Raw genomic sequence first — 56,328 nt, 5'->3', positions numbered from 1 at the left:
CCAGCGTCACGCGTGCGAAGCGGCGCTTGCCCACCTGCACGACGTAGCTGCCGGCCTCGACCTTCAGCCCCTTGTCGCTGATGATGGTACCGTCGATCTTGACGCCGCCCTGTTCGATATTGCGGTTGGCTTCCGACGTGGACGGCACCAGATTGGCCTGCTTGAGCAACTGGCCGATGCCCAGCGGTGCGCCGGAAAGGCTGACCTCGGGGATTTCGTCGGGCACGCCGCCGCGCGCGCGGTGGTTGAAATCCTCGAGCGCGCGGTCGGCATCGGCCGCGCTGTGGAAGCGCGTGACGATCTCCTGGCCAAGCATCACCTTGCAGTCGCGCGGATTACGGCCCAGCGAGATCTCCTGCTTCATCAGGTCGATCTCGCTCATGGGGCGGAACGACAGCAGCTCGTAGTACTTCCACATCAAGTCATCCGAGATGCTCATCAGCTTGCCGAACATCTCGCTCGGGGCTTCGGTCACGCCGATGTAGTTGCCCTTGGACTTGGACATCTTCTCCACGCCATCCAGGCCCACCAGCAGCGGCATGGTCAGGATGCACTGCTGCTCCTGGCCGTATTCCTTCTGCAGCTCCCGGCCCACCAGCAGGTTGAACTTCTGGTCGGTGCCGCCCAGTTCCAGGTCGGCCTTGAGCGCGACGGAGTCGTAGCCCTGCATGAGCGGGTAAAGGAACTCATGCACCGAAATCGGAATCCCAGTGCGGAAGCGTTTGGTGAAGTCGTCGCGCTCCATCATCCGCGCCACGGTGTACTTGGCCGCCAGCTGGATCATGCCGCGCGCGCCCAGCGGATCGCACCACTCGCTGTTGTAGCGGATCTCGGTCTTGGCCGGATCCAGTACCAGGCTCGCCTGGCTGTAGTAGGTCTGGGCGTTGGCCTCGATCTGCTCGCGCGTGAGCGGAGGACGGGTGGCGTTGCGCCCGGACGGATCGCCGATGGTGGAGGTGAAATCGCCGATCAGGAAGATGACCTGGTGGCCCAGGTCTTGCAACTGACGCATCTTGTTGAGCACCACCGTGTGGCCGATATGGATATCGGGCGCGGTCGGGTCCAGCCCCAGCTTGATGCGCAGCGGCACACCGGTGGCCTCGCTGCGCGCGAGCTTGGCCAGCCATTCGGATTCGACCAGCAGTTCGTCGCAACCGCGCTTGGACACCTCCAGGGCGTGCATCACGGTGGGCGTGAGGGGGTAGGAAGTGGCAGCGCCGGAGGAAACTTCAGTCATGACGTAAGTCTTTGAAAAACATGAGAATTCAGACCGCGGCACAAAACGGCTTGCGGCCGGTTTTGGTATAATCCGCGCTTCTTGTGCAAACGGGATTGTTCCCGTGGGCCAACCGCCATTCTAGGCGGCAAACCAATATGGCAGGCGCCGCACCTCCGGGGAGGAAGGCAGACGAGGCAAAAAATCGTCGCGGCAACGCAGCCCGAAACAAAGAGTGAATTTTACGTGATGTGGTCCAGACTCCGCGAAGTTTTCGCGCGGGAGCTGGTGGTTCTGGTCGATCCTACCAATGCCCTGCACGCCCGTCGGCGCAAGCAGTTGACAGCGGCGGTGGGTACGGTGTTCACGCTGGGCATGGCAGCCGCCATGGGCGTGGCCCCCCGTAGCGCCTTCGACGACCCCCAGGCTCCGCGTGTCCGGGAGGCGATACGCCTGCCCGATCTACGCACGCAACTCGAACAGCTTACCGAAACCGACGCCACCTTTGTGCGCGAAGAGCGCATGCAGCGCGGCGACACCATTGCCAGCCTGCTCAAGCGGCTCGGTGTGGACGACCCCGATGCGCAGGCCTTTATCCGCCGCAACACCACCGCGCGCGGCCTGTTCGACCTCAATCCCGGCCAGACAGTGCAGGCCGAGGTTGACGAGAACAACCTGCTGGTGTCGCTGCAAGCCAATCTCGGTGGTGACGCAAACGCCTCCCGCGAACTGGTGATCGAACGCGCGGGCGACCCTGCCGATCCGGTCTACAAGGCCCGCGTGCAGTCGGTGAAGAACGAGCTGCACTATGAGATGCTGTCCGGCGCCATTGCCTCGGGTGGTTTCTTCAAGGCCATGGACGCGGCCAATGTGCCCGACGAGATCGTCCAGCAGATGCTATCGATCTTCTCCGGCGTGATCGATTTCCACCATGACATCACCAGCGGAGACCGCTTCCGCATCGTCTACGAAGCGGGCTTCCGCGACGGTGCGTTCGTGCGCAACGGGCGCGTGATGGCGGTCGAGCTGATCAACCACAACCAGTTGCACCAGGCGCTCTGGTACGCACCGGAAGGCAGCAAGCAGGGCGCATACTACACCTTTGACGGGCGCAGCATGAAGCGGCCGTTCCTGCGCTCGCCGGTGGAGTTCTCGCGCGTGTCGTCGGGCTTTGGCGGGCGCGACCATCCGCTGCACCACCACTGGGCACAGCACAAGGGCGTGGACTTTGCCGCACCTACGGGCACCAAGGTGATGGCCACCGGCGACGGCGAAGTCGAGTTTGTCGGTCAGCAGAACGGCTACGGCAACATCGTCATCCTCAAGCACCATAGCGGCTACTCCACCTACTACGCGCACCTGTCCGGCTTTGCCACGATGAAGCGCGGGCAGCATGTGTCGCAAGGCGAGGTCATTGGCTACGTCGGCCAGACCGGCTGGGCCACCGGCCCGCACCTGCACTACGAGTTCCGCGTCAACGATGTGCCGCTGAACCCGCTGGCCATCGCCGCGCTCGACACGCCCGCTCTGTCCGGCCCGGCGCGCCAGCAGTTCCTGAGCTATACCAGCGAGATGCTCAGCCGCATCAACGCGCTGCGTACCTACAACGTGGCTTCGGCCAGCAATTGATCCATCGAGCCTGCCCAGCATGCCAACTTCGTCCCCAGACTGCTTTATCGGCATCATGTCCGGCACCAGCATGGACGGCGCGGACGGCGTGCTGGTCGATTTCTCGGGGCCACGGCCCACGGTGCTGGCGGCGGCCTTCCAGTCCTTCCCGGCCGAACTGCGCGACGCGTTCAGCGCGCTGCAGCAGCCCGGCGATGATGAAATCCACCGCGAGGCGCTGGCCGCCAATGGGCTGGCGCGCGTCTATGCGGCTTGCGTGGCAACCCTGCTGCGCAATGCCGGGCTGGCGCCGGAGGCCATCGCGGCAATCGGTGCGCACGGCCAGACCGTGCGCCATCGGCCCGGCTTGTACGACGGCATCGGCTATACCCGCCAGAGCCAGCAACCCGCGCTGCTGGCAGAGTTGACGGGCATCGACGTGGTGGCGGATTTCCGCAGCCGCGACGTGGCGGCCGGCGGCCAGGGCGCACCCTTGGTACCGGCGGTGCACCAGGCGCTGTTCGGCGACGCCGCCCAGACACGGGTGGCCTGCAATATCGGCGGAATCTCCAATATCAGCGTGCTGCCCGCCGCCAGCGAAGGCGGCGCGGCGCGGCCGGTCACCGGCTTCGACTGCGGCCCGGGCAACGTGCTGCTCGACTACTGGATCGACCGGCATCACGGCCTGGCCTACGACGCCGACGGCGCCTGGGGCGCCAGCGGCAAGGTCGACCAGGCGCTGCTGGCGCGCCTGCTGGCCGAGCCTTATTTCAGCGTGGCCCCGCCCAAGAGCACGGGCCGCGACCTGTTCCATCCTGCTTGGCTGGAAAATCATCTTTCCCAGCACGGCACGGCACTCGATCCCGCCGACGTGCAGGCCACGCTGGCCGCGCTGAGCGCCGAAGCCATCGCCCGCGATGTCAAGCAGCACGCGCCCGACGCGGCGCGGCTGATTGTGTGCGGCGGCGGCGCCCGCAACCGCCTGGTGATGGCGTTGCTGGCGCAGGCGCTGCCCGCTGTCACGGTGCAAAGCTCGGACGAACTGGGCGTTCCGGTATCACAGGTGGAGGGCATCGCTTTTGCGTGGCTGGCGCGGCAGATGCTGCACGGGGCGCCGGGCAATGTGCCTACCGTCACTGGCGCGGCCGGCCCGCGTGTCTTGGGCGCGCTCTACCCTCGATAGCCACACCTCGCCACCCTCACGCCGGCTCGGCGTGGCCTGCCTCGCAAACCCACTGGATAAACGCTTGCGCGACGGGCGAAGGCCGCATGGCTGGCGAACGCGCCAGCACCACGCGCTGCGGCGCCACGGCCTCGCGCAGCGGCAAGCAAACGATGGGCTGCCCGTCATAGCTGTGGTCGCCCGCGGGGCGCGTGCATGACAGCGCCACGCCATAGCCGTGCGCCACCAGGCCGCGCTGCATCTCGAAGGTCTGCGTGTACTGGTGCAGTTGCGGGCGCAAGCCGTGCGCCCAGAACAGCGAGAGGAAGTACTCACGTGTTTGCGCAATATCCTCCAGGATCAGCCGTTCGCCAGCAAGGTCTTTCAGACTTACGCTTTGCTGGGCGGCCAGCGCATGGCCGGGGTGCAGCAGCGCGTAAGGCGCAAGCCGGGCAAGTATCCAGCGCGCAATGCGCTGGTCGAAGCCGAGATCGTAGGTCAGCGCCAGTTCCGCCTTGCCGGCAGCGAGCGTGCGATGCACCGTGGCCAGGTCGGCCTCGAACAGCGTCACGGCAACATGCGGATGCAGCCGCCGGAAGCCGGCCAGCAGCCGCGGTGCGTAGTAGGCGCCAAGATCCTGGAAGCACGTCAGCGACAGTTGCCCGCTAAGGCCGCACGCCTGTGCCTGGTCCACGCCATCGGTTGCCAGGCCGGCGGCCAGCGCCAGGATGTCGCGGGCGCGGCCCAGCAGGCGCTGGCCAGCCGGCGTCAGCTCCAGACCGCGGCTGACCTGGCGGCGAAACAGGGTCTCGCCTAGCGTTTCCTCAAGCTGCGCCACGGCCTGCGACACGGAAGGCTGCGATACGTGGCGCGCACGGGCAGCCGCGCTGATGCTGCCGTGCTCGGCGGCCGCGACAAAATACTCGAGCTGGCGGAAGGAGAATCCAATCATGATTTCCTATACTACAGCATAGGAAATATATTCTTTTCCTATTGCCATGCTGCCCCGATACTCGTCCCAAGCCAGCCATCCACGGGACCCTCATGCACATCACCGCAACCGAAATCGAGACCTACCAGCGCGACGGCGCCCTGGTGTTGCGCGGCGCCTTCACTGATTGGGTGACGCCGCTACGCGAAGGATTCGAGCAGAATCTCGCGAAGCCGGGCCCTTTTGCCATCGAGAACGTCGGCAGCGGTGAGCGCGGCCGCTTTTTCGAGGATTACTGCAACTGGGAGCGCATCCAGCCGTTCGCCGACTTCATCCGGCGCTCACCGGCCGCAGCCATCGCCGGCCACATCATGCAGGCCGAGGCCGTCCAGGTGTTCCACGAGCACATCCTGGTCAAGGAACCGGGCACGGCAAAGCCCACACCGTGGCACCAGGACCTGCCCTACTACTGCGTGGATGGCCTGCAGACCGCGAGCTACTGGATCCCACTGGACCCTGTCACCACCGCCAATACCTTGCGCGTGGTGCTGGGCTCGCACCGCTGGCCCAAACTGGTCAGGCCCAAGCGCTGGGCCAGCAATGAGAATTTCTATGCTGGCAGCGACCGCTTCATGGAGATGCCGGACGTGGACGACGGCAGCCACACAATCCTGATACCGGAGCTGGAGCCGGGCGATGCCGTGGTGTTCGACTTCCGCACGGTACATGGTGCCGCGGGCAATACCGGCACGGGACGCCGCCGCGCCTTCTCGGCACGCTTCCTGGGCGACGACGTGCGCTACCTGGAGCGGCCTGGCCGCACCTCGCCGCCCTTCCCCGGAATCGGCCTGGCCAGCGGCGAGCGGATGCGCGAGGACTGGTTCCCGGTGGTCTGGCGCCGGGACGCATAAATAAAAAAGCGCACCAAAGTGCGCTTTTTTATTGCCGCGAGAACCTGTCGGAAGCCGCGGCGCCCTTGCGAGCCTTATACCGAGAACGAAGAGCCGCAACCGCAGGTGGTGCTTGCGTTGGGGTTCTTGATCACGAACTGTGCGCCGTTGATGTCTTCCTTGTAATCGATCTCGGCGCCCACCAGATACTGGTAGCTCATCGAATCGATCAACAGCGTGACGCCATTCTTGTCCAGCGTGGTGTCGTCCTCGTTCACCTCTTCGTCGAAGGTGAAGCCATACTGGAAGCCGGAACAGCCGCCGCCCTGCACGAACACGCGCAGTTTCAGATCGGCATTGCCCTCTTCCTCGATCAACTGCTTGACCTTGTCGGCAGCGCTGTCAGTAAAGACGAACGGGGCCGGCATGTCCTCGGTAACGGGTGCCTCTGCGACTGCGTTCATGGGGTTCTCCTATGTAGATACGCCTGTATTTTAAGCGCTCCGGGAAGATCGTGCCGAAACCCCGTGAATTCAAGGGGTTCTGTTGATGCAACCAGGCCACGGGTGCCGTATCAGGCGGATTCTTGCGTGCCGGATGCCAGAACCAGGTTGGGCAGCGCCTTGGGTTGCGCATTGCCGAGCGGCACGAGACGGCCCTCCACCAATGCCCCCTGGTGCATTTCCAGCGCGGCGTAGTGCACCTCGCCCTGCACGCGGGCGTGCGGTTGCAGCTCCAGCAGCTCGGTCGCGTGCACAGGCCCGGTGACCGTGCCGTTGAGAATCAGGTGCCCGACCCGGACTTCGCCCTCGACCACGCCTTTTTCGCTGATGACCAGCATGCTCGCCTGGTCGGCAGCCGCCGTCACGTTGCCGCGTACCCGGCCATCCAGGCGCAGGCCACCCGAAAACGTCAGGTCGCCCTGGATCACGCTGTGCTGGCCAATCAGGGTATCGATCGACAAGCCCTTCTTTTTGGAAAACAACATAGGTCCCTTTTTTCGTTGCTGGCCCAGCGCACCCTCACGGCATGGCCGTCTGGGTCGCGCGCAACTGACCGTTTTGCAAAATTCGTACCGTGACCGCCCGCACTGTGGCGCCGGCAGGCAGCGCAAAGGCACTTTCGATCCGCTGGTAGTGCGTGACCTGCAGGCCAGGCAACGAACCGGCGCCATTTTCCGGCAGGCTCAGGGTGACCGGCTTGCCATCCCGCAACAGCGAAACGACCAACTGTAACTCACCGCGGAACTCCGGCAAGGATGAAAAAGCCTTGGATCCACCCTGCATTATCAGCAATCGATAGTGCATCTTCAGTGGGTCGGCTTCATCAAGACCCACGCGAAAACTCCGCACATGGATGCCGGACGTATTGCCGCTGGCCGGGAGCAGGCCCTCGAAAAATGCCAGGTCTTCCTTGAGTTGAGCGACCTCGCCTTCCGCCGTCTTCAACTGCCCGGCCAGCGCCTCCTGGGCGCTGCGGGCCATCTGCAACTGCGCCTCGGCGGTGTTGGCCACCGCCTGCAAGCGCTCGTGCTGAGCCGTCATCGCCGCCACCTGCTCGCGCAGCGCCTTGTTTTCCGCCGTCATATCCGGCGCACCCGTCAGCCGCCGGCCAGCGTCGTACGCCCAACGCGCGGCGACCACCACCACCACGAGCACGACGACGAGCGCCGCGGCGGCGCCCAGCACGCGCAGCGGCCACGGCAGATGCGAACGCACCGCCAGGCTCCCGGATAGCGAGCCCCGGCGCGGGCGCAGCACGCGATACTTCATGCGCCGCGGGCTCGCGGCACCGTCAGGCGGGCGCGGTGCAGGTCGGCAGGCCATCGCATCCAATGCATCATGGTCGGGTTCTCCGGACGGCAAGAGCAGGGATTGTATCCGGGGAGATGCAAAGTATTTGTAAAACGTGGTGATAGCCTGCCGTTGCGCGGCATTGCACGCGCCTTCACCGGCGCTAGCGGCGAAAAAAAAACCGCACGGCGAACCGTGCGGTTTTTTCTGAACGGCCAGATCCGGTTGAACCGGACCCGCCGAACACACATTAACGCTTCGAGAATTGCTTCCGACGACGCGCCTTGTGGAAACCGACCTTCTTACGTTCCACTTCACGCGCATCGCGCGTGACGAAACCGGCCTTGGACAGCGACGGCTTCAGGGTGGCATCGTAGTCGATCAGTGCACGGGTGATGCCGTGGCGCACTGCGCCGGCTTGACCCGTTTCACCGCCGCCAGTGACGTTGACCTTGATGTCGAAGGTCTGTGCGTTGGCAGTCAGTTCGAGCGGCTGGCGCACGATCATCAGCGAGGTTTCGCGAGCGAAATACTCATTGATGGGCTTGCCATTGACGATGATATCGCCCTTGCCCGACTTGATGAAGACCCGAGCCACTGCGCTCTTGCGGCGGCCAGTACCGTAATTCCAATTTCCGATCATGGATGGCCCCCTTAGATTTCCAGCGCTTTAGGCTGCTGCGCTTCATGCGGATGCTCGGCTTCGGCGTAAACCTTCAGCTTCTTGATCATCGCATAGCCCAGCGGGCCCTTCGGCAACATGCCCTTCACAGCTTTTTCCAGGGCACGGCCCGGGAAACGTTGCTGCATCTTACCGAACGTCGTTTCGTAAATGCCGCCCGGGTAACCCGAGTGACGATAGTACTTCTTGTCGGTTTCTTTGGTACCCGTGACACGCAGCTTGCCTGCGTTGACGATGATGATGTAATCACCCGTGTCGACGTGCGGAGTAAATTCCGGCTTGTGCTTGCCGCGCAGTCGGCGTGCCACTTCGCTGGCAACACGGCCGAGGACTTTGTCCGTCGCGTCAATCACGTACCAGTCGCGCTTAACCTCTGCAGGCTTTGCGGAAAAGGTCTTCATGATTTTTCCTGAGACTTGTAGAACCTGCCCGAAACATTGACTTTACGTCGTCGGCCGACCCTTAGGATCTGACCTTCCTGCTTGTATGTGCAGGCTCTCCCTGAATTCCTTCCCGCGGGCATGACGGAAAAGCCTACGAGTATACTGCGGACTGAGGCCGGAGCACAAGGAAAGTTAGGGAAGAACGCCAAGATGGTGCCGCTCCGTGCGCTGCTCGCCATCCGGAATGGCAGCAAACAGCATAAAAGCAAGCCATGAAGCACTTCACAGCAGGATGTGCATCCGGCCTGGCTGGCGCAGAATAAAAAAAACCCAAGCTATTGAGCTTGGGTTTGAATCCACCAAAGGAGGAGGGTGGAGGAGACACCGGGAGATCGACGGGGCTGGATCGTGGTGCGGGCCGGCGAATGTGGCTGAAACCATCCGATTCGCTTTCGCACTCTGCGCCGTGTTGTGCGCCGTCGTTCAATGATTCAAATTATACATGAGCGCTCTCCCAGCGCAAGGAAATTTGCAGTGCGAAATGTTGTTCCGCATTGTGAAAAACCATCAAGAGGCACAGGGAGATTTTTTATATAATAAAATCAACAACTTAATGATTGATCGTGTTGTCACAGCACTGTCATCTTAGAAGAAAGCTTCAGTTTTCGGGAAAATTGTCGAGTTACGGCGCTTCTAGCTAAGTGGCCTATACTCAAAAAGCAAGCTTTGAAATCGCGTGTTCATGATCGAATACGCACTCACTAGAACGCAGGATCGAACAAAATGGAATGCAAAGTAACTTGGATGGGCACCGACGGCATGAGTTTCGTGGCCGAGACGGGCAGCGGCCATATCGTGGCGATGGACGGTGCGCCCGAGGGCGGCGGCCACAACCTTGCCCCGCGTCCGATGGAAATGGTTCTGCTGGGCACCGGCGGCTGCACCGCCTATGACGTGGTGCTGATCCTGAAGAAGAGCCGGCAGGATGTGCGCGGCTGCAGCGTGAAGCTGCAAGCGGAGCGCGCCAGCGAAGACCCGAAGGTGTTCACCAAGATCAACTTCCATTTCACGGTGAGCGGGCGCAACCTGAACCCCGGCGCGGTCGAGCGTGCCATCCACCTGTCGCACGACAAGTATTGCTCGGCCTCCATCATGCTGGCCAAGACGGCGGAAATCACGCACACGATGGAAATTGTAGAGGTGTAGGCGCCTGGCGCCTGCCCAGCCCCGGGGGAGCCGGCGGTGGCGCCCCCAATTGGGATGGGTGCGCGCCACGCTAAAGAATCAGAAGCAAAGCAGGCCGATAAGCCGGATTCTGTGCGCGCCGGCTTCCTTGCGGTTGCCGGCACGTGACAATCATTCCTCTAGGCCGGTCGTTACCGACCGGCTCAAGCTCCCTACCCGCAGGCTCAGCGGGCCGCCTCAATGCCTGCCTATTTGGGATTGCTCCAGGTGGAGGTTACCGCGTTTCACCCTTCCCATCGGGCGAACCCGATGGCAAGACTCGTCTCTGTGGCCCTATTCCGCACGTTGCCGTGGATGGCTATTAGCCAACACCCTGCCCTATGGAGTCCGGACTTTCCTCCCCTTGCACCACGAGGGTGCAAGCAGCGATTGTCTGGCCTGCTTTGCGGCCCGCAGTCTAACACCGTTTGGCCACGAACCGGCCACCCTCATGCGGCCTGCGCGCGGCGCCCGCGACGGAACACCGTGGTATCCGCGTAGTAGGCCGGATCGCGATTGGCTTCGCACCAGCCGGGAATGCCCAGCACCGGCAACGGCGCAAAGCGGCCGCTGTGCAGCTCGGCCGCTTCCAACGAGGCGCACACGGAATCGTCGAGCGAGCCGGGGAGCGCGGCGCCTGCAGCCGGCGGGACGGCCAGCGGCCATGCATGCGCGGTCAGGGCCTTATAGGGCCGCACCAGCTTCTCCAGCAAGGCGTGGCCGAAGGGCACCACGCTGCAGCGGGCGGTGCTGTCACGGCTGCCGGCATGCTCGCTACCGTCCCAGACATCCCGCCGCGCCACGAACAGGTGCTCCCAGCCGAAACCGCGCAAAACGAACTCCAGGCCACTGTCGGCACTCAGGAACAGAATGGCGTTCTCGTCGAACAAGGTCGCGGCATCGCGCAGGCTGCCACGGCGGCCCTGCACGCCCGCCACCGCGATAGCGTGGGCCTGCAGCCGGTTCAGCACGCGTTTGGAACGGGGAAAATGCAGCCAGATGAGCGCATTGAAGAAATCGTGCAAGTTGTCGCGCGTCGGCACGGCGCCGGTGGCGTAAATATGTGCCTCGTAGGCCGTGCCGGCGGGCAATTCGGCTTGCGCAACGAAACGCAGCGGCACACCGCGGGCGTTGCGCAGCGCGCGCTGCGTGGCCACTTCGCTGAGGACGGCGCGCAGGTCGGCGCCGCCTCGCAACGCGCTGCCCAGCGCCGAGCCGATGGTGGCGAACGGCCGGAACCACGGCTGTGCCCAGTCGATCTGCGCCACCGCCGCAGCCAGCGCCAGCCGGACCTGGCTTTCTGCTTGCACTTGCACTTCGCCAGTGCGGCTTAGCGGGCCTTCCAATGCAGCGTCTCGCCGCCGCGCAGCGGCACCAGCGTGGTGTCGCCATAGGGCAGTTCGGCTGGCAGTTCCCACGCCTCGCGGACCAGGGTGAGCGTGCCGCTATTTCGCGGCAGGCTGTAGAACGCCGGGCCGTTGAAGCTGGCGAAGGCTTCCAGCTTGTCCAGGGCACCGGCGGCTTCGAAGGCCTCGGCGTAGAGCTCCATGGCGTGCAGCCCGGTATAGCAGCCGGCGCAGCCGCAGGCATGTTCCTTCAGCCCGCGCGCGTGCGGCGCGCTGTCTGTGCCGAGGAAGAAGCGCTCGCTGCCGGACACGGCCGCGGCCACCAGGGCTTCGCGGTGGGTCTCGCGTTTGAGCACCGGCAGGCAGTAATAGTGCGGGCGGATGCCGCCGGTGAAGATGGCGTTGCGGTTGTACAGCAGGTGATGCGCAGTGATGGTGGCGGCGACGGGGCCTTCCGCGTCGCGCACGTACTCGGCCGCATCCTTGGTGGTGATGTGCTCGAACACCACCTTGAGCGCCGGGAAATCGCGGCGCAGCGGCGTCATGACCTTGTCGATGAAGACGGCTTCGCGGTCGAAGATGTCGATCGCCGGATCGGTCACTTCGCCGTGCACCAGCAGCGGCAGGCCCACGCGCTGCATGGCTTCCAGCGCTGCCGCGCAGTGACGCAGGTCGGTCACGCCGGCATCGCTGTTGGTGGTGGCACCGGCCGGATACAGCTTCACCCCGTGCACGAAGCCGCTGGCCTTGGCAGCGACGATCTCCTCGGCGGTAGTCTTGTCGGTCAGGTACAGCGTCATCAGCGGCTCGAACGCCATGCCCGCCGGCAGCGCGGCCAGGATGCGGTCGCGGTAGGCCGCGGCCTGCGCAACCGTGGTCACGGGCGGCTTCAGGTTGGGCATGATGATGGCGCGGGCGAACTGGCGGGCGGTATCCGGCAGGACGGCGGCGAGGGCCGTACCGTCGCGCAGGTGCAGGTGCCAGTCGTCCGGGCGGGTAATGGTGAGAGTCTGGGTCATGGCTTTCGGGGGCCGGCCGGCAGTCGCGGCTGGCGCTTATCAGGGATTACAGAATCAGGATGGCGCGGTAGTCATTCACATTGGTCCGCGTGGGGCCCGTCACCACGAGGTCGCCGGCGGCTTCGAAGAAACCCCAGGCATCATGCGCATCGAGCCGGGCGCGCGCCGGTGCACCGGCAGCCTGCGCACGCGCGAGCGTGGACGGGTCCAGCAACGCGCCGGCATTATCCTCGGAGCCGTCGATGCCGTCGGTGTCCGCCGCGATGGCGTACACATTATCAACGCCATCCAGCTCCAGGGCGAGCGACAGCAGGAATTCCGAGCACCGTCCGCCACGGGGCTTTCCAGCCGCCCCGCCACCGCCCTGCGGCAACGTGACGGTGCACTCACCACCGGAAATCAGCACCACGGGCACCGCGAATGGCGCATTGTACGCGCGTATCTCGCGCACCAGCGCCGCGTAGACCCGGGCAACTTCCTGCGCCTCGCCAGTCACCGTGTCGCCCAGCACCACCGGCTGGATGCCGCGCGCGCGGAAGTGATCCGCTGCCGCCATCAGGCTGCCGTGGGCGGTAGCAATCACACGATTCTCAACCCGCGCGAACAGCGGATCGCCAGGCTTGGGCGTTTCCGCCACTTCGCCGCGCGCACCGCGCTCCAGGTAAGCCTGCACCACGGGCGGGACCACCGCACCGTAGCGGCGCAGGACCGCCAGGGCATCGGCGTAGGTACTGGCGTCGGGCACGGTGGGGCCGGAGGCGATGGCGCTGGGGTCATCCCCGGCCACGTCCGACACGATCAGCGTGGTCACCGGCGCGCGGCAAGCCTGGGCGAGGTGCCCACCCTGGATGCGCGACAGGTGCTTGCGCACGATATTCATGTCCGTGATGGGAGCGCCGCAGCGCAGCAGCTCCTGCGTGGTGGCCTTGAGGTCCGCCATGCCGATGCCCTCGGCCGGCAGCGACAGCAGGCTGGAGCCGCCGCCGGACACCAGCACGATCAGCCTGTCATCCGGCCCGAGCTCGCCCGCCCGCGCCAAGATCTCTGCCGCGGCGCGCTCGCCGGCCTCGTCCGGCACCGGGTGGCCGGCCTCTATCACGCGCACGTGTTCGGTCGGCAGGCCGTGGGCGTAGCGCGTCACCACCAGCCCGTCGAGCTGCACCGCGCTGTTCTGGCTGGCATATGCCCGCTCCACGGCCAGCGCCATCGAGGCCGCAGCCTTGCCGGCGCCTACCACCAGGGTACGCCCGCCAGCCTGGGGCGACGGCAGGTGGTCCGCCACGATGCGCAGCGGATCCGCTGCCGCCACCGCGGCATGGAAGCTATCGAGCAGCAGGGCACGCGCGTCGGCCGCGGCGACCGGCAAAGGTTGGGCGGTCGTGCTCACAGCGCTTGCGCGATGGCCTGGCCCAGGTCGGCCGTGCCAGCCTTGCCGCCAATGTCGCGGGTCAGCGGGGCATGCTCCGGCCCGGCCGACAGCACCTTCTCGATGGCGCCCAGCACGGCCGCGCCGGCTTCCGGCTGGCCCAGATGTTCCAACATCATGGCGCCACACCAGATCTGGCCGATCGGGTTGGCCACACCGCGCCCTGCGATGTCCGGCGCAGAGCCATGCACCGGCTCGAACAGGCTGGGGAAGGTGCGGTCGGGGTTGATATTGCCCGAGGGCGCGATGCCGATGGTGCCGGTACAGGCCGGCCCCAGGTCGGACAGGATGTCGCCGAACAGGTTGCTGGCGACCACCACGTCGAACCAGTCCGGATGCTGGACGAAGTGCGCGGTGAGGATGTCGATGTGGTACTTGTCAACCTTCACGCCGGGGTAGTGGGTAGCCATGGCCTCCACCCGCTCGTCCCAGTACGGCATGGTGATGGAGATGCCGTTGGACTTGGTAGCCGAGGTCAGATGCCTGGCCGGACGCTTTTGCGCCAACTCGAAGGCGAACTTGAGGATGCGGTCCACGCCCGTGCGCGTCATCACCGTTTCCTGGATCACCACCTCGCGCTCGGTGCCGGGGAACATGCGCCCGCCGATGCTGGAGTACTCGCCCTCGGTGTTCTCGCGCACTACGTAGAAATCGATGTCGCCCGGCTTGCGCGCATTGCCGTCGCGGTCCACCAGCGGGCTGCGGATACCGGGCATCAGCCGCACCGGGCGCAGGTTGACGTATTGGTCAAAGGAGCGCCGGAACTGCAGCAGCGAGCCCCACAGCGAGACATGGTCGGGCACGGCGTCCGGCCAGCCCACCGCGCCGAAGTAGATGGCGTCGTACTTGACCAGGGTGTCGAACCAGTCGTCCGGCAGCATCTTGCCGTGGCGGGCGTAGTAGTCGCAGCTGGAGAAGTCGAAGTGATCGAACTGCATGTCGATGCCGAACCGGCGCGCGGCGGCGTCCATTACGCGCAGGCCCTCAGGCATCACTTCAGTGCCGATGCCATCGCCGGGGATGACTGCGATCTTGTATTTGCTCATGTCTCGAGGGCCCGCTGAATGGTATTGAAATCGGGGAAAAACGCGCTGCGCTTGGCAGATAACCCGGGCAGGCCGGATAATGGAACATTCTATTGCAATCCGGCAGCCTGCTGCCGGTCCGGTGCCCGCCATGTGCCAGCTGCTCGGCATGAACTGCGCCACGCCGACCGACGTGACGTTCTCCTTTACCGGCTTCGCCGCCCGCGGCGGCGTCACGGATCACCATGCCGATGGCTTTGGCGTGGCGTTCTTCGAGGACAAGGCCTGCCGCCTGTTCATCGACAACCAGTCCGCCGGCACCTCGCCCGTGGCTGAGCTGGTCAAGCGCTACCCGATCAAGTCCAAGAACGTCATCTCCCATATCCGCAAGGCGACCCAGGGCACGGTGCGGCTGGAAAACTGCCACCCCTTCATGCGCGAGCTGTGGGGGCGGCACTGGATCTTCGCCCACAACGGCGACCTGAAGGACTTCTCGCCTTTCCTGTCTGGGGTCTACCAGCCGGTCGGCGACACCGATAGTGAACTCGCCTTCTGCACGCTGATGCAGGGGCTGCGCAAGCGCTTCCCCGGCTCGCAGCCGCCGCTCAACGAGCTGTGCCACGCGCTGGCGGACATCACGCGCGAGATCACGCAGCACGGCGTGTTCAACTACCTGCTGTCCAATGGCCAGGCCTTGTTCTCCCACTGCTCCACGCGCCTGTACTACATCGTGCGCCAGTGGCCCTTCTCCACCGCCCACCTGATCGATGCCGATCTGTCGATCGATTTCGCCCAGGTCACCACGCCCGACGACCGCGTGGCGGTGATCGCCACCGCGCCACTGACCGACAACGAAACCTGGACCGCCTTCGCGCCCGGCGAGCTGATGATGTTCGAGGAAGGCCGCTCGGTGATGACGCTGACCGTGCCGATCCCGCCGGAAGTCCAGGCCAAGAACGCGGCCAACAGCGACTGCACCTGAGCCATTGCGGGCAAGCCATGCAAAAAGGGACGCCGAGGCGTCCCTTCTTGCATCCTGCCACCCATCGGCGCGGCGGGGCGGCGGCCCGCATCAGTGATGCAGGATCTTCGACAGGAACTGCCTGGCCCGCTCGGAGCGCGCTTCGATATTGCCGAAGAACTCTTCCTTGGCGCAGTCCTCGACGATCTTGCCCTGGTCCATGAAGATCACGCGGTTGGCGACCTTGCGCGCGAAACCCATTTCGTGGGTCACGCACATCATGGTCATGCCTTCCTGCGCCAGCTGCACCATCACATCCAGCACTTCGTTGACCATCTCCGGGTCCAGCGCGGAGGTCGGCTCGTCGAACAGCATGCAGATCGGATCCATCGACAGCGCGCGGGCAATTGCCACGCGCTGCTGCTGGCCGCCCGACAGCTGGCCCGGGAACTTGGCCGCCTGGGCTTTGAGGCCCACGCGATCCAGGTACTTCAGGCCCTTCGCCGTTGCCTCTTCCTTCGAGCGGCCAAGCACCTTCATCTGCGCGATGGTCAGGTTCTCGGTGATCGACAGGTGGGGGAACAGCTCAAAGTTCTGGAACACCATGCCCACGCGCGAACGCAGCTTGGGCAGGTTGGTCTTGGGCGAGCCCACCGAGGTGCCGTCCACCGTGATGTCGCCCTTCTGGAAGGGCTCCAGCGCGTTGACGGTCTTGATCAGCGTCGACTTGCCCGAGCCCGAGGGGCCGCACACCACCACAACTTCGCCCTTGGCGACCTTGGTGGTGCAATCGGTCAGCACCTGGAAGGCGCCATACCACTTGGAGACGTTATTGATTTCAATCATACGGCCACCTTTTTCTGGTAACGCTTGACCAGCAGCGATGCGGAGAAACAGATAATGAAATACACCAGCCCGGCGAACAGCAGCATCTCCACGATGCGGCCGTCACGCTCGCCGATGCCGTAGGCCTGGCCAAAGAAGTCCGCCAGCGCACTCACGTAGACCAGCGACGTATCCTGGAACAGGATGATGCCTTGCGTGAGCAGCAGCGGCACCATGTTGCGGAAGGCCTGCGGCAGGATCACCAGACGCATCGACTGCCCGTAGGTCATGCCCATGGCCTGCGCGGCGAACATCTGCCCGCGCGACACGCTCTGGATACCCGCGCGGATGATCTCGGAATAGTACGCCGCCTCGAACAAGGCAAAGGCAATCAGCGCCGAGGTCATGCGCAGGTCGGATGCCTGCGACAGGTTGAACGCCTTTTGCAGCAGCTGCGGGATGATCAGGAAGAACCACAACAGCACCATCACCAGCGGAATCGACCGGAAGATGGTGACGTAGCCCTGCGCGAACCAGTTCAGCGCCTTGACGGAGGACAGCCGCATCATCGCCAGGATGGTGCCCCAGACGATGCCGACCACCACCGCAGTGACGGTGATCTTGAGCGAGACCAGCATCCCCTCGCCCAGCACGTCCAGCGTGGTCGCGTTGATCGAGCTGAAATCGAATGTATATGCCATGACGTGTCCTCTTACTTGCCGCCGATGAAGCCGGGCACGCGGGTGCGGCCTTCGACCCAGCGCATGAGCAGCATGACCACGATATTGATCAACGCGTACATGATGGTCACCGCGATGAAGGACTCATACGGGCGCGCCGTGTAGTCCACCAGTTGGCGCCCCTGCGCCGCCAGCTCCAGCAGCCCGATGGTCGACGCCACAGCGGAGTTCTTGAAGATGTTCAGGAACTCCGAGGTCAGCGGCGGCACGATGACGCGGAACGACATCGGCAATAGCACGTAACGGTAAGTCTGGGCCAACGTGAAACCCATCGCCAGGCCGGCGTTGCGCTGGCCCGGCGGCAGTGAGTTGATCCCCGAGCGCACCTGCTCGCAGACCCGGGCTGCGGTAAACGTGCCCAGGCAAAGCATGGCTGCAATGAACTGCTGCGCGAACGGGTTCATCTGCTTGATCGCCTCGCCACCGGGCAACAGCTCGGGCATGACGAAATACCAGATAAACAACTGCACCAGCAGCGGGATATTACGGAAGATCTCTACGTAGGTGGCGGCCAGGCCGGACAGCCACTTGTTGGGCACCGTGCGCAGTACGCCGAGTACGGAGCCGATGACGAGGGCGATGATCCACGACGAGAGCCCGAGTGCAATGGTGACCTTCAGGCCGGAAATCATCCAGTCCAGGTAGGTCTCGTTCTGGGCCGCTTGTTCGAGGAATACACCCCAATGCCAGCTGTAGTTCATGATGTGTCCTCAAAAAGAAACGGAAGGACATGCCTTCCGTTTCACACAACCGGAATCCCAGTATCAGTCGAGCGCCTTGTCGTTCGGCGTCTTGAACAGTGCCTTCATGTCTTCCGACAGCGGGAAGTCCAGGTTCAGGCCCTTGGGCGGGACCGGCTGCTGGAACCACTTGGTGTACAGCGTGTTGATCGAGCCATCCTTCATCATGCCCGTGATCACGGTGTCCGACAGCTTCTTGAACTGCGCATCGTCCTTGCGGATCATGCAGCCATAGGACTCGCGCGATTGCGGCTTGCCCACCACGATCCAGTCGGCCGGGTTCTTGGCCTTGGCGCGTTCGCCATACAGCAGTGCATCGTCCATCATGAAGGCAACGGCGCGGCCCGATTCCAGCGTCAGGAACGACTGGCCATGGTCCTTGGTGCTGATGATGTTCATGCCCAGCTTCTGGTCATCGTTCATCTTGCGCAGCAGGCGTTCCGAGGTGGTGCCGGCGGTCGTCACCACGTTCTTGCCCTTGAGGTCGGCCCAGTCCTTGATGCCGCCATCCTTCTTCACCATGATGCGGGTGCCGATGATGAAGATGCTGGTGGTAAACGATGCCTGCTTCTGGCGCTCGAGGTTGTTGGTGGTCGAGCCGCACTCGATGTCGATGGTGCCGTTCTGCAGCAGGGTGATGCGGTTCTGCGAGGTGATCGGGATTTCCTTGACCTGCAGGTTCGGCAGCTTCAGCTGGTCCTTGATCGCTTCCACGATCTTGACATTGATGTCGTAGGAATAACCGACCTGGCGCACGCCGCCGAGGTTGTAGTTGAACGGAATCGACGACTCACGAACGCCAAGCGTAATCACACCGGTGTCTTTGATCTTCTGCAGCGTGCCCGTCAGTTGCTCGGCAGCTTGCGCGGTACCGCACAGCACGCCAGCAGCAATCATCAGGGAAGCCAACTTGGCAACATTCATAACATCTCCTTGACCATGAAGAGAAAGGCGGGACTCTAACAAAAAACCACCCGCCGACGAAATAGTATTGCGCAGGCAAGCACTCAAGACAACGGGTTTTTCCCCTAACAGCGCCATCTAAGGCATGGTTTGCAAGGCAAACGAGGCATGCCTCCACTGCCGTAAAGCCGTTGCGCTAACGCGTCGGGCCGGCCTTGCGGCAACGCCTCGCCAGCCCGGGAGCCCCCTGGCGCGCGCTGGGCGGCGAGCGCATACGACAACGCGGCTGCCGGGAAGCCCGGCAGCCGCGTTACCAATCCTGGATAGGCTTGTTGCGCCGCAGCATCGCCAGGTAGCGACGCTGCGGCGCCAAGCCGCGTCAGGCATCAGGGATAGAGACCGCGCATTTCGCGCGCCTGAAGAATCCGCGTGCACGCCACGATGAAAGCGGCCGTGCGCAAGGTAACCTTGTTGTCCTGAGCGACCTGCCAGATCGCCCGGAATGCCTCTTGCATGATTCGTACCAGGCGCTGGTTGATTTCCTCTTCGGTCCAGAAGAAGCTGGAAAAGTCCTGTACCCATTCGAAATAGGAGACCGTAACGCCGCCGGCATTGGCGATGACGTCGGGCGCCACCAGGATATTGCGCTCGCGCAGGATGTCGTCGGCCTCGGGCGTGGTCGGGCCGTTCGCACCTTCGATGACCATGCGTGCCTTGATGTGGGGCGCGTTCTGGGCTGTGATCTGGCCTTCCAGCGCGGCCGGGATCAGGATTTCGCAATCCACCTGCCAGAATTGCTCGGCGGAGATGGTCTCGCCCTGGAAACCTTCGATGGTGCCGCTGTGCGAGGCATATTCCATCATGGCGGGCACGTCCAGGCCAGCCGGGTTGTACAGCGCGGTGCGGTGGTCCTGCACCGCCACCACCTTGGCGCCTGCCTCATGGAACAGCTTGGCGGCCACGGCGCCGACATTGCCGAAGCCCTGCACGGCAATGCGTGCGCCCTTGATCTCAAGGCCGAGGTTGCGCGCCGCCTCGGAACCCACCACGAACACGCCGCGGCCGGTTGCCTCGCGGCGACCCAGCGAGCCGCCCAGCGAGATCGGCTTGCCGGTCACCACGCCGGTGGCGGTGCTGCCGGAATTCATCGAGTAGGTGTCCATCATCCATGCCATCACCTGTTCATTGGTGTTGACGTCGGGCGCCGGGATGTCCTTGTTGGGCCCGATGATGAAGTTGATTTCGCTGGTATAGCGGCGCGTGACGCGCTCCAGCTCCGAGCGCGAGAGCGTGCGCGGATCGACGCGGATACCGCCCTTGGCGCCGCCGTACGGCACATTGACCGCGGCGTTCTTGACCGACATCCAGGCCGACAGGGCCATCACTTCCGACAGGGTCACATCCTGGTGGAAGCGCACGCCGCCCTTGCCCGGGCCGCGCGACATGTTGTGCTGCACGCGATAGCCTTCGAAGTGGGCAATGGTGCCGTTATCCATCTCGATCGGCACGTCCACCACCAGCGCGCGCTTGGGGCGCTTCAGGGTCTCGACCCAGCGGGCCAGCGAGCCCAGGTAAGGCGTGACACGATCGACCTGCTGCAGGTAGATGCCCCAGGGCCCGAGCGCATCGGCGTTCAGGTACGAAGGCAAGGTGTGGTTCTTGACGGCAGGATTGGACGGCGCTGCGGAAGACATCGTTTGGTTCCGGTGTGAAGGTGCCGCCAGCTTAGGGGAGGCGGCCCCGCCGAAGCCAATGCCGTTTGATTATCCCGTTATGCATGCTTTGCATAACCTTTGACCAAGGCCCCATGCTGCCCTGTGCCAGCCTTACCTGCTCTGTGGCGGTGTGCCCGGCGCACCCGCTGCACGCCTTCAGGGTTTCGGCTGTGCGGGCAAGGCCTGCGCTGCCAGCGAAGACCACACGCGCTCCACCAGCTGGCGCTTGTTGCGAACCTGCGCGCTGCGCCGCTCGTTGACGTGTTCGCCCGGCTTCTCCCGGTAAAGCCGGATTTCCATGTCGATCGACAACGGCGCGCCGCGCGCGGCCTCCGCGCGCACCAGCCGGTGCTGGAGCAGTTCCTCGCGCACCGCGCTCTCCGGCAGAAAGGCCATGCCATGCCCGGACAGCGCCATCACCTTGAGCGCCTCGGCCATATCGGTCTCGTAGCATTTGTCGAGCTTGAGCGCGTCGGTGGTCTCAGACAGCAGCATGTCGACCATGCGGCCAAGGAAGGCATTGGGTGTATAGCTGAGGAAGGGCACCGGTTTCTTGTCCGTGCCCGGCAGCCGGTACAGAGGCTTGCCGGTGGCGTCCGGCACGCTGTATGGCGACAGCCGCTCGGTGCCCAGCACCATCATGTCGTAGTGCGCGGGATCGAGCTGGATGGCCTGGCGCGCATGGTGGTAGACCATCACCAGGTCGCAGCCGCCATCGACCAGCGCCAGCACGGCGTCATGCACGTTGAGTGCACGCAGCCGGCACGGCAGCGTGCCGATCTCGCGCTCCACCGCCTTGAGCCATTCGGGGAAGAACGTCAGCGACAGCGTGTGCGGCACCGCGAATTCCAGCACCTGGGCATTGGCCGAACGCTGCCCCCGCATCAGCGCGCGGGTCTCGCTGACCTGCGCCAGCATGGCCAGGGCCTGTTCGTAGAACACCTTGCCCGCCGGCGTCAGGCTGGTGGGATAGCTGGAGCGGTCGATCAGCTCCGTGCCCACCCAGGACTCCAGCGACTGGATCCGGCGCGAGAACGCGGGCTGCGTCACATGACGCTGCTCGGCCGAGCGCGAGAAGCTGTGCGTCTCGGCCAGGCTGACGAAGTCTTCAAGCCACTTGATTTCCATGAGGCGGCATTATCCACCGGCTGCCCGCCGTTTCGCCACCGTCAGGAACAATATTCTATTTATTTGATTTTTATTAGAATGTGATTACACTCACTCCCAGATTTGCACGACAAGACGCACGTGCTTGCTACGGGACGGACGCTATGATGGTCGCAAACCAACAAGGAGCCCTTCATGGCCACCCAGCAAGCCGCCGTTACCGATATTGCCAGCCACGCACGCAACGCTGGCGTGCTTGGCACCCTCGACACGGCCGACGGCCAGCCGGATCTCTTTGCCCCGCTGTCCGACGGCATGTCGTCCGCCTTTGCCGCCAGTGCGCGCATGGTGGCGCAAGGCATCGAAGCCAGCCTGCCGGACGCCGCCACGCTGCTGGCGCTGCTGCCGGAATCGCTGCGCGAAGGCTCGGCTGAGGGCTATGTGCGCCACCTGGTGCACGCCGATCCGCTGGCGCGCTTCTCCGCCATGCTGATCGTCTGGCGGCCGGGACAGCACAGCCCGGTGCACGGACACCAGACCTGGTGCGCCTACCGGGTGCTGCGCGGCACGCTGCATGAGCGCCACTACCGCTGGGACGCGCAAGCGCGGCAGGCGCATCCGTGCGGCGAGATCACGCGCACGGTGGGCGATACCTTCAGCGTGCCGGCTGGGCTGCGCCATATCCATGCGCTCGGCAACGACAGCGACGCGGTGGCCGTGTCGCTGCATATTTATGGGGTGGACCAGGAACACATCTGCAGCGGTGTGAACCTGCTGGTGGACGCGGCCTGAGTCTTGCGGGCGGCCAGGCACCCGAACGACGCTGCGCGCCAACAGGATTTGCCATGGACCGATACGACCGCCAGATACTTGCCGCTCTCCAGGAAGACGCCACCGTGCCGGTGGCCGAGCTGGGCGAGCGGGTGGGCCTCACCTCCACGCCGTGCTGGCGGCGCGTGCAGAAGCTCGAGGAAAGCGGCGTGATACGCAAGCGGGTGGCGCTGCTGGACCCTGCGCTGCTGAATGTGGGCGTGACGGTATTCGTCTCGGTCCGCACCAGCCAGCACAGCGTCAAATGGCTCAAGACCTTTCATGACCTGGTCGCCTCGATCCCCGAGGTGACTGAGTTCTATCGGATGGCCGGGGATACCGATTACCTGCTGCGCGTGGTGGTGCCGGATATCGCGGCCTATGACCGGGTCTACAAGAAGCTGATTCAGGGGGCTGAGCTGGCGGATGTTAGTTCTAGTTTTGCTATGGAGCAGATCAAGTACACGACGGCTTTGCCTTTGGATTATGCGTGATTGGGGTTGGTTGCTGTTTCTTTGAGCGGCGATGGTTTTTGCACCCACGGTGCCGTACGACATCGCCCTAGCGTGGTTGGTTTTCTTTGAACGGCGATGGCGTTTGCACCCAAGGGCCATACGACATCCCCCTGCGGGGGCTGCCGGTCACTCTTCTTTGCGTCGGCAAAGAAGACTAACGAGAAGAAAGCCGACCCTGCCGGGCGCAGAGCAATCAGGCTTATGTGGGGCGGTGGTTGCGTCGTACGGCCCGGAGTGTTGGCTGGCCTTTGCCTTACCGGCTTGAAGGACATCATAACCGCATGACCCAATGGTCACGTGGTGGTGCCCCTGATCGCTTTGCTCGGTGAGCGTTCGACCATCTGCCGTTACCGGCGCGGACCATCACGACACATCGCCCATCAATGGTTTCGTGGTGGGGCGGGCGCGGTGGTCAGAGCCTTGGGCATATCAAGCCGGTGCCACCGCGCCCACGACGGAACCGGTGCGCTTGCAACTTCGTGGCCGGCCACTGCGCGAGCGACAGACGGCTTGAAGCAAGTGATGTCTGCTATCGGGGGCCGCACCACGAATCCCGGAGGCTGGCAGATTCGTGGCCGGTCAAGCCGGTACCGGCAGATGCCCGCCAACACTCCGGGCCGTACGACGCAACCACCGGGGCCGAACAGCCTTATTGCTCTGCTCCCGGCAGGGTCGGCTTTCTTCTCGTTAGTCTTCTTTGCCGACGCAAAGAAGAGTGACCGGCAGCCCCCGCAGGGGGATGTCGTATGGCCCTTGGGTCCAAAAACCGTCACCGCTCAAAGAAACAGCCAAAGACGCAAGCCCCCCTTCATCCCCCCCCGCCCCCCTCCCCCCCTTCACCCCCGATGCGCCCACCCCGTCATCCGCCTCTCCACCACAGCAAAAAACTCATACATCACCATCGCCATCACAGCAATCACCACCAGCCCGGCAAACGCCAGCGGCATCTTCATCGCCGATCCGGCGGACACCAGCAAATAGCCGATGCCTTCATTGGCAGCACTCATCTCGGACACGGTAGTGCCGACGAAAGCCAGCGTGATCGCCACCTTGAGCGAAGCAAAGAAGTAAGGCATCGACCGCGGCAGCCCGACCTTGAGCAACACATCGGTGCGCTTTGCACCAAGTACGCGCAGCACATCCTCCAGTTCCGGCTCCAAGGTGGCCAGCCCCGTGGCGATATTGACCATGATCGGGAAGAACGAGATCAGGAAGGCGGTCAGGATCGCCGGGCCGGCACCCAGGCCAAACCACACCACCAGGATTGGCACGAAGGCTGCCTTCGGCAACGCATTGAACGCCGTCATCAGCGGATACCCGGCGGCGTACGCCAGCTTGGACGAGCCCATCAGCAAACCCAGCACCACGCCCACGATGATGGCGAGGCCAAAGCCGACCATGGTGGTCCAGAAGGTACGCCAGGCGTGGCCGGCAATCACATCCCAGTATTCGAACAGCGACGTGACGATCGCGCTGGGGCTGGGAAGGATGAAGTCCGACACATTGAACATAAGGCACGCGCCCTGCCACAGCAGCAGGAACGTGCCCAGCAACAGCCATGGCGCCACGCGCTGCACGCGGCGTTGCTGAGCCGCGTTCATCGAGGAAGAAAAAGTGCTCATGGTCAGTGCTGCCGTACGTGGCCGATCTTCTCGCGCAGCGAATGCACGAGGTCGGCAAAGGGTTCGGTATAGGTCAGGTCGAGGTCGCGCGGACGCGGCAGGTCGATCTCCTTGCGCGTGAGGATGCGCCCCGGGCGCTGGCTCATCACGTAGACCGTGTCGGCCAGGAACACGGCCTCGCGCAGGTCGTGGGTGACCAGGATCACGTTGAAGCGCTGGGCCTGCCACAGGTCGCGCAGCACGCACCACAGCTCCTCGCGGGTAAAGGCGTCGAGCGCGCCGAAGGGCTCGTCGAGCAGCAGCATGCGCGGCTCGTGGATCAGTGCGCGGCAGATCGAGGCACGCTGCTGCATGCCGCCGGAGAGCTGCCACGGGTACTTGTCCTCGTAGCCGGCCAGGCCCACGGTGCGCAGCAGCTCGCGTGCGCGCGCCGTGTACTCATCCCGCTTCTGGCGCAGCGTGGAGCGGTAGGGCTCGACGATCTCCAGCGGCAGCATGACGTTCTGCAACGTGGTGCGCCAGGGCAGCAGCGTCGGCGCCTGGAAGGCCATGCCAACCATCTTGAGCGGGCCGGCGACCTTCTCGCCGGCGATCTTGACCACGCCGCGCGTGGCCGGCTTTAGCCCGGTCGCCAGCTTCATGAAGGTGGACTTGCCGCAGCCGGAAGGTCCGACGATGGCGATGAACTCGCCCGGCTCGACCTGCAGCGAGATGTCCTCGATGGCGAACTCACCCTGGCGGGCAAGCTCGTCGTTATAGGCGAGCCAGACCCGGTTGAACTCGACGAAGGGTTGCGCCGCCGGCTCGCCCGGCAGGTCAGGAGGCAGTGCGGCCCCCGTGCGCAGGAAGGTAGTGCCCACCGTCATCGCAGCACATCCAGTTCGGCTGCGGACGGCAGGTAGGCATCGGTCCACAGGTTGTCGGGGTTGATGCGGCCCTTGGTGCCGAAGGCGTCAGCCACTTGCGAAGCCATCAGCGACAAGCGCGGCTTGTTGACGCGGCCAAAGCCCTCGGCGCGCGCGTCGGGCGACTTGACCACGCTGTCCAGCGCCATCTTCAGGCGCTTGGTCTCGAGCTTCTCGTCGATGATGCCGTCACGCGCCTTGACCGCCTTGATGCCCTCTTCCGGCTTGGCGATCACGTCCTTGGCCGATTTGGCGAAGGCGCGCAGGAAGGCCTTGACGGCCTCCGGGTTCTTCTTGAGGAAGTCCTCCGAGGCGATCACGGCGTTGCCGTACAGCTTCACGCCGTATTGCGGGTACGGCAGCACCACGATGTCCTCGTCCTTCACGCCACGCGCATTCAGGTTGAGGATGGAGGTGAACGAGAAGCCCGTGATGGCGTCGAGGTCGCCGCGCGTGAGCATGGTCTCGCGCAGGGTCGGGTCCATCGCCTGCCAGTTGAAGCTCGATGCCTGCAGGCCGTTGGCCTTGGCGAAGATCGGGAAGGCGCGGCGGCCGGCGTCGAATACCGGTGCGCCGAGCTTCTTGCCGGCCAGGTCGTGCGGGGTCTTGATGCCGGACTTCTTCAGCGCGAGCACGGCGGCTGGGGTGTTGTTGTAGACCATCATCACGGCCACCGGCTTGTTCTTGGCATCCGGGTTGTTGCCGTAGAACTCCATCACCGAGGCCAGGTCGGCAAAGCCCATGTCGTAGGTGCCGGAGGCCACGCGGTTGACCACGTTGCCCGATCCGTTGCCGGCGTCGATCGACACGTCGAGCTTCTCGGCCTTGTAGTAGCCCTTCTGCTCGCCCAGCAGGAACAGCGCCGACGGGCCTTCGAAGCGCCAGTCGAGCTGGAAACGGACCTTGGTCTGGGCGTGCGCCTCGCCGGCAAATTGTGTCGACAGCACCAGGGCGGTGCCCAGCGCCATGCCAAGCTGCAGCCAGCGGCGGCGCGCGGTGGATGCGGCAGCGCCGGACGCGGTGTGGGCGGGCTGGGCGCCGGCGTGAGCGGCAGTGGCCTCGAACGGGGTGGCGGCACGGAATAGCGGCATTGAACTCTCTCCAGTTAGTCGTCTTCCTGGATAGTTCGTCTGCAAGGCGCATGCCATGCAAACACGCACCACGATGGGGCTGATACGCCACCTATTGTCGAACCAAATTCGTGCAACCGGATGTTTCGGGACGATTTGCCGCAATAGATTGTCAACAATCCATTGCGGCCCTGGCGATTGCCGTGTCAGGCGTCCTGGGTTGCGTCGCCGGCTTCGATGGCCAGCGCGGCATCCTCCACGGGGGCCTCGCTCTGTGCCGCGCTGCGCGCCTGGATGTGCCACATCTCGGCGTAGCGGCCGTCGAGCCGCATCAGTTCGGCATGGGTGCCGCGCTCGATGATGCGGCCGCGGTCCATCACCAGGATCTGGTCGGCATGCACCACCGTAGAGAGCCGGTGCGCGATCAGCAGCGTGGTGCGGTTCTGCGCCAGGCGCATCAGCTCGGCCTGGATGGCCTGCTCGGTACGGGAATCCAGCGCCGAGGTGGCTTCATCGAAGACCAGGATCGGCGGGTTCTTCAGCAGCGTGCGGGCAATGGCGACGCGTTGCTTCTCCCCGCCCGACAGCTTGAGGCCGCGCTCGCCCACCGGCGTGTCGTAGCCCTGCGGCAGCTCGCGGATAAAGCCGTCGATCTGAGCCGCGCGCGCGGCCTCGATGACTTCGTCGCGGCTGGCGTCGGGGCGGCCGTAGGCGATGTTGTAGTAGATGCTGTCGTTGAACAGCACGGTGTCCTGCGGCACGATGCCGATGGCGCGGCGCAGGCTGTCCTGCGTGATCGTACGGACATCCTGGCCGTCGATCTCGATGCCGCCGCTGCTCACGTCATAGAAGCGGAACAACAGCCGCGCCAGCGTGGACTTGCCCGAGCCGCTGTGGCCTACCACCGCGGTAGTAGTGCCGGCGGCGATGGCGAAGTCCACCTCGTCCAGGATCACGCGATTGCTCTCGTAGCCAAAGCCGACATGGTTGAAACGCACCGCCGCGCCCTGCACGCGCAAGGCCGCTGCGTCCGGCGCATCGGCCACTTCGCGGTTGGTGCCCAGCAGCACGAACATGCGGTCCATGTCGGTGGTGGCCTGCTTGATCTCGCGGTAGATCACGCCGAGGAAGTTCAGCGGAATGTACAGCTGGATCATCAGCGTATTGACCAGCACCAGGTCGCCCAGCGTGAGCTTGCCCGCCGCCACGCCCACCGTGGCGCGCCACAGGATCAGGATCAGGCCGGTGGCGATGATGGCCTGCTGGCCGAAGTTGAGGAACGACAGCGAATTTTGCGAGCGGATCGCCGCAGTGCGGTACTTGCGCAGGTTCTCGTCATAGCGGCCGGCCTCGTACTCCTCGTTGCCGAAGTACTTGACGGTCTCGAAGTTGAGCAGGGAATCGATCGCCTTCTGGTTGGCGCGCGAATCCAGCTCGTTCATCTTGCGCCGGAAGTGCGTGCGCCACTCGGTCACCACGATGGTGAACACGATGTAGCTCACCAGCGCGCAGCCCGTGATGGCAGCGAACCAGATGTCGTAGTGCAGGATGAAGAAGCCCATCACCAGCCCCATCTCGACCAGGGTCGGCAGGATGCTGTAGAGCGAGTAGGAGATCAGCGACTGGATGCCGCGCGTGCCGCGCTCGATGTCGCGGCTCATGCCGCCGGTCTGGCGGTCCAGGTGAAAGCGCAGCGACAGCGCGTGCAGGTGGCGAAACACCTGCAGCGCGATCTCGCGCACCGCGCTCTGCGTGACCTTGGAGAACAGGATCTCGCGCAACTCGGTAAACAGCGTGCCGGACAAGCGCAGTATCCCGTAGGCGACGATCAGCCCCACCGGCACCACCAGCAGCGCGCTCGCGCTGCCGGCGGGAACATTCATGTTGTCCACCAGCTTCTTCATCAGGACCGGCACGCCCAGGTTGGCCACCTTGGCCGCCACCAGGCACACCAGCGCCAGGATCACTCGCCACTTGTAATGCCAGACGTAGGGCAACAGGTTGCGCACGGTCTGCCAATCGCTGCGGGGAACGTTGGATTTGCCGAAGAGGGAGGAAGGCTGGGCGGGGGACGGCTCGGCCGACGTAGAGTAGCGTCGCATACGTTAGAATTCGGGCGAATATGCGATTGTGGCAGAGATCGACATAATTAGCCGGCGCCACGCCGCTTATCCCCGTCACGGAACCGCCTCGACGCCCGGACCGCACGCCGGCAAGGTCACTCCGGCATGCGCACCGGCGCGCCAGCACCCCACCGCAGCCCTTGCTACCCCGCCCCAACCCTATCCAGCCTCATCAAGCAGCCATCATGAATCAACCCAACGTCCTCCCCTGCCTGCCCCCTGGCAAGAATCCCGCACTGCGCGTGGTCCCCATGCCGGCGGATGCCAATGTGCATGGCGACGTCTTCGGAGGCTGGATCATGGCCCAGGTGGACATCGCCGGCTCGATTCCGGCGGTAGAGCGTGCCCAAGGCCGCGTGGCCACCGTGGCGGTGAACTCCTTCCTGTTCAAGCATCCGGTCTTTGTCGGCGACCTGGTGAGTTTCTACGCCGATATCGAGAAGACGGGCCGCACCTCGATCACCGTATCGGTGGAGGTCTATGCGCAACGCATGCGCCACAGCAACGAGATCGTCAAGGTGACCGAAGCCACCCTGACCTATGTGGCGACGGACGATACAAGGCAACCGCGGGTGTTGCCAGCGATATAAGCAGCCGCCTGAAGCCGGCTCCCCTGTCAGGCATTCCTGGCGGGGCACCGGCGCGAGGAAAATCGGAAATTTCCGCAAGCACATGCAGCCGTTTCTGATTGCTCCACCTCGCCCCACAACCTTAAATGCTAATGATTATCATTTTCATTTAAGGAGAATTGCATGCGTTCGTACATCAGGTCTGCCGCGCTGCCGCCACGGCGCCCTCTCGCTTCCGTCGTCCTGGCCGCGGCCTGCGCCACACCAGTCCTGGCAGACGATCTGCAACGGCAAGGCAAACCCATCGAACTGGCGCCAGTCACGGTTACGGGAACGCAAGCACCCAGCTCCAAGGTTGAAGCCTCCGGCTCGGCCAAATACGCGGCACCGCTGCTCGATACGCCCCAGACCATCACGGTGGTACCACAGCATGTGCTGGAGGAGCAGAACGCCTTGAGCTTGCGGCAGGCGCTTTCCAACGTTTCGGGCATCACCTTCAACGCCGGCGAGGGCGGCGGCGGCTCCGGCGACAGCATCAATATCCGCGGCTTCAGCGCCAACGCGAACATGCAGATCGACGGCTTGCGCGACAGCGGGCAGAACAACCGCTCCGACCTCTTCAATCTCGAAGCGGTCGAGGTGATCAAGGGACCGAATTCGGTCTTCGGCGGCGCCGGCACCACCGGTGGCAGCATCAACATGATCAGCAAGCAACCCAAGGCGGACAGGTTCACGCACGTCGGCGGCGGGCTCGGCACGGCCAGCTTCCACCGCCTGACCCTGGATACCAACCAGCCGCTGCCGTGGGACGGGCACGCAGCGGTCGTCCGCCTGAACCTGATGGCGCACGGCAACGACGTGCCGGGGCGCGACGCTCTTGAACGCCGCCGCTGGGGCATCGCGCCGTCGATCACCTTCGGCATGCAATCGCCGACGCGCCTGACGCTGAGCTATTTCCACCAGCGCGACGACAACCTGCCCGACTACGGCGTGCCAGCGTTGAACGGCCAGCGGCTCGCCGGCGTCAGCCGGCACGGCTACTTCGGTTGGCGCAACGTGGACCGGGAGAACATCACCACCGACGCGGCCACCGTCAAGTTCGAACACGAGTTCAACGACAACCTCAAGCTACAGAACCTGACCCGCTATTCGCACCTGCACCGCGACACCGTGATCTCGGCCTCGCACGTGAACCAAAGGGGGCTACCGCCAGGCCGCTACCTGCCGGCGGGACCGCAGGGCTATGGCCGCGACTCGGCCACCGAGCTGTGGATCAACCAGACCAACCTGACCAGCCGCTTCGACACCTTGGGGTTGGGGCACATCCTGGTCAGTGGCTTCGAGATCTCACGCGAGACCTACGACCGGACCACCTATTCCTACAATCTCTCCAAATACTATCCCGCCAACGGTTTCGATCTCTCCAGCCCGCCAGGCTACTGGAGCGCGCCCACCGACCGGCGCGACAGCGCGCGCAACAAGACATGGCTTGACGTCAAGGCGCTGTACGCGCTTGACACCATCGCCCTGGGCAAGCACTGGGACCTGAACCTCGGCCTGCGCTACGACTGGATAGATGGCAGCGCCGAGAGCACGCCGCTGGGCAAGGCGACCGACCGCTCGGACAGCACTACCAACCAGCTCAGCAGCCGGGCGGGCCTGGTGTTCAAGCCCACGGACAATGGCAGGATCTATTTCGCCTACGGCACCTCCTTCAACCCGTCTGCCGAGTTCCTGGTCAGCACCGGCTCGGGCGTGAACAAAGCCACGGGGGGACTGGCGCCCGAGAAAAACAAGACCTATGAGCTCGGCAGCAAATGGGAGTTCATGGCGCGGCGCCTGGGGCTGAACGCGGCGCTGTTCCAGGTCGACAAGGACAACACGCGCGAACGCCTCTCCGATGGCAGCTATGCGCTGGCCGGCGAGCAGCGCGTGCGCGGCGTCGAGCTGGGCGCGGCTGGCAAGGTGACGCCGAACTGGGACGTTTTCGCCAACTACACTTACCTGAACAGCAAGACACTCAAGTCACTGTCGCTGCCCGAGCGCGAAGGCAAGGCGCTGGCCAACACTCCGGCGCACTCCTTCAGCCTGTGGACCACCTACCAGCTGCCCGCGGGCTGGACGCTGGGCTACGGCGCGCGCTTCATCGGCAGGCGCAACGTGACGTCGGTGGGGGACGGCACGCTTGGTGCCTACCTGGTGCACAACGCCATGCTCGGCTATGCGCCAAGCAAGAACCTCAAGTTCCAGCTCAACGTCGACAACCTGTTCAACAAGGCCTATGTGGAGCGGGTGCGCCAGACGCTGGGCAGCGCATCGCGCTCGTCCGCGATCGAGTACGGCGATGGCCGCTCCGCGGTGCTGTCGGCCGTCTACTCCTTCTAACGCCACGCGCCGGGGTCAGCCAAATGATGATTCACATACCCGGCGTCCTGACGCCGGAACAGGTGCGGGAAAGCGTAAGCCTGCTGACGCAGGCCGACTGGGCCGACGGCAAGGCGACCGCGGGATTCCAGTCCTCGCTCGCCAAGGACAACCTGCAATTGCCGCACGACTCCCCGCAGGGCAAGCACATCGCCGCGATGATCGAGCAGGCCTTGCGGCGCCATCCGCTGTTCTTCTCGGCGGCGCTGCCGGCCAGGATCTACCCCAAGCTGTTCAACGCCTATGCGGGCGGGCAATCGTTCGGCACCCATGTCGACAATGCCATCCGCTACCTTCCCGACGGCTCGGACAGCATCCGCACGGATATCTCGGCCACGCTCTTCCTGTGCGAGCCCGACGACTACGACGGCGGCGAACTGATCATCGAGGACACCTATGGGACGCACGAGGTCAAGCTACCCGCCGGCGACATGATCCTGTATCCGGCTTCCAGCCTGCACCGTGTCAGCCCGGTGACCCGGGGCACGCGGCTTTGCGCGTTCTTCTGGATCCAGAGCCTGCTGCGGGACGCCCGCCAGCGCGCCCTCCTGTTCGACCTGGATACCGCTATCCAGGAAATCGGGCATGCGCTTGGCCATGGACACGCCACCGTGGTGCGCCTCACCGGCGTCTACCACAACCTGCTGCGCGAATGGGCGACGCCCTGACCTTGGCCTCGCCTCGATGTCGCGCAAATGGCGGCAGCGGCGGGGGCGGCCCATCCGCCGTATCGGCCAGGGATGCCCGCAGGCTCAGCTGAAGCGCGAGAAGTCCGGGCGGCGCTTCTCGAAGAACGCCTTGAACGCCTCCTTGGCTTCCGGCGCCTGCAGCATGCGCCGGAACACTTCTCCCTCCTCCGCCATCCTGGCCTGCACGGCCGCCTTATCGCCGCCCTTCATCAGGCGCTTGGTTTCCCTGAGCGACGAAGCCGGCAGCGCTGCCAGCTTGCGCGCCTGCTGCAGCACGAACTCATTGAGCTCCGCCACCGGCAGCACGCGCGTGGCCAGGCCGATCTGTAGCGCTTCCTGCGCGCTGAAGGCCTCACCCAGCATCAGTTTCTCGGCAGCGCGCTGGTGACCCAGCAGGCGCGGCAACAGCATGCTCGATGCCGCCTCCGGGCACAGGCCCAGTTGCACGAACGGCAGCGACAGCTTGGCCGTCTCGGAAACGTAGACCAGGTCGCAATGCAGCAGCATGGTGGTGCCCACGCCCACCGCCGGGCCGCTCACCGCCGCCACCAGCGGCTTGCTGGCCTGGCTGATCTGCTGCAGGAACTGGAATACCGGTGCCGGCTGGTCACCCTCGCCCGCGGTGGGCGGACGCTGCATGAAGTCTTCCAGGTCATTGCCCGCGGTAAATACTTCCGGCTTGCCGCGGATCACGATCACGCGCACGGCGGGATCGGCATCGGCGGCGCGCAGCGCATCGGCCATGGCCTGGTACATCGCCGCCGTGATGGCGTTCTTCTTGTCGAGGCGATCGAACTCGAGGGTCAGGATGCCTTGCTCGATGGTGGTCAGGATGCTCATGAAATCGTGTTCTCCTCACTGCTTGGTTGACTTGTCCGCCGTGCCGAAACACGTTCACTCGAACGCCGGCGGATTCTCGCAAAGATAGCTCATCCCGAACGCCTTTGCGCCGACGTTGAGCGCCACCGTCAGGCTCATCGGCGCCAGCATCAGCTCCACGTCATGCTGCTGCGCGGTGCGCGCGAGCGACTGATAGGCTGGCAACACTTGAATCGCCCCGGGTGGCCCGGCATAGCTCAGCGCTACCGCCGGGCTCAGCAAGCGGCCGCTGCGGATGCACTGCTGCGCATGCGCCATCACGCGGCGCATGCCTTCGTCCGCGCCGCGTGTCTTGGCCACCGGCTCGGTCTGGCCGCGATGCATATGCACGACGGGGCGGATATTGAACGCGCTGCCGAGCATGTAGCGGCCCCAGGTGATGCTGTTCTCGCCCTTGTGCTTGGCCCGCGTGTACATGTAGAGCAACTCGTCGGGCACCAGGAACATGTGCGCGGCGTGGCGCAGGCGTGTCTCCACGGCCTGCACCACCGTTTGCGCGCTGGCGCCGCCGCCAAGCAGGCGCGCCGCCTCGCGCACGATCAGCGCCTGGCCCGGGCCGATCGCGCCGGTGTCGATTACCTTCAGCTCGAACAACCCCGTGCGCCCCGCGTCCTTGCGTGCCTTGAAGCTCCTGGCCACGGTGCCGACCACGGCGCCCGAGGCGTGCGCATACAGTTTGCTGCGGCTGCTGGCGATGGTGAGCAGCAGCGCGCGGTCGCATGAGGTCACCACATGCTTGAGCAGGTGGTCTTCGATCTCGCGCTCTAGCAAGGGGATGGATTCGGCGTAGTGGTCCTGCTTGCCGACCAGATACTGCTCGTAAAGCGACGGCAAGGCCGGCTCGTCGCGCACGTCGGCCACAAAGCGGTCGCCCGCGCGAATGCGGAACGGCACCGTGCGCACGCCAAGTTCGGCCATCAGCGCGCGCGGCATGTCACACGCGGCGTCGGCCAGGATGAGTGTCTCCTGCATCTTGTTGTTTCCTCCCGGTCAGGTGAGCCGCGTCGAGGCGGCAGCTGTCTCCTTGTTATGGCACTGCTTTCTTCACCTGATAGAGAGTCGGGGAGATGGATCACGCTGCGCACGCTGCCGTGCGCGATCCATCTCCCCAGTGGCGCGTTCAAACGCGCTCGAAGATACCTGCCGCGCCCATGCCCGTGCCGACACACATGGTGACCATGCCGTACTTCAGGTTGTGACGGCGCAGCGCGTGCACCACGGTGGCCGAACGGATCGCGCCGGTGGCGCCCAGCGGGTGGCCCAGTGCAATCGCGCCGCCCATCTGGTTGACCTTGGCCGGGTCCAACTGCAGGTCGCGCATCACCGCCAGCGACTGCGCGGCGAAGGCTTCGTTCAGCTCGATCCAGTCCATCTGGTCCTGCGTGAGGCCGGCTGCCTTGAGCGCCGCGGGAATCGCTTCCTTGGGGCCGATGCCCATGATCTCGGGCGGCACGCCGCGCACCGCGAACGACACGAAGCGCGCCAGCGGCACCAGGTTGAACTGCTTGAGGATCTTTTCCGAAACCAGGATCAGCGCGCCAGCGCCATCCGAAGTCTGCGAGCTGTTGCCGGCGGTGACGCTACCCTTGTTGGCAAACACCGGGCGCAGCTTGCCCAGGCCTTCGACCGAGGTCTCCGGACGCGGGCCTTCGTCCAGCGAGATGGTGCGTGTCTTCACGTCGACCTGGCCGCTGGCCAGGTTGGGGAATTTCTCGACGATCTCGATCGGGGTGATTTCGTCCTTGAAGTCGCCGGCCTGCTGGGCACGGATCGCCTTCTGGTGCGAAGCGAGCGAGAAAGCATCCTGGTCTTCGCGGCTGACCTGCCATTTCTGCGCGACCTTCTCGGCGGTCAGGCCCATGCCGTAGGCGATGCCGATGTTCTCGTCGCGCTCGAAGATCGCCGGCGACATCGACGGCGAATTGCCCATCATCGGCACCATGCTCATCGATTCCACGCCGGCGGCGATCATCACGTCGGACTCGCCCACGCGGATGCGGTCGGCGGCCATCGCCACGGCCGACAGGCCGGAGGCGCAGAAGCGGTTGACGGTGATGCCGCCCACGGTGTTCGGCAGGCCCGACAGCAGCGCACCGATGCGCGCGACGTTCAGGCCCTGCTGCGCCTCGGGGATGGCGCAGCCAACGATGGCGTCTTCGATCAGCCTGGGATCGAGGTTAGGCACCTGCGCCACGGCCGCGCGCAGGATGGTGGCCAGCAGGTCGTCCGGGCGGGTGTTCTTGAACGCGCCCTTGGGAGCCTTGCCGATCGGCGTGCGGGTCGCGGCAACGATGTATGCGTCTTGCAGTTGTTTCATGATGTCGGTTCCTCGCTTGCCTTAGTTGCGCACCGGCTTGCCGGTCTGCAGCATGCCCATGATGCGTTCCTGGGTCTTGCCCGTGCCGAGCAGGTCGACAAAGGTCTTGCGTTCCAGCGCCAGCAGCCATTCCTCGCTGACCAGCGAGCCGGCTTCCACGTCGCCGCCGCACACCGCCTCGGCAATGCGGCTGGCAATCAGGAAGTCGTGCGCGGAGATGAAGCCGCCGTCGCGCATATTGGCCAGCGACGCCTTGATGGTGGCAATGCCGGAGCGGCCCGCCACCGGCACCAGCGTGCCCGGTACCGGGGCGCGGTAGCCAGCGTTGGACAGCGCGCGCACTTCGTTCTGCGCCACGTAGAGCAGCTCGTGCACGTTGAACACGATGGTGTCCGACGGCTGCAGGTAGCCCATCTTCTGCGCGTCCAGCGCCGAGGAGGAGACCTTGGCCATGGCCGCTGCCTGGAAGCGGTTGGTGAGGAACTGCAGGTAGTTGGTGCTACCGGCGGCTTGCGCAGCACGTGCGGCAGCCAGCGCAGCCTCCTTCAGGCCGCCACCGGCCGGCACCAGGCCCACGCCCACTTCCACCAGGCCGATATAGGTTTCCAGCGCGGCCACGCGCTTGGCCGAATGCAGCATCAGCTCGCAGCCGCCGCCCAGCGCGATGCCGGACGCCGCCGACACCACCGGCACGGCGGAATACTTCACCCGCATCATGCCGTCCTGGAATTTCTTGACGAAGGGCTCGATGCCCTTGGCGCCGCCCATCATGAAGGCCGGCATCGCGGCTTCCAGGTTGGCGCCCGCGGAGAACGGGCCGCCCGGCGCGCCCAGTTGCAGCGACGTCGGCTGCCACACCACCAGGCCCTTGTACTCGGCTTCGGCCAAGTCGATGGCGCGCGTCAGGCCATCGATCACGTCCGGGCCGATGGTGTTCATCTTGCTCTTGAACGAAACCACCAGCACATCGTCCTGGCCCTCGCTCACCCAGATGCGTACCGCATCGTTTTCTTCCACGGTGCGGCCAGCCTTGCGCGGATCCGTTGCGGCGGTGCCCTTGACCGCGGCGCGGAACACCTGGCGCTCGTACACCGGCAACGCATTGCGCTGCACGAAGGCTTGCGCGGCGGGCGACCACGAGCCCCGCGCGCCATGCACGCCCTGGTTGTCAGCGACGGGGCCTTCGGACACCCACGACGGCAGCGCCGCGCTGGACAAGCCCTTGCCCGCGTCGATGTCTTCCTTCACCCACTCGGCTACCTGCTTCCAGCCGGCCGATTGCCAGTCCTCGAAGGGGCCGGAGTTCCAGCCGAAGCCCCAGCGGATCGCCAGGTCGATATCGGCGGCGGAGCCGGCGATCTGCTCCAGGTAGACGCCGATGTAGTGGAACACGTCGCGGAACACGGCCCACAAGAACTGCGCCTGCGGGTTGCTGGATTCGCGCAGCAGCTTGATGCGCTCGGCCGGTTCCTTCTTCAGCATGCGCACCACGATCTCGTCGGCCTTCTTGCCCGAGTCGACGTATTGGCCCGTCTTGGGGTCCAGCACCTTGATGGTCTTGCCTTCCTTCTTGTAGAAGCCAGCGCCGGTCTTCTGGCCCAATGCGCCCGCATCCACCAGCCCCTTGAGCACGGCGGGCGTCCTGTACACCGGCGCAAACGGATCGTCCAGCAGGGTGTCCTGCATGGTCTTGATCACGTGGGCCATGGTGTCCAGGCCCACCACGTCGGCAGTGCGGAAGGTGGCGGACTTGGCGCGGCCCAGCTTGGCGCCGGTCAGGTCGTCGACCACGTCGAAGGGGATGCCGTACTTCTCAGCCTCGGCGAACACCGCCAGGATCGAGAAGATGCCAACGCGGTTGGCAATGAAGTTCGGTGTGTCCTTGGCGCGCACCACGCCCTTGCCGAGCGTGGAGGTCAGGAAGGTTTCCAGGCGGTCCAGGATCGCGGGCTGCGTGGTCGCGGTCGGGATCAGCTCCACCAGGTGCATGTAGCGCGGCGGGTTGAAGAAGTGCACGCCGCAGAAGCGCGACTTCAGATCCGCGTCGAAACCATCGGACAGCGCGGTGATCGACAGGCCCGAGGTATTGGTAGCGAAGATGGTGTGCGATGCCAGGTGTGGCGCGACCTTCTTGTACAGGTCGTGCTTCCAGTCCATGCGCTCGGCGATGGCCTCGATCACCACGTCGCACTCCTTGAGCAGCGCGAGGTCGTCCTCGTAGTTGGCGGGCTGGATCAGGCCGGCTTCGTCCTTGATGCCGAGCGGCGCCGGCGAGAGTTTCTTCAGGTTCTCGATGGCGCGCAGCGAGATGCCGTTCTTGGGGCCTTCCTTGGCCGGAAGGTCGAACAGCACCACGGGCACGCGGGCATTGACGAGATGGGCGGCGATCTGCGCCCCCATGACGCCGGCACCCAGCACGGCGACCTTCTTGACGATGAAATTGGACATGCGCGCTCCTAGGAAAGTGAGCGTTGAGATGAGGTGGGCTGGCTGCGCGTGGCGCCGGCGTTGATGCTGGTGGTGACGCTGGTGGTGACGCTGGTGTTGCCGCTGGTGTGCTCCCCTCTCCCGCTTGCGGGAGGGGTCGGGGGAGAGGGTGGGCGGTCGATCAAGCGGTATCGCTCGTTGAACCGCCGGCCCTCTCCCCCGTCCCCTCTTCCATTTCATGGGAGAGGGGAGCACACCATTGGCATCGACACCGTCAGAGCCAGTAGCCTGCGCCCGCGCTAAGACAACCGCATTAATTCAGGACAAACAATCCGATCAGAACAGATCCGCGTCCAGCGCCATCAGCGTGGCCGAACCAGCGCGTGCCATGCGGATCTGCGATGCCGTCTCCGGCAGCAGCTTGGCAAAGTAGAAGCGTGCGGTCGCCAGCTTGGTGGTGTAGAACTTGTCGCCGCTGGCTTGTTTCTCCAGCGCGATCTTGGCCATGCGGGCCCAGAAGTACGAGAACACCAGGTGGCCCACCACGCGCAGGTAAGGCACGGCAGCAGCGCCGACTTCGTCGGGGTTGCCCATGGCCTTCATGCCGATTTCCATGGTGAGCTTCTGCACCTTGTCGCCCAGGTCGGCCAGCGGGTTGACGAACTCCTGCATGGCTTCGTTGGTGCCTTCTTCCTCGACGAACGCCTGCACGATCTTGCCGAAGGCCTTCATCTTGGCGCCCATGTCGCCCAGGATCTTGCGGCCCAGCAGGTCCAGCGCCTGGATGGTGTTGGTGCCTTCGTAGATCATGTTGATGCGCGCGTCGCGCACATACTGCTCCATGCCCCACTCGGCGATGTAGCCGTGGCCGCCGAACACCTGCATGCCTTCGTTGGTGGCGGTGAACGCGTTATCGGTCAGGAAGGCCTTGATCACAGGCGTGAGCAACGCAACCAGGTCGCCCGCTTCCTTGCGCACGGACTCGTCCGGGTGCGACAGTTCGCGGTCGATCTGCAGCGCGGTCCAGTAGCTGAACGCGCGGCCGCCTTCGGCAAAGGCCTTCTGCGTCAGCAGCATGCGGCGCACATCCGGGTGCACGATGATCGGGTCGGCCGGCTTGTCCGGTGCCTTGGGACCGGTCAGCGCGCGCATCTGCAGGCGGTCCTTGGCATACGCCAGCGAGTTCTGGTAGGCCACTTCGGTCAGCCCGAGGCCCTGCATGCCCACGCCCAGGCGGGCGGCGTTCATCATCACGAACATGGCGTTCAGGCCCTTGTTGGGCTCGCCCACCAGCCAGCCGCGCGCGCCGTCCAGGTTCATCACGCAGGTGGCGTTGCCGTGGATGCCCATCTTGTGCTCGATCGAGCCGCACTTGATGCCGTTGCGCTCGCCCGGGTTGCCGCTGGCATCGGGGACGAACTTCGGCACCACGAACAGCGAGATGCCCTTGGTGCCCTGCGGTGCATCCGGCAGCCGTGCCAGCACCAGGTGGATGATGTTGGCGGAGAGATCGTGCTCGCCGGCCGAAATAAAGATCTTGGTGCCGGTAATGGTGTAGGAGCCATCGGCCTGCGGCTCGGCCTTGCTGCGCAGGATGCCCAGGTCGGTGCCGCAGTGCGGCTCGGTCAGGCACATGGTGCCGGTCCATTCGCCGGAGACCAGCTTGGGCAGGTAGACCTTCTGCAGCTCGGGCGTGCCGTGCGCGTGCAGCGCTTCGTATGCGCCGTGCGACAGGCCGGGGTACATGGTCCACGCCTGGTTGGCCGAGTTCAGCATCTCGTACAAGGCATTGTTGACCAGGATAGGCAGGCCCTGGCCGCCGTATTCGGGGTCGCAGCCCAGTGCCGGCCAGCCGGCTTCCACGTATTGCTTGTACGCTTCCTTGAAGCCCTTGGGCGCCGTCACCACGCCATCGCCGACGTAGGTACAGCCTTCGCGGTCGCCGCTCTGGTTGAGCGGGAACACGACCTCGGAGCAGAACTTGCCGGCTTCCTCAAGCACCTGGTTGATGGTGTCCGCGTCAACGTCGGCGTGCTTCGGCAACGCCTTGAGTTCGGCTTCCACGCCGAGCAATTCATGGAGCACGAACTGCATGTCGCGCAACGGTGCGGTGTACTGGCCCATCAAAGACTCCTTCGAGGTTTGCAAAGCCGCTACGCCGCCCGTGCACGATCCGGCACGGGACGCCGCGGCGGCGTCAGGTACGGTAGGACTGAATCAGTTTATTGAGCGCGACCATGGCAAGCTCGGCACTCGCGGGCAAGCGCAGGAAGCGGGCGTCATGATGCAAGCCTAGTTCAAGGCTGTACATTTCGAACAGCATCAGGCGCGGATCGCAATCCGCGCGCAGGTGCCCCTCTTCCCGTGCCTGGTCGATGGCGCGCGTCAGCGCGGCGCGCCAGATGGTGACGCTCTTGACGAGTTCGTCACGCACCGGGCTTTCCGCGCGGTCGTCGTACTCCACCGCCCCGCTGATGTAGATGCATCCCGTGGTCACTTCCTGGATGCGCTTTTCCATCCAGCGGCGCACCATGGACTGCAGGCGCGGCAGCCCACGCGGCTCGTGCAGCGAAGGATAAAAAACCTCCTGCTCGAACCGGCGGTGATACTCGCGCACCACTTCCACCTGCAAGTCCTCGCGCGAACCGAAATGCGCGAACACGCCGCTTTTGCTCATCTGCATGCGTTCCGCCAACAAGCCGATGGTCAAGCCTTCGAGCCCGTCGCGGGACGACAGCTCCAGCGCGGCATCCAGAATCGCGACGCGCGTCATTTCCCCCTTGCGCATGGGCGCGGGGGACGCGGAAGTGGCGGATTCGAGACGAGCTGACTGGTGTCGCATGATTTTTTCTCCGTTCTTCGCGGCGCGAAACGGATCGCGCCGCCTATGACCCTGACGTAATGCATATTTATTTCGCTGCCCGGCTGGCTGCTTCACCGCCTGGCAGACCCGAATGCACGCAGTCTAAGGCAAAAAAGAACGACCGTTCAGATTATTGTGATCGCGCCCGCTGGCAGCAAGCTTTTAATTAGATCGGGGTTTCTAAACGCGGCGGCCGCGCTCGTGCGCCGCAACATGCCGCGACGCGGCGAGATAACGATCATTGTTGCCGCGAGTGATGCACAGCAGCATCGCCCCACCGGGTATTGTCCCGCGATCAGTAGCGCCCTGTCACGCCAGCGATGATCACGCCGACACGCAGCACCATATAGGCGGCCCAGTTCGCCATCCGGCGCACCGCCGAACGGCGCGCATGCGTGGCGGCCTTGACCTCGATGCTGCGCGAGGCAATGGCGTGCTCCAGCTCCTGGCGCAGCTCGGCACAGAACGCGCCGTCATAGACCGCGACATTGGCCTCGCGGGCCAGCAGCAGGCTGAACGGGTCCATGTTGCTGGAGCCCACCGTGGCCCAGGCATCGTCGACCACAGCCACCTTGGCGTGCAGGAAACTATCGGCGTATTCGAAGATTTCCACGCCGGCGCCGAGCAAGGTCGCGTAAAGCGAATGGGTTGCATAGTGCTGCAAACGGTACTCCACCCTGCCCTGGAGCAACAGCCGCACGCGCACGCCGCGCTTGCGGCATGCCAGCAGGGCGCGGCGCATCTTGTGCCCAGGCAGGAAGTAGGCGTTGGCAATGATCACTTCCCGCCGCGCGCCGCCCAACGCCTGCAGGTACTGGCGTTCGATGGCGCGGCGGTTGCGCAGGTTGTCGCGCAGCAGCAGCACGGCGCGCATGCCGCCGGCCTGGTCCTGGCGCGGCAGCGGCAGGTCGGTGATCAGCGGAAAATCCGCCGCCACCCCCGCCAGGCCAACGCTGCGCATTTCGCCACGCAGCGATAGCTGCCACCACAGGCGTTCGGCGGTCAGCGCGATCTGGTTGACCAGCGGGCCCCGCACCTCCACCGCGAAGTCGTAGCGGGGGCCGAGCCCGGCGCTCTCGAAGGGCCCATGGTTGTAGTCGTCGATGATGTTGATGCCGCCAACAAAGCCGATCTGCTGGTCGATCACGGCCAGCTTGCGGTGCAGCCGGCGCAGGTTGCGCCGTGCCAGGCTGAAGCGGCGCAGCGGACGGAAGATCTTGAGGCAAGCCCCGCCCTCGCGCAGCCGCTCGGCAAGCCCGGCCGGCATGTCGCCAGCGCCGAAACCGTCCACCACCAGGTGCACGGCCACGCCCCGTGCGGCGGCACGGATCAGCGCATCGCTCACCGCTGCGCCGACCGCATCATCGGCGTAAATGTAGGTCTCGAGCGAAACCGAGAATACAGCCTGGTCGATCGCGGCAACCAAGGCCGGGAAGAACTCATTGCCGCCGCGCAGCAAACGGACCGCGTTGCCGCCCAGAGGCCTGCCGCGGCGCCATTCGGAGCGCAGTGGGCCGGCATGCCGCGGCGCGCGTGCGGGGGCATCGTCGCGGCTTGCGGTAAGCGCGGGAGGCGGCGCGCGGGGCGGGCGTGGGGGCGGAATCGATGACATGAGCCACATTATCAGGCACGCCGATGTCCTGTGCGTGCGCCAGGCGACGCGCGCGGCGCACACAGCGTGTGGGGCCATGCGCGCCGCGGCGGCCGTTCTCTGCTATCGTCGCCGCTTCATCCCCTCGCAACCCCCGACATCGTGAAGGTTTTCGGCATCTCCGGTGCGTCCGGCAGCGGCAAGACCACGTTGCTGGATCAAGTGATCCCGCGCTTCGCCGCCGCCGGCCTGCGCGTGGCCGGCGTCAAGCACACCCACCATGGCTTTGACCCGGATACCCCGGGCAAGGACTCCTGGCGTATGCGCCAGGCCGGCTGCGCCAACGTCGTGCTGGTGGGTGCGCGGCACCTCACGCTGATGCGCCACTATCCCGAAGCCGAGGCCTCGCCTGAGCTGGCCGATGCGCTGGCCGTGCTGCCCGCCGACACGGACCTGGTGCTGGTGGAAGGTTACAAGCGCAGCGATTTCCCCAAGCTGGAAGTGTTCCGCCCTGACCTGGGCAGGCCGCCGCTATGGCCGGAAGTGCCGAGCATCATGGCCGTCGCCAGCGACCAGCCGCAGGCTGTGGCCGCGCTCACCGCCTTGCCCGTGCTGGACCTGGCGGACCTTGACGCGATCTGCCAGATCATCCGCGACAGCGCGCTCGAACTCACGCCCGCGCTAGCCGCCGCCTTGGCGCAGCCTCACCAGACCCGATAGACATGCCCGCTGCGCGGCCCTTCCACGCTGCGCTGGAAGGCCAGCGCGACGCGCGCCGCCGGCACCGGCTCAAAGCCGGGGAAGTAATCGCCATACGCGGGCCATGACTCCTGCACTACCGTGGGGCTGACCACATTGATGCGCAGGCCGCGCTCCAGCTCGGGCGCCGCGCTACGCACGAACCCCTCCAGCGCCGCATTGACGCTGCCGGCATTGGCGCCCATGCGGATCGGCTCGCTGCCGACAATGCCGCTGGTGAGCGTGATCGAGCCGCCATCGTTCAGGAAATGCTGGCCAACCAGCGCCAGCCGCACCTGCCCGAGCAACTTGTCCTGCAGCCCGATTTCGAAGTCCTCGGCCCGCATCAGCGCGAGCGGCCCGAAAAACAGGCTTCCGGTCGTGGCGACGATGGCGTCCACCCGGCCGGTCGCATCGAACAAGGCCTGCACGGATTCCGGCCGGGTCAGGTCGACCCGATGTTCGCCGCGCGACTTGCCGACCCGCACCACGTCGTGGCGAGCCGACAGGTTCTCTACTACCGCCTGGCCGAGCGTTCCGCTGGCTCCGATCACAACAATCTTCATCGCATTCCCCATGGTTCTGGTTGTCTAGGAAGACGGCATTCCTTCCACCGCCATCAGGAATGCATTGTGAAAGTGGATTCGGGATGGATAAATGGGCTAGGATTTTGCATATCCCTAATTTTTAATTAGCAATCCATGGACAAGCTGCGCAGCATGGAAGTGTTTGCCGCCGCTGCCGAAGCCGGCAGCTTCAGCGCCTGCGCCGATGCACTGGGCCTGTCGGCGGTGATGGTAGGCAAGCATGTCGTCCAGCTGGAACGGCATCTGGGCGTGCGTCTGCTGCAACGCAGCACGCGCCGCCAGAGCCTGACCGAAGCCGGCCACCTGTTCCTGGAGGAATGCCGGCAGATCCTGGAGCGCGTGCGCAAAGCGGAGACCGTGGCAGAACGTCTGCACAGCCAGCCACGCGGCCGCCTGCGCGTGACCGCGCCGGTGACGTTGGGGGAGACGGCGGTCGCCGAAGCGGTATCGGCCTACCTGCTGCGCTACCCGGAAGTCACGGTGGAACTGGTGCTCGACGACGCTTTCACCGACCTGATTGCCGATGGTTTCGACGCCGCCGTGCGCATCGGCACGCTGGCCAGCTCCGACCATCTGGTGGCGCGGTCGTTGCGGCCGTATCGCATGGCGATCTGCGCGGCGCCGGCCTACCTCGCGCAAGCGGGCCATCCGCGCACGCTCGCGGAGCTGGCCGGGCACCGCTGCCTGAACCATCTGTTGTGGCCGCCAGGCATGGGGTGGCCGGCCCCCGAGGATGACGGGGCGCCCAAGGCATCGGCGCCGCTGGCGGCCAACAACGGCCAGGCGCTGCGGCGCGCGGCACTGGCTGGCTGTGGCGTGGTGATGCAGCCGGAAGTGCTGCTGGCGGCGGACATCGCCGCCGGGCTGCTGGTCCCGTTGCTGGAAGACGCCATGCCAGCGCCAAGGCCGGTCCACCTGCTCTATCCGCGCGACCCGCGGCCGCTGCCCAAGCAGGCCTGCTTTGTTGACGTCATGCTGGAGAAAATGGGGGCCTGAGGATGGGCCTCAGGAAGTCGTGCCTGCCTTGGCCTTGTGGACAACCGGCCGCTCCGGCACGGCAATGCGGGCAAGCTCCGCCATCAATGGCACATGGTCCGAGCGCTGGGCCCAGTCACGGCCGGTCAGCGCGCTGGCGTGCTCGATCTCGAAGCCCCGCACATAGATGCGGTCGAGTTGCCACCAGGGCATGTGGCTGGGAAAGGTGTGCAGCCGCGCGCCACCGGCGGAGGACACCTCCGTCGCGCCAAGCGTGGTGCAGATCAGGTTGTCGAGCCGGTGGTTCCAGTCGTTGAAATCCCCCGCGATCAACAGCGGCGCCTCGGCTGGCACCACGTCCTGCACGCGCTTGACCAGCGCCTCCGCCTGGCGCGCGCGGCTGCGCGCGAACAAGCCGAAATGCACGCAGATCAGGTGGGCCTCGACCCCGTTCATATCCGCTACCGCGTGCAGCAGGCCGCGCTGCTCGAAGCGATGGTCAGAGATGTCGAGGTTTTCCGACATCAGGATCGGATGGCGCGACAGGATGGCATTGCCATGGTGCCCATGGTCGTACACCGCATTGCGGCCGTAGACCGAATGCGGATACGCGTCGGTCGCCAAATAGTTGAGCTGGGTGTAATCCGGGTCGAACAAGGCCGCCGCCACCAGGCGGTCATTGCGATCCTGCACCTCCTGCAGGAAGACGATGTCGGCATTCACCACGTGCAGGCCATCGCGCACGTTATGGATACGCGACTTGCCCTTGATGCCGGTCACGCCCTTGTGAATGTTGTAGGTGACGACGCGCAGCCTCATAGGTCCGCTCCGCAAGCCGCACGCTGCCCCCGCACCCGCCAGCCCAACTGCAGCACCGCCTCGGCGTTGCTGGTCGAGAAGCAGAGCGCGGCGGCCTCCCGCCACGGCAGCCACTGATACTGCAAGTGCTCGCGCGGCGCCAGCGTCACCGGCAGCGGCTGCGCGACACGCAGGCCAAACCAGTGCTCGGTGTTGCGCGTCACGCCCGGCGCGTAGCGGTGGCGCCACTGCGGGTAGATTTCGTACTCGATAGTGTGGTTCCAGTCGTCCAGCCGGTGCTCGGCGGCGACCAGGCCGGTTTCCTCGGCCACCTCGCGCGCGGCTGTCAGCGCCAGCGGCTCGTCGGGCGTGTCCAGGCTGCCGGTGACCGACTGCCAGTAGCCCGGCCGGTCGGCGCGCTCGATCAACAGCACTTGCAGGTCTGGCGTGTGGATCACAACCAGGACGGATTCAGGGATTTTGTAGGGCATGGGGATAGGACAAACGGCGTCCCCAAGCTTACCGCAGATGCGCCCGGGCACCATGGGAAACATGGCGGAAATGACGGATGCGGCGGCCTTGCCGCCCAGGCCCCTTCATGCTGCGTGGACGCTGGACTGAGCCGGCGTTTCTCGCAACCAGGTCTCGAATACGCCAGGCGAGTCGCCGTGGCCCCACGCAGCGCGTAGTTGCTGCATCAACGGCGTCAGCGCGCGTGTGTACTCGCGCGAAGCCACCTGCGCATGGGCGGCCAGGCGGTCCGCGCATTGCTGGACCTGCGCCTGCAGCTGCGCGCGCTCGTGCGCGATCTCTTTTTCGCGCACGCCCAGCGTGTTGTACTTCTGGATCAGGAAGCGCTGGTAGTCACCGGCTTCGACACCTTGGGCGGCCTGTGCGTTGACCTGCTCGAAGCGCATCACGATGCTGCCAGTCTCCTGCTCGATATGCATGGCCTCCGCGGCCAGCGCCTGCAAGCCGTCCTGCAGCCGCAGCGCTTCGCGACGCTCGTCGCGCAGCTTCACGACGTACTCATCGAAGCTGCGCTGGGCCGTCAGGTAAGACTGCACCACCGGCTGCGGCGCCACCACCAGCAACGGATCCGCGCCGCCCGCGCGGCTGCCCTGCAGCAAAGCGTCATCGGGCAGCCTCAGGTTGCCAAGGTCCTCCAGCCAGCGCCCACGCGCCATGACGGTGCCCACCGTATCCAGCGCCACCCGGCGCAGGGCTTCGGCGCGCTGCATCTCCACCGGCTCCAGCATTGGCACGCCCCCACCGCCGGTCTTCGCAGCATGCGCGATATCCGGCACACAAGCCGCCACCGTGGTGGCCACGGACTCCGACATGGCCACCGCCGAGCGGCGCACCGCGCGCCGCAGCTCGAAACGCGCCAGCAGCATCATCACCAGCCCGGCCGCCAGCCAGGTGAGGATGGTCTCGGCATGGGCCAGTAAAAACTGGCGAATCAGTTCTACATCCAGGTGCACGGCAAATTCCTCCCGCGCGGCCGTCGTGCCTTCGAATTGGGCTTGCGGCTTGGCGCTATAAAGGGAGAAGACTGGACGGGAGGGGGCTTCGTTCCGCGATGTAACAATTGGAAACCAGGGATTGGGTGCCGGCTGTGGCACTTGGCATGAATCGCGGCCGCCAATGCAAAAAGGCCGCGCTGTCGCGCGGCCTTTTCAAGCAGTCCGAACCCCGGCTCAGGCCGTCTTCGGCTCCGCAGCACGCAGGCGGATATGCAGCTCGCGCAGTTGCTTCTCATCGACCGAGCTCGGCGCTTGCGTGAGCAAGTCTTGCGCGCGCTGGGTCTTGGGGAAGGCGATCACGTCGCGGATCGAATCGGCGCCGGCCATCATGGTGACGATGCGATCCAGGCCGAAGGCCAGGCCGCCGTGCGGGGGCGCGCCATATTGCAGCGCGTCCAGCAGGTAGCCGAACTTGGCACGGGCTTCTTCCTCGCCGATCTTCAGGGCGCGGAACACCTTGCTTTGCACGTCCTCGCGGAAGATCCGCACCGAGCCACCGCCCATTTCCCAGCCGTTCAGGACCATGTCGTAGGCCTTGGCGATGCACTTGCCCGGATCGGTTTCCAGGTATTGCAGGTGCTCGTCCTTGGGGCTGGTGAACGGGTGGTGCATGGCGACCCAGCGGGCATCTTCCTCGTCGTACTCGAACATCGGGAAGTCGATCACCCACAGCGGCTTCCACACGTCCTCGAACAGGCCGTGGGTCTTGCCGAACTCGGAGTGGCCAATCTTCAGGCGCAGGCCGCCGATGGCGTCGTTGACGACCTTGGCCTTGTCCGCGCCGAAGAAGATGATGTCGCCGTCCTTGGCGCCGGTGCGCTTCAGGATCTCGGCGATGGCTGCGTCGTGCAGGTTCTTGACGATCGGCGATTGCAGGCCGTCGCGGCCCTTGGCCACTTCGTTGACCTTGATCCAGGCCAGGCCCTTGGCGCCATAGATGGCGACGAACTGGGTGTAGGCATCGATCTCGCTGCGCGAGATGGCGGCGCCGCCCGGCACGCACAGGCCGACCACGCGGCCGTTCTCGCTGTTGGCGGGGCCGGAGAACACCTTGAAGTCGACGTCCTTCATGGCGTCGGTCAGTTCGGTGAACTCGAGCTTGACGCGCAGGTCAGGCTTGTCCGAACCGAAGCGGGCCATGGCCTCGCGGAATTCCATCACGGGGAAGCTGGCGTCCAGGTCGACGTCGATGGCGTTCTTGAACACCGTGCGCATCATGTCCTCGAACAGGTCGCGGATTTCCTGCTCGTTCAGGAACGAGGTCTCGCAGTCGATCTGCGTGAACTCGGGCTGGCGGTCGGCACGCAGGTCCTCGTCGCGGAAGCACTTGGTGATCTGGTAGTAGCGGTCGAAGCCCGACACCATCAGCATCTGCTTGAAGATCTGCGGCGATTGCGGCAGCGCGAAGAAGTGGCCCGGGTTGGTCCGCGACGGCACCAGGTAGTCCCGCGCGCCTTCGGGCGTGCTCTTGCCCAGCATCGGGGTCTCGATGTCGATGAAGCCTTGCGCGTCCAGGTACTTGCGCACTTCCATGGCCACCTTGTAGCGCAGGCGCAGGTTGTACTGCATCTGCGGGCGGCGCAGGTCCAGCACGCGGTGCGTCAGGCGGGTGGTCTCGGACAGGTTGTCGTCATCGAGCTGGAACGGGGGTGTGACCGACGGGTTGAGCACGGTCAGCTCATGGCACAGCACCTCGATCTTGCCGGAGGTCAGGTTGGCGTTCTCGGTGCCCGCCGGACGCGGGCGCACCTTGCCGGTGATGCGCACGCAGAACTCGTTGCGGATCTCTTCGGCAGCCTTGAACATCTCGGGACGATCGGGGTCGCACACCACCTGCACCAGGCCTTCGCGGTCGCGCAGGTCGATGAAGATCACGCCACCGTGATCGCGGCGACGCTGCACCCAGCCGGTGAGAGCCACTTCTTGGCCCGACAGTTGTTCGGTCACGAGACCGCAATAGTGAGTACGCATGGAGGACATAAGGGAATTCCCGGAATAACGCGGCCGCCGATGCGGCCGGCGATCAATTTGAATGCGATGAGCCGGTGGACTCGGCGAGGGCTTCTGCCTCCGCCTCGCCGGCGCGCACGGAGCCGCTCTTGCGCGGCAGCTCGGTCGGCGCCACCACGCCCATCGAGACGATGTACTTCAGCGCGGCGTCGACGGTCATGTCGAGTTCGATGGTATCGGCCTTGGGCATCATCAGGAAGAAGCCCGAGGTCGGATTCGGCGTGGTCGGCACGTAGACGCTGACATACTCGCCCTGCAGATGATTCTGCACATCGCCGCCGGGACGGCCGGTGAGGAATGCGATGGTCCACGAACCCTCACGCGGGTACTGCACCAGCAGCGCCTTGCGAAAGGCATTGCCGGACGAGGAGAGCAGCGTATCCGAGACCTGCTTGACGCTGGTGTAGATCGGCCCGACCACCGGGATATGGCGCAGCAGCGCTTCCCACCAGCGCACCAGGCGCTGGCCGATGAAGTTGTGGGTCAGCAGGCCGACCAGCAGGATGAACACCACCGTCAGGATGGCGCCCAGGCCCGGGATGCGCACCTTGAACAGCTGGACCGGCTGCCAGGCTTCAGGCAGCAGCGCCAGGCTCTGGTCCATGGTGCTGATGACCAGGTTCAACACCCACAGCGTGATGCCCAGCGGCACCAGCACCAATAGCCCGGTGAGGAACCAGGTCTTGAGGGCGGAAGTCTTCTTCGCCGGCACGATGCGTTCTGCCTTCAATGGCTGGCGACGGCACTGCCGGAACCGCCGGCAGTACTGGTCGGCGCCGTGCTGACGGTGCTGGAGGATTCCGTGGCTGCGCCGGACGAGGCCGGTGCCGCTGCTTCGCTCTTGCCCTCGGTGGCGCTGCCGGCGGCCGCCGTGGCGGGCGCAGCGGACGTGGCACTGTTGCCACCGCGGAAATCGGTGACGTACCAGCCCGACCCCTTGAGCTGGAAGCCCGCGGCGGTCAGTTGTTTCTTGAACGTGCCCTTCGCGCCGCAGGATGTGCAGTCGGTGAGCGGGGCATCGCTCATTTTCTGCAGCACATCGCGCCCGTGGCCGCAGGCGTCGCAACGATAGGCATAGATCGGCATAGTGGATCTCCGCAAGGAGTCTGGAACGGAAATTGGTGGAACCGCGAGGCCGCGCTGAGCGGGAAGTTGCCACTCCCGTGCGCGCACCTTGCGGTGCAAAGCCTTGAATTATAAACCGTTCTGAGAACGCCGGGCCGGCGGAAAAAGAGGCCGGGGTGCCTTCGAAGCCACGCGTGACCCGCCGGATGCCCGCAACGCTCAGGCCAGATGGACTTCCTTGACACGCGGATGGTCGTTGATCCACTGCGGCAGCAGCGAGCCGAACACCATGCCGCCGATGGAGACCAGCAGGCCGACCATCTGCGGCGGCACCGCCGCGTCGGCGAAGGCGATTTCGCAGCACAGCCAGGAAACCAACCCGAGGATGATCGCGGCAAGGCCGCCCTGGCGCGTGGCCGGCTTCCAGAACATGCCAAAGGCCAGCGGGACGAATGACGAGACCAAAGTGACCTTATATGCATTTTCCACCATATGGAAAATGGACAGATGCGAGTTCAGCGCGAACAGCGTCACCAGCACGGCGAACACCAGCACCACAGCCTGCATCACGCGCAGGAAGCGGCGGTCGTCGAGATGGCGGAAATAGGGCCGCAGGATATTCTCGGCAAAGGTGACCGACGGTGCCAGCAGCGTCGCCGAGGCACAGCTCTTGATGGCGGACAGCAGCGCGCCGAAGAACATCACCTGGGCGAACATGGGCGCGTGCGTCAGGATCAGCTTGGGCAGGATCAGCTGCGAATCGGTGTTGATGTACTTCTGCACCATCTCCGGGTCGATCATGGTGGCCGAATAGGCCAGGAACATCGGGATGAAGGCAAAGCAGAAGTAAAGCACGCCGCCCAGCACCGAAGCGCGCCCGGCAATCTTCTCGGTGCGCGACGAGGTCACGCGCTGGAACACATCCTGCTGCGGGATCGATCCCAGCATCATGGTGAACAGCGCGGCCGCGAAGCCGATGATCTGGATCAGGTCCAGCGAGGGCAGGAATTCGAACTTGCCGGCCGCCGCCGCATGCGACACCACCGCGGCCACGCCGCCGGCCTGGCCGCTGACTTCATAGCCGATATACAGCATCCCGATCACGATGATGATCATCTGGATGAAGTCGGTCACCGCCACGGCCCACATGCCGCCGAACAGGGTGTACACCAGCACGCTGGCGGCTCCGATCATCATGCCGGTTTCCTGCGACAGCGCGCCGTCCGAGACGGTGAAGAACACCAGCCCGAGCGCCTTGATCTGCGCGGCAACCCAGCCCAGGTAGGACATCACGATACACAGCGTGGTCAGCACCTCGGCCAGCCGCCCGTAGCGATTGTGATAGTAATCGCCGATGGTGAGCAGGTTCATCCGGTACAGCGGGCGCGCGAAGAACAGGCCGACCAGGATCAGGCAAAGCGAGGAACCGAAAGGATCGGACACCACCCCGGACAAGCCTTCCTTGAGGAAAACCGCGGGGATGCCCAGCACCGTCTCCGAGCCGAACCATGTCGCGAACACGGTGGCGGTGACGATGTAGAACGGCAGGCTGCGGCCGGCGACCGCGAAGTCGGTGGCGTTGCGCACGCGCAGCGCGGCCCACAGGCCAATGCCGACGGAGATTACCCAATAGATGATGACGAACCAGATCAGCATGCTGCTGCCCTATCCCAAAGTGCCCTTGCGGCGAGAAACCGGTTGCCGGTGAGGCGGGATTTGCGGCCAGCCTTGCCCGGAGTCCAATTCATCGGTCGGGGCCGCATGGGTGGCTGAGCTAGCCTGCGGTCGTAGCCGAATCAAAACGCGGATTATAGCGACGCCTGCCGCGCGGCGAGAAAAAAACCCGCCACCACGCGGAAATTGCCCGGGACGGTGCAGCCCCGGCGCCACAGGTGACGTGGACTGCGCCGTGGATGCCCGCCACGGCCGCGGCGCCCCGCCGTGGTGCGCAAGGCTTGCGGCTTACGCGTGGGCTTACGCGCGGTTACACAGCTTACAAACCCTGCGTCAGCGCGCCGTGCCCGGCGCGCATTAAGGAAGCCAAGGCAGCAACATCGGGCGCCGCGCCCACGAGCCACGCTGCCGCACACGGCCCAATGAGGAAAAGGAGAACACCATGTCGAACCGCCAAACCAAGATGCTCAAGACCCTGATGATTGCCGCAGGCCTGCTCGGCGCCGGCCTGGCTAGCGCCCAGACTGCGGCGGTCTCGCAGGATGTGCAGCGCAACGTCAACCAGGAACAGCGCATCGAGAACGGCCTGAAATCCGGCAGCCTGAGCACGCGCGAAGCGGCCAGCCTGGAAAAGCAGACCGCCCGCGTGGACCACATGGAAGCGCACGCCCTGGCCAACGGCTCGGTCTCGCCGCGCGAGCAGGCGTCCATCCAGCGTGCCGAGAACAACGTGAGCCGCGACATCGCGCATGACACGCACAACGGCATCACCGGCAACCCCGCCAGCGCCTCATCGCAGCGCATGCAGGCCGACGTGCAGCGCAATATCAACCAAGAGCAGCGCATCAAGAACGGCGTGGCCAATGGCTCGCTCACCAACCGCGAGGCCGGCAGCCTCGAACGCGGCCAGGCTCACGTGGATCGGCGCGAAGCGCGCGCCGGCGCCAACGGCCATGTTGGTGCGGGCGCGCAGCGTGGAATCCAGCGTGCCGAAAACCGCGACAGCCGGGCGATCTACCACGACAAGCACAACGCCCGCGTGCGCGGCTGACGCAAAGGCTGGCGCCTGCGGCTGAACGCTGAATCCTGAAACCTAAGCCCTGCGGCGCCAGACCTGCCACTGCTCGCGGCCGGCAAATATCGGCAGCGAGCCAGTGGCGGCCCGCGCCTCCACCAGCTCGAAGGCCGGCTCAAGCAGCGCGCGCAGTTCTGCCTCGGGGATGGCAAAAGGCGGCCCGCCGCGCGTCTCGTCCAGGAAGAAGTAGCCGGCCAGCAGCCCGCCCGGCGGCAGCAGTTGCGCCACACGAGCGGCGTAGCCGGCCCGCATGGCTGGCGGCAAGGCGCACAGGAAAGCCCGCTCGTAGATCCACTGGCAGGCAGGCTCGGGCGCGAAGGCAAAGAAATCCGCTTCGTGCACGACAGCCCCGGCCGGCCCCAGCGCGCGGCGCGCGCTGGCTACGGCCTCGGGTGAGAAATCGATGGCGGTCACCGGCCAGCCGCGCGCATGGAGCCACCCCGCTTCCCAGCCGTTGCCACAGCCAGGGATTAGCGTTGGGCACGGTGCCATCGCGCTGGCGAAGGCCTCGAAATCGGCCGGCACGCCGCCCAGGTCCCAGGGCATGAAGCCCTTCTCGAAGCGCTCATCCCAGAAAGCCGGGTCCCCCGCGTTGCGCGTGGCAAAGACTGGCGGGGCTGCGGCCTTGATCGGCGCGTTATCGGATTTGGTCAAGCTGGCCTCCACTGCATTGCATTTCATCAACTTTGCACTCGCCACCCAGGCGATTCGGGGCACGATCCCGTGCGCTACCAGTAGCCAACCCAGGCCAGCAGCTCGGTCAGCACCACCCCGGCGATGAATCCGCCAACCAGCAACAAGGCCGTGCCGACCAGGCGGTTGGTGCGGCGCTGCTCGGCGACCAGGGCGGCCAGCAGCTTCTCCTGCTGGCCATTGTCGACCAGGGCGCGGCGCTCGAGGAACTGGTGCGCCAGGCGCGGGAAGTCGGGCAGCATCTTGGCCCATTGCGGGGCCTCCACCTGGATGCGCTCCCAGGCACCCTTCCAGCCGACCTGCTCGTGCATCCATTTCTCGAGGAAGGGCTTGGCGGTCTTCCACAGGTCCAGGTCCGGATCGAGCTGGCGCCCCAGCCCTTCGATATTGAGCAAGGTCTTCTGCAACAGGACCAGTTGCGGCTGGATCTCGACATTGAAGCGGCGCGAGGTCTGGAACAGGCGCATCAGCACCATGCCCAGCGAGATCTCCTTGAGCGGCTTGTCGAAATAGGGCTCGCAGCACGCCCGTACCGCGCTCTCCAGTTCCTCCACCCGCGTATGGGCCGGCACCCAGCCCGACTCCACGTGCAGCAGCGCCACGCGATGGTAGTCGCGGCGGAAGAAGGCGATGAAGTTCTGCGCCAGGTAGTTCTTGTCGAACTCGGACAGCGCGCCGACGATGCCGAAGTCCAACGCGATGTAGCGCCCAAAACTCTGCGGCGCCACCGACACCAGGATGTTGCCCGGGTGCATGTCGGCATGGAAGAACCCGTCGCGGAACACCTGCGTGAAGAAGATCTCCACGCCCTCCTCCGCCAGCAGGTGCATGTCGACGCCAGCCGCCCTGAGCGACTCGGTGCGCGAGATGGGGATCCCATGCATGCGCTCCATCACGAAGACCTCGCTGCTGCACCAGTCCCAGAACACCTCTGGCACCAGCAGCAGCTTGGTGTCGGCAAAGTTGCGGCGCAGCTGGCTGGCGTTGGCGGCCTCGATCATCAGGTCGAGTTCGTCGTGCAGGTATTTGTCGAACTCGGCGACGACCTCGCGCGGCTTCAGGCGCTTGCCGTCAGCCCAGAAACGCTCAAGCCAGGCGGCGAGGTCCCGCATCAGCGCCAGGTCGCTGTCGATGACCGGCAGCATGCCCGGGCGCAGGACCTTCACGGCGACTTCGCGGCCGTGGTTGGGACCGCCCTTCAGGATGGCGAAGTGAACCTGGGCGATGGACGCGCTGGCCACCGGCTTGTGGTCGAAGCTCTCGAACAGCGTCGCCAGCTTCCGGCCCAGCGAGCGCTCGATGATCTTGACCGCCACGACTGAATCGAACGGCGGCACCTGGTCCTGCAGCTTGGCGAGCTCGTCGGCGATGTCCTCGGGCATCAGGTCGCGCCGGGTGGAGAGCACCTGGCCAAACTTGACGAAGATCGGCCCCAGGCGCGTCAGCGCCAGGCGCAGGCGTTCGCCCCGGGGCATGTCGAGCTTGCGGCCAATGGTAATGACACGCACCAGGAATCGGATGCGGCGGCTCTTGAAACCAGACAGCACGAGCTCGTCGAGGCCGTAGTAGAGGATGACGAAAACGATCTTGCAAAGGCGCAGGAAGCGGGTCATGCAGGTTCTTCAGTGTTGGGGCCGTGCTGCTTGGCCGGTCTGGCAATGGATAAAGCCGTGGATGCGCAATTGAGCAGGGGTCTGGCGGCGGCAGGCCGCGGGCGATCAGCGATGGGCGGACGGCAGCGTGCCGGCGCCACGCTCGGAGCGGGTGCGCTGCTCCAGCTTTTCCAGCCGCTTTTCCAGCCGGGCGAGGTCGTCGCGCAGCGCGCTCACACCGGCGCCGAACTCGTCGAGCGCCGCGTGGCGCACCAGGGTCGGCTGCTCGTCGAGCAGGTATTCGGTCACGTTATCGACCAGCGCGCGGCCCACCCGCGTGGCCTGGGCATGCACCTGCTGCACGCCGTCCACCACCCGTTGCGCCACGCTGTCGCTCACCGGGCCGCCCAGGATGCCGCGCAATGCGCGCGACAGGTCCTCGGCCGCATCCCAGCGCAGGTTGCGGGCCAGCGTGGAGACCGTGTTGGCCAGCTCGGCATCTCCCTCGATGCGCACATGCCTCATCGCCGCCGCCTGGCCGCCGCCCGCCACATCCGAAGCCACCAGCGGCCACAGCTGCAGCGGCACGGTCAGCGTGACCGCCGGGGTTTCATCCACCGCGGCCAGCTCCGTCAGGCCCTGTCCCGTCACCTTCAAGGCGAGCGTGAACGCGGCCGCGTCAAAGCGGATGATGCGCCCGGCGAAGGGCTGGAGCATGGTGGTTGCCCAGGGCTCCTGTTCCAGCAGGTGGTTCAGGGCGGTGATCGGGGGGGTGGCCAGGGGGGTGGGGAGGGTGGTCATGATTGGGTGGGGCTGGGGGCGGGCCTTTCAGAAGGTGTTAGTGGTTGATCAGTTCTAAAATCTAAAGTCAAAATCAACTTCAACTACTTGAATACAAAGGCAACTGCAGTTTCACCGCCCCTGCGGGGCGGCGACCTACTTTTTTGTCTTGCCAAAAAAGTAGGCAAAAAAGGCGCGCCGGATGGGGCGACACCCCCTCGGGATTTCACGAAAAGAGCGGCCGGGACCCAAACTCGCATCGCCTTAAGGCGATACTCAGACATGGGTCCCTCTTTTCCGCTCTTTTCGCCGGAT

At 65.0% G+C, this 56,328-nt stretch carries 52 protein-coding genes and 1 other RNA gene (1 of these 53 running past the window's edge); 13 read left to right on the top strand and 40 right to left on the bottom strand.

The features are described 5' to 3' along the window. On the bottom strand, window positions 1-1,237 hold the 5' portion of the coding sequence (gene tyrS / locus AC07XB_RS12590) for a tyrosine--tRNA ligase (protein ID WP_492813569.1). 5 nt of this gene lie to the left of the window's left edge; 1,237 of the gene's 1,242 nt are visible here — the first part of the coding sequence; the start codon lies at window positions 1,235-1,237; the stop codon falls past the left edge of the window. A gap of 228 nt (window positions 1,238-1,465) precedes the next feature. Here tyrS and AC07XB_RS12585 point away from each other — a divergent pair, with 228 nt between their 5' ends. Together AC07XB_RS12585 and AC07XB_RS12580 are read left to right on the top strand one after the other, a co-directional pair. Beyond that, the gene (locus tag AC07XB_RS12585; protein WP_043343687.1) at window positions 1,466-2,845 is read left to right on the top strand and encodes a M23 family metallopeptidase; all 1,380 of its coding nucleotides are present in this window, start codon (window positions 1,466-1,468) and stop codon (window positions 2,843-2,845) included. Window positions 2,846-2,864: 19 nt separating this feature from the next. Then, complete coding sequence (locus tag AC07XB_RS12580) at window positions 2,865-4,007, top strand: anhydro-N-acetylmuramic acid kinase (protein ID WP_492375701.1); 1,143 nt, start codon at window positions 2,865-2,867, stop codon at window positions 4,005-4,007. A gap of 16 nt (window positions 4,008-4,023) precedes the next feature. On the opposite strand, the gene AC07XB_RS12575 is transcribed toward AC07XB_RS12580, so the two are convergent. Continuing rightward, the gene (locus tag AC07XB_RS12575) at window positions 4,024-4,938 is read right to left on the bottom strand and encodes a LysR substrate-binding domain-containing protein (protein ID WP_492830552.1); all 915 of its coding nucleotides are present in this window, start codon (window positions 4,936-4,938) and stop codon (window positions 4,024-4,026) included. A gap of 92 nt (window positions 4,939-5,030) precedes the next feature. Here AC07XB_RS12575 and AC07XB_RS12570 point away from each other — a divergent pair, with 92 nt between their 5' ends. Beyond that, a complete protein-coding gene (locus AC07XB_RS12570; RefSeq protein WP_492813568.1) occupies window positions 5,031-5,828 on the top strand; it encodes a phytanoyl-CoA dioxygenase family protein in 798 nt (265 codons plus the stop codon). Between the two features lie 74 nt (window positions 5,829-5,902). Here AC07XB_RS12570 and erpA read toward each other — a convergent pair whose 3' ends face one another. From erpA to rplM, 5 genes are all read right to left on the bottom strand, one after another. Then, window positions 5,903-6,271 (bottom strand): iron-sulfur cluster insertion protein ErpA, encoded by a 369-nt coding sequence (erpA, locus tag AC07XB_RS12565; protein WP_017225530.1) that lies wholly within the window; start codon window positions 6,269-6,271, stop codon window positions 5,903-5,905. 110 nt (window positions 6,272-6,381) lie between these two features. Beyond that, on the bottom strand, window positions 6,382-6,795 hold the full coding sequence (locus AC07XB_RS12560) for a bactofilin family protein (protein WP_174427448.1): 414 nt from the start codon (window positions 6,793-6,795) through the stop codon (window positions 6,382-6,384). Window positions 6,796-6,829: 34 nt separating this feature from the next. Next, window positions 6,830-7,579, bottom strand: a complete 750-nt coding sequence (locus tag AC07XB_RS12555) for a DUF6776 family protein (protein WP_492375704.1) — start codon at window positions 7,577-7,579, stop codon at window positions 6,830-6,832. Between the two features lie 271 nt (window positions 7,580-7,850). Then, window positions 7,851-8,243 (bottom strand): 30S ribosomal protein S9, encoded by a 393-nt coding sequence (rpsI, locus tag AC07XB_RS12550; RefSeq protein WP_006156414.1) that lies wholly within the window; start codon window positions 8,241-8,243, stop codon window positions 7,851-7,853. An 11-nt stretch (window positions 8,244-8,254) separates the two neighbouring features. Next, window positions 8,255-8,683, bottom strand: coding sequence for a 50S ribosomal protein L13 (gene rplM, locus AC07XB_RS12545; protein ID WP_006156415.1), 429 nt, complete (start codon window positions 8,681-8,683; stop codon window positions 8,255-8,257). A 765-nt stretch (window positions 8,684-9,448) separates the two neighbouring features. Between rplM and AC07XB_RS12540 the strand changes: the two genes are divergently transcribed. Continuing rightward, a complete protein-coding gene (locus AC07XB_RS12540) occupies window positions 9,449-9,871 on the top strand; it encodes an OsmC family protein (protein WP_150987978.1) in 423 nt (140 codons plus the stop codon). A gap of 82 nt (window positions 9,872-9,953) precedes the next feature. Here the strand turns inward: AC07XB_RS12540 and rnpB are convergent. The 5 genes from rnpB to AC07XB_RS12515 all read right to left on the bottom strand — a co-directional run bounded on the left by rnpB (window position 9,954) and on the right by AC07XB_RS12515 (window position 14,726). Beyond that, an RNA gene (gene rnpB / locus AC07XB_RS12535) (RNase P RNA component class A) lies at window positions 9,954-10,295 on the bottom strand. Between the two features lie 43 nt (window positions 10,296-10,338). Continuing rightward, window positions 10,339-11,205: a DUF3025 domain-containing protein gene (locus tag AC07XB_RS12530; RefSeq protein ID WP_492830551.1), complete on the bottom strand. Its 867-nt coding sequence runs from the start codon at window positions 11,203-11,205 to the stop codon at window positions 10,339-10,341. A 14-nt stretch (window positions 11,206-11,219) separates the two neighbouring features. After that, complete coding sequence (pyrC, locus tag AC07XB_RS12525) at window positions 11,220-12,254, bottom strand: dihydroorotase (RefSeq protein WP_492813567.1); 1,035 nt, start codon at window positions 12,252-12,254, stop codon at window positions 11,220-11,222. Window positions 12,255-12,300: 46 nt separating this feature from the next. Beyond that, on the bottom strand, window positions 12,301-13,641 hold the full coding sequence (locus tag AC07XB_RS12520) for a glycerate kinase type-2 family protein (RefSeq protein ID WP_492375707.1): 1,341 nt from the start codon (window positions 13,639-13,641) through the stop codon (window positions 12,301-12,303). Continuing rightward, window positions 13,638-14,726 (bottom strand): tartrate dehydrogenase, encoded by a 1,089-nt coding sequence (locus tag AC07XB_RS12515; RefSeq protein ID WP_492375708.1) that lies wholly within the window; start codon window positions 14,724-14,726, stop codon window positions 13,638-13,640. Before AC07XB_RS12515 ends, AC07XB_RS12520 begins: the two co-directional genes overlap by 4 nt. 130 nt (window positions 14,727-14,856) lie before the next feature. Here AC07XB_RS12515 and AC07XB_RS12510 point away from each other — a divergent pair, with 130 nt between their 5' ends. Further along, window positions 14,857-15,687: a class II glutamine amidotransferase gene (locus tag AC07XB_RS12510; protein WP_492375709.1), complete on the top strand. Its 831-nt coding sequence runs from the start codon at window positions 14,857-14,859 to the stop codon at window positions 15,685-15,687. A gap of 90 nt (window positions 15,688-15,777) precedes the next feature. Here the strand turns inward: AC07XB_RS12510 and AC07XB_RS12505 are convergent, their stop codons facing one another. The 6 genes from AC07XB_RS12505 to AC07XB_RS12480 form a co-directional block, all read right to left on the bottom strand. Then, a complete protein-coding gene (locus tag AC07XB_RS12505; protein ID WP_150987966.1) occupies window positions 15,778-16,512 on the bottom strand; it encodes an amino acid ABC transporter ATP-binding protein in 735 nt (244 codons plus the stop codon). Further along, window positions 16,509-17,192: a glutamate/aspartate ABC transporter permease GltK gene (gene gltK / locus AC07XB_RS12500; RefSeq protein WP_492375710.1), complete on the bottom strand. Its 684-nt coding sequence runs from the start codon at window positions 17,190-17,192 to the stop codon at window positions 16,509-16,511. Before gltK ends, AC07XB_RS12505 begins: the two co-directional genes overlap by 4 nt. Window positions 17,193-17,203: 11 nt before the next feature. Further along, window positions 17,204-17,932 carry an amino acid ABC transporter permease gene (locus AC07XB_RS12495; protein WP_441640555.1) on the bottom strand — a complete coding sequence of 243 codons (729 nt, stop codon included), beginning with the start codon at window positions 17,930-17,932 and terminating at the stop codon, window positions 17,204-17,206. 63 nt (window positions 17,933-17,995) lie between these two features. Then, complete coding sequence (locus AC07XB_RS12490; protein WP_150987958.1) at window positions 17,996-18,895, bottom strand: glutamate/aspartate ABC transporter substrate-binding protein; 900 nt, start codon at window positions 18,893-18,895, stop codon at window positions 17,996-17,998. A 365-nt stretch (window positions 18,896-19,260) separates the two neighbouring features. Next, a complete protein-coding gene (locus tag AC07XB_RS12485) occupies window positions 19,261-20,568 on the bottom strand; it encodes a Glu/Leu/Phe/Val family dehydrogenase (RefSeq protein ID WP_043343639.1) in 1,308 nt (435 codons plus the stop codon). A 177-nt stretch (window positions 20,569-20,745) separates the two neighbouring features. After that, window positions 20,746-21,717, bottom strand: coding sequence for a LysR family transcriptional regulator (locus AC07XB_RS12480; protein WP_492375711.1), 972 nt, complete (start codon window positions 21,715-21,717; stop codon window positions 20,746-20,748). Window positions 21,718-21,891: 174 nt separating this feature from the next. Here AC07XB_RS12480 and AC07XB_RS12475 point away from each other — a divergent pair, with 174 nt between their 5' ends. Both AC07XB_RS12475 and AC07XB_RS12470 read left to right on the top strand, forming a co-directional pair. Then, window positions 21,892-22,488 carry a cysteine dioxygenase family protein gene (locus AC07XB_RS12475; RefSeq protein ID WP_492375712.1) on the top strand — a complete coding sequence of 199 codons (597 nt, stop codon included), beginning with the start codon at window positions 21,892-21,894 and terminating at the stop codon, window positions 22,486-22,488. A 53-nt stretch (window positions 22,489-22,541) separates the two neighbouring features. Further along, window positions 22,542-23,000 (top strand): Lrp/AsnC family transcriptional regulator, encoded by a 459-nt coding sequence (locus AC07XB_RS12470; RefSeq protein WP_043343633.1) that lies wholly within the window; start codon window positions 22,542-22,544, stop codon window positions 22,998-23,000. 857 nt (window positions 23,001-23,857) lie between these two features. Here the strand turns inward: AC07XB_RS12470 and AC07XB_RS12465 are convergent. The 4 genes from AC07XB_RS12465 to AC07XB_RS12450 form a co-directional block, all read right to left on the bottom strand. Further along, window positions 23,858-24,643 (bottom strand): ABC transporter permease, encoded by a 786-nt coding sequence (locus AC07XB_RS12465; protein ID WP_492813564.1) that lies wholly within the window; start codon window positions 24,641-24,643, stop codon window positions 23,858-23,860. Between the two features lie 2 nt (window positions 24,644-24,645). Further along, the gene (locus AC07XB_RS12460) at window positions 24,646-25,509 is read right to left on the bottom strand and encodes an ABC transporter ATP-binding protein (RefSeq protein WP_492813562.1); all 864 of its coding nucleotides are present in this window, start codon (window positions 25,507-25,509) and stop codon (window positions 24,646-24,648) included. Further along, entirely contained in the window at window positions 25,506-26,639 is a 1,134-nt protein-coding gene (locus tag AC07XB_RS12455) for an ABC transporter substrate-binding protein (protein WP_492813560.1), read from the bottom strand. Before AC07XB_RS12455 ends, AC07XB_RS12460 begins: the two co-directional genes overlap by 4 nt. A 185-nt stretch (window positions 26,640-26,824) precedes the next feature. Further along, entirely contained in the window at window positions 26,825-28,720 is a 1,896-nt protein-coding gene (locus AC07XB_RS12450; protein ID WP_492830550.1) for an ABCB family ABC transporter ATP-binding protein/permease, read from the bottom strand. Window positions 28,721-28,926: 206 nt separating this feature from the next. On the opposite strand from AC07XB_RS12450, the gene AC07XB_RS12445 reads away from it, so the two are divergent. From AC07XB_RS12445 to AC07XB_RS12435, 3 genes are all read left to right on the top strand, one after another. Further along, entirely contained in the window at window positions 28,927-29,331 is a 405-nt protein-coding gene (locus tag AC07XB_RS12445) for an acyl-CoA thioesterase (protein ID WP_150987934.1), read from the top strand. Between the two features lie 162 nt (window positions 29,332-29,493). Beyond that, window positions 29,494-31,695, top strand: coding sequence for a TonB-dependent receptor (locus tag AC07XB_RS12440; RefSeq protein ID WP_492830549.1), 2,202 nt, complete (start codon window positions 29,494-29,496; stop codon window positions 31,693-31,695). Between the two features lie 23 nt (window positions 31,696-31,718). Beyond that, window positions 31,719-32,402 carry a Fe2+-dependent dioxygenase gene (locus AC07XB_RS12435; protein ID WP_492376508.1) on the top strand — a complete coding sequence of 228 codons (684 nt, stop codon included), beginning with the start codon at window positions 31,719-31,721 and terminating at the stop codon, window positions 32,400-32,402. A gap of 84 nt (window positions 32,403-32,486) precedes the next feature. On the opposite strand, the gene AC07XB_RS12430 is transcribed toward AC07XB_RS12435, so the two are convergent. The 7 genes from AC07XB_RS12430 to clsB all read right to left on the bottom strand — a co-directional run bounded on the left by AC07XB_RS12430 (window position 32,487) and on the right by clsB (window position 42,521). Then, the gene (locus tag AC07XB_RS12430; RefSeq protein ID WP_492376509.1) at window positions 32,487-33,263 is read right to left on the bottom strand and encodes an enoyl-CoA hydratase; all 777 of its coding nucleotides are present in this window, start codon (window positions 33,261-33,263) and stop codon (window positions 32,487-32,489) included. A gap of 54 nt (window positions 33,264-33,317) precedes the next feature. Continuing rightward, window positions 33,318-34,274 carry a DegV family protein gene (locus AC07XB_RS12425; protein ID WP_492830548.1) on the bottom strand — a complete coding sequence of 319 codons (957 nt, stop codon included), beginning with the start codon at window positions 34,272-34,274 and terminating at the stop codon, window positions 33,318-33,320. 148 nt (window positions 34,275-34,422) lie between these two features. Beyond that, on the bottom strand, window positions 34,423-35,622 hold the full coding sequence (locus AC07XB_RS12420; protein WP_492376513.1) for an acetyl-CoA C-acyltransferase: 1,200 nt from the start codon (window positions 35,620-35,622) through the stop codon (window positions 34,423-34,425). Window positions 35,623-35,640: 18 nt separating this feature from the next. Further along, window positions 35,641-38,067 (bottom strand): 3-hydroxyacyl-CoA dehydrogenase/enoyl-CoA hydratase family protein, encoded by a 2,427-nt coding sequence (locus AC07XB_RS12415; protein ID WP_492830547.1) that lies wholly within the window; start codon window positions 38,065-38,067, stop codon window positions 35,641-35,643. 315 nt (window positions 38,068-38,382) lie between these two features. Beyond that, entirely contained in the window at window positions 38,383-40,170 is a 1,788-nt protein-coding gene (locus tag AC07XB_RS12410) for an acyl-CoA dehydrogenase C-terminal domain-containing protein (RefSeq protein ID WP_492376810.1), read from the bottom strand. Window positions 40,171-40,243: 73 nt separating this feature from the next. Beyond that, on the bottom strand, window positions 40,244-40,834 hold the full coding sequence (locus AC07XB_RS12405; protein WP_043343612.1) for a TetR/AcrR family transcriptional regulator: 591 nt from the start codon (window positions 40,832-40,834) through the stop codon (window positions 40,244-40,246). Window positions 40,835-41,204: 370 nt separating this feature from the next. Then, window positions 41,205-42,521 (bottom strand): cardiolipin synthase ClsB, encoded by a 1,317-nt coding sequence (gene clsB, locus AC07XB_RS12400; protein ID WP_492387281.1) that lies wholly within the window; start codon window positions 42,519-42,521, stop codon window positions 41,205-41,207. 141 nt (window positions 42,522-42,662) lie between these two features. On the opposite strand from clsB, the gene mobB reads away from it, so the two are divergent. Further along, window positions 42,663-43,220: a molybdopterin-guanine dinucleotide biosynthesis protein B gene (gene mobB / locus AC07XB_RS12395; protein ID WP_416047582.1), complete on the top strand. Its 558-nt coding sequence runs from the start codon at window positions 42,663-42,665 to the stop codon at window positions 43,218-43,220. Here the strand turns inward: mobB and AC07XB_RS12390 are convergent. Continuing rightward, window positions 43,205-43,804, bottom strand: a complete 600-nt coding sequence (locus AC07XB_RS12390; RefSeq protein ID WP_492376557.1) for a short chain dehydrogenase — start codon at window positions 43,802-43,804, stop codon at window positions 43,205-43,207. The two genes, mobB and AC07XB_RS12390, sit on opposite strands and share 16 nt — an antisense overlap. A gap of 135 nt (window positions 43,805-43,939) precedes the next feature. Between AC07XB_RS12390 and AC07XB_RS12385 the strand changes: the two genes are divergently transcribed. Further along, window positions 43,940-44,821 carry a LysR family transcriptional regulator gene (locus AC07XB_RS12385; protein WP_492813545.1) on the top strand — a complete coding sequence of 294 codons (882 nt, stop codon included), beginning with the start codon at window positions 43,940-43,942 and terminating at the stop codon, window positions 44,819-44,821. Window positions 44,822-44,830: 9 nt separating this feature from the next. Here the strand turns inward: AC07XB_RS12385 and AC07XB_RS12380 are convergent, their stop codons facing one another. The 7 genes from AC07XB_RS12380 to AC07XB_RS12350 all read right to left on the bottom strand — a co-directional run bounded on the left by AC07XB_RS12380 (window position 44,831) and on the right by AC07XB_RS12350 (window position 51,855). After that, window positions 44,831-45,619 (bottom strand): endonuclease/exonuclease/phosphatase family protein, encoded by a 789-nt coding sequence (locus AC07XB_RS12380; RefSeq protein WP_492376555.1) that lies wholly within the window; start codon window positions 45,617-45,619, stop codon window positions 44,831-44,833. Beyond that, entirely contained in the window at window positions 45,616-46,089 is a 474-nt protein-coding gene (gene nudB, locus AC07XB_RS12375) for a dihydroneopterin triphosphate diphosphatase (protein WP_492376554.1), read from the bottom strand. Before nudB ends, AC07XB_RS12380 begins: the two co-directional genes overlap by 4 nt. 105 nt (window positions 46,090-46,194) lie before the next feature. Continuing rightward, complete coding sequence (locus AC07XB_RS12370; RefSeq protein ID WP_492376553.1) at window positions 46,195-47,082, bottom strand: hypothetical protein; 888 nt, start codon at window positions 47,080-47,082, stop codon at window positions 46,195-46,197. 216 nt (window positions 47,083-47,298) lie between these two features. Next, on the bottom strand, window positions 47,299-49,104 hold the full coding sequence (gene aspS / locus AC07XB_RS12365) for an aspartate--tRNA ligase (protein ID WP_043343591.1): 1,806 nt from the start codon (window positions 49,102-49,104) through the stop codon (window positions 47,299-47,301). A gap of 43 nt (window positions 49,105-49,147) precedes the next feature. Then, window positions 49,148-49,846 (bottom strand): DUF502 domain-containing protein, encoded by a 699-nt coding sequence (locus tag AC07XB_RS12360; RefSeq protein WP_492376558.1) that lies wholly within the window; start codon window positions 49,844-49,846, stop codon window positions 49,148-49,150. 14 nt (window positions 49,847-49,860) lie between these two features. After that, the gene (locus AC07XB_RS12355; RefSeq protein WP_492376552.1) at window positions 49,861-50,220 is read right to left on the bottom strand and encodes an FmdB family zinc ribbon protein; all 360 of its coding nucleotides are present in this window, start codon (window positions 50,218-50,220) and stop codon (window positions 49,861-49,863) included. 198 nt (window positions 50,221-50,418) lie between these two features. Beyond that, entirely contained in the window at window positions 50,419-51,855 is a 1,437-nt protein-coding gene (locus tag AC07XB_RS12350) for a high affinity choline transporter 1 (RefSeq protein WP_253933021.1), read from the bottom strand. 460 nt (window positions 51,856-52,315) lie between these two features. Between AC07XB_RS12350 and AC07XB_RS12345 the strand changes: the two genes are divergently transcribed. Continuing rightward, window positions 52,316-52,924, top strand: coding sequence for a hypothetical protein (locus AC07XB_RS12345; RefSeq protein WP_492376551.1), 609 nt, complete (start codon window positions 52,316-52,318; stop codon window positions 52,922-52,924). A 42-nt stretch (window positions 52,925-52,966) separates the two neighbouring features. Here AC07XB_RS12345 and AC07XB_RS12340 read toward each other — a convergent pair whose 3' ends face one another. From AC07XB_RS12340 to AC07XB_RS12330, 3 genes are all read right to left on the bottom strand, one after another. Beyond that, a complete protein-coding gene (locus AC07XB_RS12340) occupies window positions 52,967-53,629 on the bottom strand; it encodes a methyltransferase domain-containing protein (RefSeq protein WP_492376550.1) in 663 nt (220 codons plus the stop codon). A gap of 47 nt (window positions 53,630-53,676) precedes the next feature. Then, window positions 53,677-55,254 carry a ubiquinone biosynthesis regulatory protein kinase UbiB gene (gene ubiB / locus AC07XB_RS12335; protein WP_416047571.1) on the bottom strand — a complete coding sequence of 526 codons (1,578 nt, stop codon included), beginning with the start codon at window positions 55,252-55,254 and terminating at the stop codon, window positions 53,677-53,679. 105 nt (window positions 55,255-55,359) lie between these two features. Next, the gene (locus AC07XB_RS12330) at window positions 55,360-56,034 is read right to left on the bottom strand and encodes a ubiquinone biosynthesis accessory factor UbiJ (RefSeq protein ID WP_492387280.1); all 675 of its coding nucleotides are present in this window, start codon (window positions 56,032-56,034) and stop codon (window positions 55,360-55,362) included. Between the last annotated feature and the right edge of the window lie 294 nt (window positions 56,035-56,328).

The organism is Cupriavidus sp. GW821-FHT02F09, from assembly GCF_059421605.1.
The sequence above is the reverse complement of the archived record's forward strand: the minus strand, read 5'-3'. Positions and strand labels throughout refer to the sequence as shown.

Excerpts from the sequence above, each read along its gene's own strand:
- AC07XB_RS12585 (WP_043343687.1), top strand. The coding sequence starts at position 1,466 with ATGTGGTCCAGACTCCGCGAAGTTTTCGCGCGGGAGCTGGTGGTTCTG.
- AC07XB_RS12580 (WP_492375701.1), top strand. The coding sequence starts at position 2,865 with ATGCCAACTTCGTCCCCAGACTGCTTTATCGGCATCATGTCCGGCACC.
- AC07XB_RS12575 (WP_492830552.1), bottom strand. The coding sequence starts at position 4,938 with ATGATTGGATTCTCCTTCCGCCAGCTCGAGTATTTTGTCGCGGCCGCC.
- AC07XB_RS12570 (WP_492813568.1), top strand. The coding sequence starts at position 5,031 with ATGCACATCACCGCAACCGAAATCGAGACCTACCAGCGCGACGGCGCC.
- erpA (WP_017225530.1), bottom strand. The coding sequence starts at position 6,271 with ATGAACGCAGTCGCAGAGGCACCCGTTACCGAGGACATGCCGGCCCCG.
- AC07XB_RS12560 (WP_174427448.1), bottom strand. The coding sequence starts at position 6,795 with ATGTTGTTTTCCAAAAAGAAGGGCTTGTCGATCGATACCCTGATTGGC.
- AC07XB_RS12555 (WP_492375704.1), bottom strand. The coding sequence starts at position 7,579 with ATGAAGTATCGCGTGCTGCGCCCGCGCCGGGGCTCGCTATCCGGGAGC.
- rpsI (WP_006156414.1), bottom strand. The coding sequence starts at position 8,243 with ATGATCGGAAATTGGAATTACGGTACTGGCCGCCGCAAGAGCGCAGTG.
- rplM (WP_006156415.1), bottom strand. The coding sequence starts at position 8,683 with ATGAAGACCTTTTCCGCAAAGCCTGCAGAGGTTAAGCGCGACTGGTAC.
- AC07XB_RS12540 (WP_150987978.1), top strand. The coding sequence starts at position 9,449 with ATGGAATGCAAAGTAACTTGGATGGGCACCGACGGCATGAGTTTCGTG.
- pyrC (WP_492813567.1), bottom strand. The coding sequence starts at position 12,254 with ATGACCCAGACTCTCACCATTACCCGCCCGGACGACTGGCACCTGCAC.
- AC07XB_RS12515 (WP_492375708.1), bottom strand. The coding sequence starts at position 14,726 with ATGAGCAAATACAAGATCGCAGTCATCCCCGGCGATGGCATCGGCACT.
- AC07XB_RS12510 (WP_492375709.1), top strand. The coding sequence starts at position 14,857 with ATGTGCCAGCTGCTCGGCATGAACTGCGCCACGCCGACCGACGTGACG.
- AC07XB_RS12505 (WP_150987966.1), bottom strand. The coding sequence starts at position 16,512 with ATGATTGAAATCAATAACGTCTCCAAGTGGTATGGCGCCTTCCAGGTG.
- gltK (WP_492375710.1), bottom strand. The coding sequence starts at position 17,192 with ATGGCATATACATTCGATTTCAGCTCGATCAACGCGACCACGCTGGAC.
- AC07XB_RS12495 (WP_441640555.1), bottom strand. The coding sequence starts at position 17,932 with ATGAACTACAGCTGGCATTGGGGTGTATTCCTCGAACAAGCGGCCCAG.
- AC07XB_RS12490 (WP_150987958.1), bottom strand. The coding sequence starts at position 18,895 with ATGAATGTTGCCAAGTTGGCTTCCCTGATGATTGCTGCTGGCGTGCTG.
- AC07XB_RS12485 (WP_043343639.1), bottom strand. The coding sequence starts at position 20,568 with ATGTCTTCCGCAGCGCCGTCCAATCCTGCCGTCAAGAACCACACCTTG.
- AC07XB_RS12480 (WP_492375711.1), bottom strand. The coding sequence starts at position 21,717 with ATGGAAATCAAGTGGCTTGAAGACTTCGTCAGCCTGGCCGAGACGCAC.
- AC07XB_RS12475 (WP_492375712.1), top strand. The coding sequence starts at position 21,892 with ATGGCCACCCAGCAAGCCGCCGTTACCGATATTGCCAGCCACGCACGC.
- AC07XB_RS12470 (WP_043343633.1), top strand. The coding sequence starts at position 22,542 with ATGGACCGATACGACCGCCAGATACTTGCCGCTCTCCAGGAAGACGCC.
- AC07XB_RS12465 (WP_492813564.1), bottom strand. The coding sequence starts at position 24,643 with ATGAGCACTTTTTCTTCCTCGATGAACGCGGCTCAGCAACGCCGCGTG.
- AC07XB_RS12460 (WP_492813562.1), bottom strand. The coding sequence starts at position 25,509 with ATGACGGTGGGCACTACCTTCCTGCGCACGGGGGCCGCACTGCCTCCT.
- AC07XB_RS12455 (WP_492813560.1), bottom strand. The coding sequence starts at position 26,639 with ATGCCGCTATTCCGTGCCGCCACCCCGTTCGAGGCCACTGCCGCTCAC.
- AC07XB_RS12450 (WP_492830550.1), bottom strand. The coding sequence starts at position 28,720 with ATGCGACGCTACTCTACGTCGGCCGAGCCGTCCCCCGCCCAGCCTTCC.
- AC07XB_RS12445 (WP_150987934.1), top strand. The coding sequence starts at position 28,927 with ATGAATCAACCCAACGTCCTCCCCTGCCTGCCCCCTGGCAAGAATCCC.
- AC07XB_RS12440 (WP_492830549.1), top strand. The coding sequence starts at position 29,494 with ATGCGTTCGTACATCAGGTCTGCCGCGCTGCCGCCACGGCGCCCTCTC.
- AC07XB_RS12435 (WP_492376508.1), top strand. The coding sequence starts at position 31,719 with ATGATGATTCACATACCCGGCGTCCTGACGCCGGAACAGGTGCGGGAA.
- AC07XB_RS12430 (WP_492376509.1), bottom strand. The coding sequence starts at position 33,263 with ATGAGCATCCTGACCACCATCGAGCAAGGCATCCTGACCCTCGAGTTC.
- AC07XB_RS12425 (WP_492830548.1), bottom strand. The coding sequence starts at position 34,274 with ATGCAGGAGACACTCATCCTGGCCGACGCCGCGTGTGACATGCCGCGC.
- AC07XB_RS12415 (WP_492830547.1), bottom strand. The coding sequence starts at position 38,067 with ATGTCCAATTTCATCGTCAAGAAGGTCGCCGTGCTGGGTGCCGGCGTC.
- AC07XB_RS12410 (WP_492376810.1), bottom strand. The coding sequence starts at position 40,170 with ATGGGCCAGTACACCGCACCGTTGCGCGACATGCAGTTCGTGCTCCAT.
- AC07XB_RS12405 (WP_043343612.1), bottom strand. The coding sequence starts at position 40,834 with ATGCGCAAGGGGGAAATGACGCGCGTCGCGATTCTGGATGCCGCGCTG.
- clsB (WP_492387281.1), bottom strand. The coding sequence starts at position 42,521 with ATGTCATCGATTCCGCCCCCACGCCCGCCCCGCGCGCCGCCTCCCGCG.
- AC07XB_RS12390 (WP_492376557.1), bottom strand. The coding sequence starts at position 43,804 with ATGAAGATTGTTGTGATCGGAGCCAGCGGAACGCTCGGCCAGGCGGTA.
- AC07XB_RS12385 (WP_492813545.1), top strand. The coding sequence starts at position 43,940 with ATGGACAAGCTGCGCAGCATGGAAGTGTTTGCCGCCGCTGCCGAAGCC.
- AC07XB_RS12380 (WP_492376555.1), bottom strand. The coding sequence starts at position 45,619 with ATGAGGCTGCGCGTCGTCACCTACAACATTCACAAGGGCGTGACCGGC.
- nudB (WP_492376554.1), bottom strand. The coding sequence starts at position 46,089 with ATGCCCTACAAAATCCCTGAATCCGTCCTGGTTGTGATCCACACGCCA.
- aspS (WP_043343591.1), bottom strand. The coding sequence starts at position 49,104 with ATGTCCTCCATGCGTACTCACTATTGCGGTCTCGTGACCGAACAACTG.
- AC07XB_RS12355 (WP_492376552.1), bottom strand. The coding sequence starts at position 50,220 with ATGCCGATCTATGCCTATCGTTGCGACGCCTGCGGCCACGGGCGCGAT.
- AC07XB_RS12350 (WP_253933021.1), bottom strand. The coding sequence starts at position 51,855 with ATGCTGATCTGGTTCGTCATCATCTATTGGGTAATCTCCGTCGGCATT.
- AC07XB_RS12345 (WP_492376551.1), top strand. The coding sequence starts at position 52,316 with ATGTCGAACCGCCAAACCAAGATGCTCAAGACCCTGATGATTGCCGCA.
- AC07XB_RS12340 (WP_492376550.1), bottom strand. The coding sequence starts at position 53,629 with ATGAAATGCAATGCAGTGGAGGCCAGCTTGACCAAATCCGATAACGCG.
- ubiB (WP_416047571.1), bottom strand. The coding sequence starts at position 55,254 with ATGACCCGCTTCCTGCGCCTTTGCAAGATCGTTTTCGTCATCCTCTAC.
- AC07XB_RS12330 (WP_492387280.1), bottom strand. The coding sequence starts at position 56,034 with ATGACCACCCTCCCCACCCCCCTGGCCACCCCCCCGATCACCGCCCTG.